Genomic DNA, 54,406 nt, shown 5'->3' on the forward strand with positions numbered 1-54,406 from the left:
GGGGAAATGGGTGGCGAAGAGCTTTTCCTGGGCGTCGCGCAATGCCGCCGGCCGGTTCACCACCAGGGCCCCCTCGCGTTCCGCCGCCTCGAGGATGTGGGTGGCGTAGGTGAACTCGTAGTCCACCGGTGGGTCCTTGCGCATCAGGATGACGTCGAGCTCGGCGAGCTCCGCCTCCCGTCCATCACCGAGGGTGAACCAGTCGTGGCGGTCGTCACGCACCCGGAGCTCGCGCATATGGGCCCGGGCGGTGCCGTCGCGCAGGGAGAGGTCGCCCAGCTCCATGTACTGGATCGGCCAGCCGCGCCGCTGCGCCTCCAAGAGCATGGCCAGGGTGGTGTCCTTGTAGGGCTTGATGTGGGCGATGGGGTCCATCACCACGCCGAGTCGAACGCTCATCTCCGCTCCCCCGCGCTGGCGGTGTGGATGCAATCACAGAATATGTCGGCAGGCTGCGGTCCGATTGTACCGTAGTGACGGAGTGATTAAACTCAGGGCGGGTGGCGCGGTGGTCACGACGGCCGCAGAAAAAGGCAAAGCGGGGGCGCGTTTCCGCGAGGGGAGCCGGTGACTGAAAAGGACGAACAAGACCTGGCCGGTCTCAAGGTAATGGTCATCGACGACAGCAAGACCATCCGGCGGACGGCGGAAACCCTCCTGCGCAAAGAAGGCTGCGAGGTGATCACCGCCACGGATGGTTTCGAGGCGCTGGCCCTGATTGCCGATCACCGGCCGGATATCATTTTCATCGACATCATGATGCCGCGGCTGGACGGCTATCAGACCTGCGCGCTGATCAAGAATAACGCCAGCTTCCGCCATACGCCCGTGATCATGCTCTCGAGCAAGGACGGCCTGTTCGATCGGGCTCGGGGGCGGATCGTGGGCTCCGAGCAGTACCTCACCAAGCCGTTTACCCGCGACGAGCTGCTCGGGGCCATCCGTCGCCATCTCGCAAGGGCGGCCTGAGGGGGCGCTGGCGGGACGGGCTCTGCATCTGGGGGACTACGAAAATGACTCGCATCCTGGTGGTGGACGATTCGCCGACGGAGACCCACGTCCTCAAGACCATGCTGGAGAAGCACGGCTATGAGGTCAGCATTGCCGAGGATGGCGACCAGGGCATGGCGCTGGCGCGCAGTGAGCGCCCGGCCGTCATCCTCATGGATATCGTCATGCCCGGAGTGAACGGATTCCAGGCCACCCGCAAGTTGTCCCGGGATCCGGAGACCTCGGATATCCCCATCGTCATCATCAGCACCAAGGATCAGGACACCGATCGGATCTGGGCCAAGCGGCAGGGTGCCCAGGAGTATATCTCCAAGCCCGTTACCGAGGACGAGCTGCTCGGCAAGATCGGCGCCGTTCTCAATGGCTGAACAGCCCGCGGCGGCCCTGGCGCCGTTCGCGGAGCTGCGGCGCCTGCAGCGCCTTGGCATCGAGCGGGGCGCGGAGCTCCCAACGGAGCAGGAGGCGCCGCAGCAGTGGGTGGGGATTGGTTTCCGGGCAGGCTCGCGTCGTTTCGTCGCCCCCCTTGATGAGGTCCATGAGGTACTGGATACGCCGCCGCTGACGCGGGTACCCCACGCCCAAGAGTGGCTGAAGGGGATCTCCAACATCCGTGGCACGCTGCTGCCCATCGTGGACCTCACCGCGTTCCTCGGTGTGGGGGCGGCCTCGGAGAGCCCGCTGGCCCGGGTGCTGGTGGTCAGCGAGGGCAACCTCCGGGCAGGGTTGCTGGTCGACGAGGTGCTCGGCATGCGCCACTTCGATACCGGCGAGCGCAAGGATGTGGGGAGCGGACAGGAAAAGGGATACGGTGGTGCATCGCCCTATGTGACCGCCGTGTTCGAGCACGGAAACCATCGTTGGCCGGTATTCAGCATGGCGGCACTGGCCGCCGATCCGGCCTTTCTCAGGGCGTCGGCCTAGGATATACGAGGATCGGCGAGTCTCGTCAGGAGGGGACAGGGCATATGGCTCAGGAGGACAAGCGGCAGCCATCCAGGGGGCTCCGGTGGATCGCGGATCTGCTGACGGTCATCTCGGTGGTGGCGATCATAGCCATGGTCGCCGCCTTCGCGATGGTGGCGCGCTACGGGAATATCGACCAGGGGTACGTGGCCCGCGCGGACAGCGTCCGGGTGCAGTCGCAGAAGATCGCCAAGAACGCCTCGGAGGCGGCCAACGGCAAGACCGACGCGTTTGCCCTGCTCACCGAGGCCCGGGACCGGCTGCAGGGCAGTCTTGATGAGCTGGTAAACGGCGATGCGGGGGCCGGCATTCCGCCCACCTCGGAGACCTCGGCGGAGGCCGCCGCGGCGCTGGAGAAGGTGGTGCGTCCCTGGGAACAGATGCGCGGCGACGTCAACGCGATCCTCGAGCGCCGGGACATGGTTATCCAGGCGAACGTGATCGCCGAGCGCTTCCGGGCGGAGGTCCCGCGGATCCAAGAGGCGGCCTCGGCCCTATCCGCGTCCTTGGCGGAGGCGGGCAGCGCCCGGCAGGCGACGCTCGCCGCTGAGCTCGCCCTGCTCGCCGAGCAAGTCAGCCGCAACATCGGCGATATGGTCCGCGGTGGTTTCGGCAACGTGCGTGCCGCTGACCGTCTGCGCGCGGCCACGGATGGCTTCGAGAGCACCCTTGCGGAGCTCCGCGGTAGCCGCCTGCCCGCCGGCGTCGCGGGCCGAGAGGTCGCCGCCCTGGGCGAGCAGTTCGGTCCGGTCCGGGAAGAGGTGGATGCACTGCTCGAGCAGTCGCCGGAGCTCTTCCGGGTCCGTGACGCCGCCGACAATATCTTCACCCTCTCCGAGCAGTTGCTGGCCACCGGCGAGCGGCTCACCGGGATCTATCGAGGACTGGCCGCGGGCCGCTGGGTGCAGCCGTGGATGCCCTACGCCCTGGGCGCACTGGCGCTTCTTGCGCTGATCGCGCGTGGCATCGTCGCTTGGCGGATCAGCCGTGCGATCGTGGCCCGAGCCGAGGCCGAGCGCCAGCGGGTGGACGAGGCCAACCGCGAGAACCAGCAGGCCATCCTCAATCTCCTCGACGAGATCGAGGACCTCAAGGAAGGCGATCTCACCGTGCAGGCGTCCGTCGGTGAGGAAATCACCGGCGCCATAGCCGACGCGTTCAACGACGCCACCGAGGAGCTGCGCCGACTGGTGACCACTATCAACCAGACCTCCGAGCAGGTGGCCTCGGCGGCGGAGCAGACCCAGACCCGTGCCATGGAGCTGGCCGAGGCCTCGGATCACCAGGCCCAGCAGATCACATCGGCATCGGCGGCGATCAACGAGATGGCCACGTCGGTGGATGAGGTCTCGCGCAACGCCCAGGAATCGGCCCGGGTGGCCCAGCAGTCCGTGGAGCTCGCCACACGTGGCGCGGAGACGGTGCAGCGGACCATCGAGCAGATGGACAGCATCCGCGAGCAGATCCAGGAGACCTCGAAGCGGATCAAGCGCCTCGGCGAATCCTCCCAGGAGATCGGCAATATCGTGGAGCTCATCAACGATATCGCCGATCAGACCAACATCCTCGCACTCAACGCCTCCATCCAGGCGGCCATGGCCGGTGAGTCCGGGCGCGGCTTCGCGGTGGTCGCCGATGAGGTGCAGCGCCTCGCGGAGCGCTCCGGTAATGCCACCAAGCAGATCGAGGCGCTGGTCCGTACGATCCAGACGGACACCAACGAGGCCGTGATCTCCATGGAGCAGAGCACCGCCGGCGTGGTGGCCGGCGCCCGTCAGGCCGAGGAGGCCGGCGAGGCGCTGCGCGAGATCGAGGGCGTCTCCGAACAGCTCGCCGGCCTGATCCAGAGCATCTCCGAGGCCTCGCGCCAGCAGGCCCACGCCGCTGCCAATGTCTCGGACACCATGAATGTCATCCAGGAGATCACGTCCCAGACCTCCACGGGCACCACCGAGACCGCGAGCTCCATCGGCAATCTCGCCGAGCTGGCCAGCGATCTCCGGGCCTCCGTTGCCGGCTTTAAGCTCCCGGAAGGCGAGCCCGAGCGGTGAGTCCCGCGGGTGACCCCGGGGCTAGCCCGGGCGGTGCAGCGACCTTGCCATGATGCGGGAGACAGGCATGGATTACAGCGTGCTCGGCTGGGTGAGCGGAGAGCTGGACGACACCCTCCGCCAGGCCGCGGAGGCGCTGGAGCGCTTTGCCGAGGAAGGTGGCGAGGGCTCGGAGGCAACGGATTGCGCGGGCTTCCTCCATCAGGCGGCAGGCACGCTGCGCATGCTGGAGCTGGAGGGCCTGGCACGGCTTGCCGGCGAGATGGAGGAACTCGCCGGGGCGCTCGCCGCGGGTGACCCCGCCGATGCCGATGCCGCCAACGAGCGGCTCATGGGCGGCATCCTGCGGCTGCGCAACCACCTGGAAGCGCTCACGGCGGGGACACCGGTGAGCCCCCTGCCGTTGGCGGCCCTGATCAACGAGCTACGCGCAGCAAGGGGGGCCGAGTCGTTACCGCAAGGCGCCTTTTTCGCCCCCGATCTCGCCGCGGTGGCGAAGCGTCCCGACGATCCCGGACGAGACGGCACCGACCGTCGCCCGGAGGTGGTGGCCCGTGCACGGCTGTTGTTCCAGCGCGGGTTGCTGGAGCTGCTCCGTGGGCAGGATGTCGGGGCCGCCCTGGCGCGGATGAGCGAGGCCGTTGAGCGCATGGATCGCGCCGCGCCCGATATATACGAGGCGGCGCCCTGGTGGGTGGGGGCGGCGCTGCTGGAGGCGGTCTCCGCGGGGCAGCTGGACCCCGGAGCGCGACGGACACGCGCGTTGCTCTCCCGGCTCGAGCGGGAGATGAAGCGGGTCGCCGATGGCATGGCCGGTGATGGACCAGACCAGCAGCTGCTTCGTGACTTCCTGCATGCCCTAGCCGGCGTCGACAGTGGCGGCGGCCCGCGGTTGACCGCCGTTCGCGAAACCTATCGGCTCGATACCCTGGCCGGCGAGTCGGCGGATTCCGGCGATGAAATACCCGGCGAGGGTGCCGACATCGGCGCCTTCCGGACCGTGGCGACGGTCCTTCGCGAGGACGTAGCGGCCATCAAGGACAGCCTCGATCTCCACGTCCGCGCTGCGGATGCCGACGAAGACCGACTCCGTGAGGCGGCGCGGAGTATGGAGCGGGTGAGCGACACCCTGGGCGTGCTCGGACTGGAGGCAGCCAGGACGACGTTGCGCGAACAGGCGGGCATCCTCTCCGGCGGAGCGGCGGATGAGGGCGCGATCATGGCCGCCGCCGAGGCGCTGCTCTACGTGGAGACCGAACTGGCACGCTTCGGCCGCGGTGGTGCCGGGAACGCCGAGGATCATGCGCGCAGCGCCTTCGAGGAGGAATATCACTCCATCCAGACCCAGGCCCTGGACGAGGCCATACGTGAGATGGAGCAGATCCAGGCCCTGGTCTCCCGAGCCTTGGAATCCCCTGAGGGGACGGACGACACGGAAATCGTGCAACGCTTCCGTGGCATCCAGGGCGTGGGCCGGGTACTGGATCTGGAGCGTTTCGCCACCCTTGCGGGCCGCGCGGGCGCAGCCGCGCGTGTGGTACTGCAGGCCGCGCGGGCGGGTAACGACGAATCCCAGGATGAGATGGCCGACGCCATCACGAGCCTCGAGTATTACCTCGAGGCCTTGCGGGACGGGCGTCGTGAGGTCGATCGTATCCTGGATGTCGCCGAGTCGGTACTGGATCGCCTGGCCCCGGAAGACAACGCTGAGGCCGCAGCGCCGCCGACACCCGCCTTGAGCGTGGTGCCGACGGACGGGGACGCCGGGGCCGGAGAGGGCTCGGTGGAAGGCGACCTCAAGGAGCCCGAGACCGATGAACCCGGGCCTCCCCCCCTCGAGCTCCTGCCTGACGACGAAGCCGTGGCCGCTGACACCCAGGTGCCGGAGGAGCGCCCGGCGAAGGAGGCACCGGCGCCGTCGGTTTCGGATACCGAAGGCGCGGAGGTGGCGACGCCCGAGTCGGCAACCCATTACGCCGCCAAGCGCGGTCCGGTGGACCTCGACGTGCCACTGCACTCCGAGGCCATGGACGAGGAAATCCTGGAGATCTTCCTCGAGGAGCTGGAGGAGGTCCTGCAGACCCTGGACGAGAGCTTCCCTCGCTGGTGTGCGGATCCGGACGACGAGGAGGCACTGGTCACCACCCGGCGCATGTTTCACACGCTCAAGGGCAGCGGGCGACTTGCCGGCCTGCTGCTCCTCGGCGAGCTGGCCTGGTCGGCGGAAAACCTCCTCAATCGCATCCTCGACGGCAGCCGCGCCGCGGACGGGGCGGTGCGCGACATGGTCGACGAAACCATTGCGGTGGTCCGTGAGCTCGGCCGCCTCGCCGGCCAGGACCCTTCCTCGGTGCCCACCGAGCTCCGCGAAAAGGCCCGAACGCTCATGGCGCGCTCCGCCGGCCTCGCCGAGGGCGTCGCCGTTGCCGAAGAGGTGCCGCCGCCGGTCGCCACCGGCGAGGAGGAAGATCGCGGGGGCCCTGCAGACCGGCCCGCAGTGGAAGACCGCAGCGAGCCGGTGGCCGGGACGCTCCCGGCGCTGGATCCCACCCTGTACGACATATTCCGCCGCGAAAGCGAGGAGCACCTGGATCAAGTGGACAGCTGCCTGCGCCAGGCGCGGGAGTCCGGCTATCCCTGCCAGGCCAGCGAGGCGCTGGTACGTTCGCTGCACACCCTGACCGGCTCCGCCCGGATGTCCGGCGTGGAGCCCGTCGCGGAGCTCGGGCGAGCGATGGAAAACCTCGTCCGGGGCCGGCGCTCGGAGAGCCAGCTCCTCGATGCGGAGGATCAGCGCCTGCTCGCATCCGGGACGCAGGGCGTGCGAGAGCTCATCGAGGCCCTCGGCGGGGAGCGCAGGATCCCTCCGGGCACCGAGGGGCTCGTCGCCGCCATCACGGGCCGTATCGAGCGGGAAGCACGCGGACCGTCGCTCGAGGAGGTCAGCGATCGGCACCGGCTACTGCCCTTCGATTATGCGGTGGCGCGGCCGGAGCCCCGGGCCACCGCGATGCCGGGGCCGGAAGATGCCCTTGCCGCGACATCCGCCGAGCCCGCCGTCGGTATGCCCTACCCCACCGCTGCCGGCGAACCCGGCGGGACAGCCATGCCCACCGGTACGGAGGGGGCTACGGAAGAGGCGGCGGAGCCGGTAACAGCGCCTGCCTCCCCATCGGCTTCGGTGGATCCGGAGCTCGTCGAGATCTTCCTCGATGAGGCCGAGGACCTGTTGCAGACCATGGAGCGGACCCTCGGTGCCTGGGAAGCGGAAGGGGGTGGCCCGGAGCAGGCAGATACCCTCCACCGGGCCTTGCACACCTTCAAGGGTAGCGCCCGGTTGGCCGGCTTTCGCGTGCTCGGCGATTTCTGCCATGCCGCCGAGGAGGTGGTGGCGGCGGCGTCGGCGGGCAGGATCGCGACGGACATGCGTCTGCACGCGCTGCTGCGCGAGACCCTTGACGAGCTCACCGCGCTGGTCGAGCAGGCGGCGGGCGGCGTGGAGGCCGACCCGGACGCAGAGCTGCTGGCCCGGCTCGCCGATCCCGAGCACGCCCTGCCGGAACCCGCAGAGGCGGAAACGACCGCCGCGGAGCCGACTCCGCTGCCCGCCGAGCGCGGGGACAGCGGTGCGGAAGAGGCCGATGCCGGAGCGGGCGCTACGGCACCGCTGCGCAGCGATGTGGTCCGGGTTCGGGCGGAGGTCCTCGACGAGCTGGTCAATCACGCCGGCGAGGTCAACATCTACCGGGCCCGCCTGGACCAGCAAACCGGAGCGGTGGGCTTTAACCTCCAGGAGCTCGATGCAACCGTGGCCCGTGTGCGCCAGCAGCTGCGCGCCCTGGAGATCGAGACGGAGAGCCATATCCGCTACGGTTTCCAGCGGGACGCGGAGAGCGAGCCGACGGATACCGAAGACGCCGAGTTCGATCCGCTGGAGCTGGATCGGTTCAGCCGCATGCAGGAGCTATCGCGGGCGCTGTCGGAGAGCGTTAACGACCTGGCCAGCATCCAGGGGACGCTGGACGGGCTCAACCGCGAGAGTGAGACGCTGCTGCTGCAGCAGTCGCGGGTCAACACCGAGCTCCAAGAGGGGCTCATGCGGTTGCGCATGGTCCCCTTTGCCAATCTCATCCCGCGACTGCGGCGCATTATCCGCCAGGCGGCGAAGGAGCTGGGGCGCGAGGTCGAACTGGAGGTGCGCGGCGGTGAGGGCGAGATGGACCGCAGCGTCCTCGAGCGCATGGTCCCGCCGTTGGAGCACATGCTGCGCAACGCCGTGGCCCATGGCATCGAGCCCCCGGGCAAACGCCGGGAGGCGGGTAAGCCGGAGGCGGGGACCATCCGTATCGAGGTCCTTCGCGAGGGCGCCGATGTGGTGCTCCGCCTGTCCGACGACGGCGCCGGCCTGAACCTTGAGGCCATCGCGGAGCGGGCCATCGAGCGCGGTCTGATGCGCGCCGATGCGGATCTGACCGAGCGCGAAATCATGCAGTTCGTGCTGGAGCCCGGCTTCAGCACCGCCTCCCGGATCACCCAGGTCGCGGGGCGCGGCGTGGGGCTGGACGTCGCCAACACCGAAATCCGCCAGCTCGGCGGCAGCCTGGAGCTGGATTCCACTGAGGGGCAAGGCACGCGCTTTACCGTGCGCCTGCCCTTCACGCTGGCGCTCAACCAGGGCTTGCTTTGTGAGGCTGGTGACGAGCTCTATGCGATCCCGCTGTCGAGCATCATCGGCGTGGTGCGTGCCGAGCGCTCGTTCCTCGAACGCGCGCTGTACAGCGATTCGCCCACCTACTACGAGTATGCGGGCAACCAGTATGAGGTGGTGAGCCTGACGGGCCTGCTCGGTGCCGGCCAGCCGGCCCTGGAGGAGGGCCGGGCCCTGGCGCCGCTGGTACTGGTCCGTGCCGGTGAGCACAGTGTCGCGCTGCACGTGGACGGGCTGCTGGGCAGCCGGGATATCGTGGTGAAGTCTCCGGGGCCGCAGATCAGCGGGATCCCGGGGCTGTTCGGCGCCACCATCCTCGCCGACGGCAGCGTGGTGCTGATCGTCGACGTCGGCGCGCTGATGCGCCACCGCGGACGCTTCCAGGAGGCGGCTGGGTCCGAAGAGCCGGCGGCGACCCAGCGCGAAGCGCCGGTGGTCATGGTGGTCGACGACTCCATCACCATGCGCAAGGTGGCCACGCGCTTGCTCGAGCGCAACGGCATGGAGGTGGTGACCGCGAAGGACGGCCTCGACGCCGTCGCCCGGATGCAGGAGCGGCTGCCGGATGTGGTGCTGCTGGATATTGAGATGCCACGCATGGACGGCTACGAGCTGGCGGCGCACATGCGCAACCAGTCCGAGACCCGGGAGACACCCATCATCATGATCACCTCGCGCAGTGGCGAGAAGCATCGCGAGCGGGCGATGGACCTGGGGGTGGACCGTTACCTCGGCAAGCCCTATCAGGAAACAGAGCTCCTGGAGGCGATTCAGGAGCTGCTCGGCGAGGAGACCGCCTGACGGCGGCTTTCATCGGGACCGGGAGGGATAGTGGCGGAAGCGGATACGATTCGTTGCCTGATGGTGCCGGTTGGCGAAGGGCGCTGGCTGGTGCCGGGCGCCCTGGTCGCGGAGGTCATCGACTACCGTGAGCCTGGCGAGGCCCCGGCGGATGCACCGCCCTGGCTAGCCGGGCTCGTCGCCTGGCGAGGCCGTCAGATCCCCACCCTCCGGCCGGAGGTGTTGGCGGGCGAGGCGCCGTCCGCCGGCGGTGAGGCTCGGTTGCTGGTGCTCAAGGCGGTGACTGGCCGTTTGGCCGAGACACACTATGCCCTCGTCGCCGCGGGTATCCCCCGCCTGGTGAACATCACCGCCGATACCCTGGCCGCCGCCGGGGACGCAGGCGAGCTGCTGGTGCCCGTGCTCGCCACCGGTGAGGCCGCTTCCCTGCCGCGGCTCGACCGCATCGAGGAGGCGCTGGCAGGGGCCTCAGCCGCCGTCTGAACCGGGCCCGTCCAGGTCACCGAAGCGCGCCTGCAGGACGCTGAGCGCCGCGATGGCGGCGGTCTCCGCACGGAGGACGCGCGGCCCGAGGGCGAGGGCCAGGAAGCCGCGGTTTCGCGCCTCGGCGAGCTCGGCATGGCTCAGCCCGCCCTCGGGGCCGACCAGCAGCGCGATGCCCGGACCGGCTGGTGGCAGGCTGGAGATCCCGTCGCCACCGTCAGGGTCCAGGACGATTCCCTGCAGCCCGTCGGCCCGATCCCACGCCTTCGTCAGCGGCATCGGGGCATCCAACACAGGGACGCGGTTACGGCCGCACTGCTCGCATGCGCTCGTGGCGACCCGCTGCCAGTGCTGCCTGCGCTTCTCCGCCCGCTCCGGGTCCAGGCGCACCACGCAGTGATCCGTGATCACCGGAACCACGCGGGTCGCCCCCAGCTCCACCGCTTTCTGTACCGCGGTGTCCATGCGTTCGCCCTTGGCGACCCCCTGCAATAGCACAACCGGGACCGGTGGTTCGGCCTCCCGCGAGCGGTGCTCGAGCAGTGTCATCGAGGCGGCACGCCGTTCGAGCCGTTCAAGCCGTGCGGCATATTCTCCGCCGCGGCCGTCGAAGACGGTGAGGGTGTCGCCGGTACGCAGCCGCCGGGCCCGCAGGTGGGCGATCACTTCGCCACCAGGGGTTACCGTGATGCCGCTCGCGAGGGGGCCGGGGAGAAAGACCCGGGTGTCCAGACCCATGGTTCACGTCGTCGCCGCCACAAGAGGGCCCGATGATAGCCGCGGCGGGGGTGGGGCACCAACGAAAAGACCCCGGCGCGGGCCGGGGTCTTTGTTCGCGCAAGTCGGGGCGGGCCCGCTTAGTAGCGGTAGTGCTCCGGCTTGAAGGGGCCCTCCTTGGACACGCCGAGGTACTCCGCCTGCTCCGCGGTGAGCTCGGTGAGCTCGACGCCGATGCGCCCCAGGTGCAGCCGGGCCACCTCCTCGTCGAGGTGTTTCGGCAGGATGTAGACGTCCTTGTCGTACTCGCCCTTGTTGTTGTGCAGCGCCATCTGCGCGAGCACCTGGTTGGTGAAGCTGTTCGACATCACGAAGCTCGGGTGCCCCGTGCCGCAGCCCAGGTTCACCAGCCGGCCCTCGGCGAGCAGGATGATTTTCTTGCCGTCGGGGAAGGTGATGTGGTCCACCTGCGGCTTGATGTTGTCCCACTCATACTGCTGCAGCGAGGCCACGTCGATCTCGTTGTCGAAGTGGCCGATGTTGCACACGATGGCCTCGTTCTTCATGGCCTTCATGTGCTCGTGGGTGATGACGTGGTAGTTGCCGGTGGCGGTGACGAAGATATCCGCCTTGTCCGCGGCGTAGTCCATGGTCACCACGCGGAAGCCCTCCATCGCCGCCTGCAGCGCGCAGATGGGGTCGATCTCGGTGACCCACACCTGGGCACCGAGGCCGCGCAGGCTCTGGGCGGAACCCTTGCCCACGTCACCATAGCCGGCCACCACGGCGGTCTTGCCGGCCACCATCACGTCGGTGGCGCGCTTGATGCCGTCCGCCAGGGACTCGCGGCAACCGTAGAGGTTGTCGAACTTGGACTTAGTCACCGAGTCGTTGACGTTGATCGCCGGGAAGGGCAGGCCCTCGTCGCGGGCGATCTGGTAGAGGCGATTCACACCGGTGGTGGTCTCCTCGCTGACCCCGCGGATCTGCGCCTTGATGCGGCCGTAGAATCCCGGGCGCTCTTCGAGCCGGCGTTTGATCGCGGGGAACAGGGCGCGCTCCTCGTCGTTACCCGGGTTGTCCAGGAACGAGGCGTCCTGCTCGGCCTTGGCGCCGATCATGACCGCGCCGGTGGCGTCGCCGCCGTCATCGAGGATCAGGTTCGGGCCGTCCTCACCGGGCCAGTCCAGGATGCGGTGGGTGAATTCCCAGTACTCCTCCATGGTCTCGCCCTTGTAGGCGAATACCGGGATGCCGCGGGCGGCGATGGCCGCGGCGGCGTGGTCCTGGGTGGAGTAGATGTTGCAAGAGGCCCAGCGGACCTCGGCACCCAGCTCGGCCAGGGTCTCGATGAGCACCGCCGTCTGGATGGTCATGTGCAGCGAGCCGGCGATCTTCGCGCCCTTGAGGGGCTTTTCCTTGCCGTACTTCTCGCGCAGGGCCATGAGACCGGGCATCTCGGTCTCGGCGATGGCGATCTCCTTGCGGCCCCACTCGGCCAGCGAGAGATCTGCGACGTGGTGGTCGGTGCCGGTGTTGTCCACGACTGCGTTCATGGTTCACTCCGTTGGTCACCGAGCGCCGTTGTTCGAATGGATTCACCCATTGCCGAGCCTGGCCTCCCCCCAACGGGGGCAGGTTGCAGCGCTCCTCGGCAACGGGCGCGCCGTAGGGCGCGTGCGTTGCTTACTTGCCGGCGGCCTGGCGCAGGGCGTCGGCCTTGTCGGTCTTCTCCCAGGGCAGATCGATGTCCTGCCGACCGAAGTGACCGTACGCCGCGGTGCCCGCGTAGATCGGCCGCTCCAGCTCCAGCATCTTGAGGATGCCGTAGGGGCGCAGGTCGAAGAGCTCACGGATCAGCTCGGTGAGCTGGACGTTGTCCACGTGCCCCGTGCCGAAGGTCTCGACCATCACCGAGGTGGGCTCGGCCACGCCGATGGCATAGGAGAGCTGGACCTCGCACTTGTCGGCCAGGCCGGCGGCGACCACGTTCTTGGCGACGTAGCGCGCGGCATACGCGGCCGAGCGGTCGACCTTGGACGGATCCTTGCCCGAGAAGGCACCGCCGCCGTGACGGGCCATGCCGCCGTAGGTGTCGACGATGATCTTCCGGCCGGTCAGGCCGCAGTCACCGAGCGGGCCGCCGGTGACGAAGCGCCCCGTGGGGTTGATGTGGATCTTGGTGTCGTTGTGCAGCCACTGCCCCGGCAGTACGGGCTTGACGATGTGCTCCATCACCGCCTCATGGACCTGCTCCTGGCTGACCTCCTCGTCGTGCTGGGTGGACAGCACCACGGCATCGCAGCCCACTACCTTGCCGTCGTCGTCGTAGGCGAAGGTGACCTGGCTCTTGGCGTCCGGGCGCAGCCACGGCAGGGTGCCGTCCTTGCGGACCTCGGACTGCCGGCGCACCAGGCGGTGGGCGAAGTCGATGGGGGCCGGCATCAGGGTGTCGGTCTCGTTGCAGGCGTAGCCGAACATCAGGCCCTGGTCGCCGGCGCCCTGCTCCTCGGGGCGGCTGCGATCGACGCCCTGGTTGATGTCCTCGGACTGCGCGCCGAGGGCATTGAGCACCGCGCAGGTGGCGTAGTCGAAGCCCTTCACGGAGCTGTCGTAGCCGATCTCCTTGACCGTGTCGCGGACGATCTGCTCGATGTCCACGTGCACGTCGGGGCGGGACTTGACCTCGCCGGCCACCAGCACCATGCCGGTCTGGGCCACGGACTCGGCGGCGACCCGTGCCTTGGGATCCTGCGCCAAGTAGGCGTCGAGGATGGCGTCCGAGATCTGGTCGCACATCTTGTCCGGATGGCCTTCAGAGACGGATTCGGAGGTAAAGAGATATTTCCTGCTCATCAATCACTCTCTGTCATTGGTGGATGGCGCATTCTAAACGCCATTCATGAATGGGGCTAACCCGGGGGCGACGCGGGGTTGTCCCACCCCGCGCGCACCCGACGGACGGATCAGCCAGTCTTGCGGAACACGAAGATGCCCCAGGTCAGGTAGCCCTTGCGGCCGCCATCGATCCAGTGCTGCAGGCCCTTCTTCATCCGCTCGATGTAGCCGCGGCTGACGCGCTGGGCCACCTCGTCCTCGCGCTCGGTGAGCAGCTGGTAGATGCGGCCGTAGTGGGCGGCGATCATGTCCGAGTGGTCCTCAAAGGCCACCTCCTCGAAATCCATGCCCTCGAGCTCACGGCGGTAGAACCCCGGCGAGCCGAGCGAATCCAGGTGGATGCGCTCGTAGATGGGCTCGAGGACGCCCTCCGGGCAGTCGTCCGACTGCATCGGGTCGGTGAACACGAAGTAGCCGCCCCGGCGCAGGACACGGTCGACCTCCTGGAGGACCCGGCGGCGGTCGCCGCTGTGCAGGATGGCGTCCTGGGACCAGACGACATCGAAGCTGTCGGCCTCGTAGGGCAGCTCCTCGAAGGAGCCGTCGACGACGTCGATCAGGTGGTCGACGCCCTGCTCGCGGTTCTTCTGCCGGCCGCGCTCGTTCTCCTTCTCCGAGAGGTTCAAGGCCGTGACATGGCAGCCGTAGGTCTTGGCGAGATAGCGCGCCGAACCGGCATAGCCGGAGCCGATGTCGAGTACGCGGCTCTTGGCGTTGAGGCCCGAAACCTTCTCGGCCATCCGCGCGACCGTGCGGCGGCTGGCGTCGTAGACCGGCTCGTCGGCGCTCTGGTAGAGGCCGACGTGGATGTCCTCGCCGCCCCAGACGATGTAGTAGAAGTTGTCCGCGTCCTCGCTGTTGTAGTACTCGCGGGCGGTCTCCACCGCCGCGGTGTAGTTGGCAGCCATCACTTGTCCTCCTCGTAGTTCTTCTCGGCGATGTGGATGAAGAAGTCCGGATCGGCCTCCTTGTAGGTCTCCTGGAAATCGCCGTAGGTCTCGATCTGCTGGAAGCCCACCTCGTGCATCAGCTGCCGGGTGTAGTCCTTGCGCAGCGGGAACATGTTGAGGTGGTAGACGGAGTTGTCCGGGAATTGGTAGCGGAAGCGCGCCAGCCCCTCGTCGACGTGCTCGGGATAGACCGAGACGTCGTCGCCGCAGTAATAGTAGGTGTGCTGGCTGGAGTAGCCGACGTCGAGCATGGCGTCGTAGTTGCGCTGGTCGAGGATCAGCACGCCGTCGTGCTTGAGGGTGGCGTAGAACTCGGCGAGCGCCTTGCGCCGGTCGTGCTCGGAGAACAGATGGGTGAACGAGTTACCGAGACAGATCACCGCGTCGTAGTGGCAGTGGATGTCGCGGTTGAGCCAGCGCCAGTCCACCTGGCAGGTACGTAGGATGTGTCCGCGCTCGCGGCCGTTCTCGAAGGCCTTGGCGAGCATCTCCGGGCTGCCGTCGCAGCTGACCACCTCGAAGCCCGCCTCGAGCAGGCGCACCGAGTGGAAGCCGGTGCCCGTGGCCACGTCCAACACGCTCTTGACGCCGCGCTCGCGCAGCACGTCGATGAAGAAGTCGCCCTCGCTCTTGGCGCGGCTCTCCCAGTCGATGAGCTCGTCCCACTTGTCGACGAAGCCCTCGATGTATTCCTCTTGGTAGTGCTCGCTCTCACGGACCTCGATGGGGTTGTCCCCGAAGTCCTGTTTCTTCTGCGTCGTGCTCATAGCAGTTTGCCCTTCCTGTGGTTGATATCCCGGTAGGCGCAAGCGCCACGCCGGGGCTCGGTCTCCATGGATCCGTCGTCGCCGCTCGGAATGCGCGCACTGTAGCGGCCCGGGCCCTGGGACCCGGGTGCCGGCGCGCCGCTCAACTTGTCATCCATCCTGCTGGCTTGTTCGCTGCCGGGTTATCTGCCCGGATGAGGCGGCGTATCGCCTAAAAAACCCTTGCCGACGTGTGAGGCCCAAAAGCGGCGTCGCAACCTGCCGCCCTGCAGCCTGAAGCAGGGGCATAGTCCGTATGAATTCACTACATGGTGGTTCAGTTCGCGATGAAATTCAAACCGGGATTTGTGACGGTCTCGTGAATCGTGGAGTCCAGCCCTAGGGGAACAGGGGTCGTGGTGGCCCGCGGACAGCCTTGCTATACCCCGTGAAGTTGGCGAGAATTTACGGCCTTACATCGAAAGCCCCACGGCGCCTTCCGCCCGGGGTGTCCATTCGTCCGCTGCTTTAAGCTGAATCCGGGAGAGCTCACCGCATGCCTTCTCGTCGCGAACTCGCGAATGCCATCCGTGCCCTGGCCATGGACGCCGTACAACGGGCCAAATCCGGCCATCCCGGCGCCCCCATGGGGATGGCGGACATCGCGGAGGTGCTCTGGAACGACTTCCTTCGTCACAACCCGGGCAATCCCCACTGGCCCAATCGGGACCGGTTCGTGCTTTCCAACGGCCATGGCTCGATGCTGCAGTATGCGCTGCTGCACCTCTCCGGCTATGAGCTGGGCCTGGAGGACCTCAAGGCATTCCGCCAGCTGCACTCCCGCACCCCTGGCCATCCGGAGGTCGGCTATACACCGGGGGTCGAGACCACTACCGGGCCGCTGGGGCAGGGGCTGGCCAACGCCGTCGGGATGGCCATTGCCGAGAAGGTGCTCGCCGCCCAGTTCAACCGGCCGGGCCATGCCATCGTCGATCATCACACCTACGTCTTCCTCGGTGACGGCTGTCTGATGGAGGGCGTGTCCCACGAGGTCTGTTCGCTCGCCGGCACCCTCGGCCTCGGCAAGCTCATCGGCGTCTATGACGACAACGGGATCTCCATCGACGGCAAGGTGGAGGGCTGGTTCACCGACGACACCCCGGCGCGCTTCGAGGCCTATGGCTGGCACGTGGTGCGGGATGTGGACGGCCACGACGCCGAGGCCGTGCGGCGGGCATTCGAGCAGGCGCGGGCGGTGACCGACCGGCCGTCGCTGATCTGCGCGAAGACGGTGATCGGCTTCGGTGCGCCCAACGTCTGCGGCACCCACGGTGTCCACGGCGCCCCCCTCGGCGACGAGGAGATCGAGGCGACCCGCGAGTTTCTTGGCTGGGAGCACGGGCCCTTCGAGATCCCCGAGGCCATCTACGCCGGCTGGGACGCCCGGGGCCGCGGTGAGCGTGCCGAGGCGGAATGGCGGGAGGCCTTCGAGGCCTATCGGGCCGCCCACCCGGAACGCGCCCGGGATTTCGAACGGCGCATGACCGGTGAGCTCCCCGAACGGCTCGCGGGCCATGCCGAGGCCTTGATCGCCCGCGCCCAGGAGCAGGGTCAGGAGGTGGCCACCCGCAAGGCCTCGCAGCTCGCCCTCAATGGTCTCGGGCCCTACCTACCGGAGCTCTTCGGCGGCTCGGCGGATCTAACCGGCTCCAACAACACGCTGTGGGATGACTGCACGCCGGTTACCGCCGCGGATGGCGATGGCAACTATATCTACTACGGCGTGCGTGAGTTCGGCATGGCCGCGATCATGAACGGCCTCGCCCTGCACGGCGGTCTCATCCCCTACGGCGGTACGTTCCTGGTGTTCTCGGACTATGCGCGCAACGCCGTGCGCATGGCCGCGCTGATGAAACAGCGCAGCATCTTGGTGTTCACCCACGACTCCATCGGCCTGGGCGAGGACGGCCCCACCCATCAGCCCGTGGAACACCTGGCGAGCCTGCGCCTGATCCCCAATCTGGCCGTGTGGCGGCCCTGCGACGTGCCGGAAACCATGGCGGCCTGGCAGGCGGCCCTGGAGCGCCGGGACGGGCCCACCGCCCTGGCATTGTCGCGGCAGAAGACCGCGCACCAGCCCCGCGACGAGGGGCAGCTGGCGGATATCCGCCGCGGCGGCTACGTGCTCCGCGACTGCGCCGGCACGCCGGAGGTCGTCCTCATCGCCACCGGCTCGGAGGTGGGGCTGGCGGTCCGCGCCGCCGAGGCCCTGGAGGCCGAGGGGCGGCGCGTCCGTGTCGTGTCCATGCCCTGCCTGGAGGTCTTCCGCGCCCAACCCGTCGAGTACCGGGATGCGGTGTTGCCGCCATCGGTCAGCGCCTGGGTGGCGGTGGAGGCGGGCCTGCCGGATCCCTGGTGGCCACTGGTGGGGCCGGCCGGCCGGGTCGTCGGCGTGGAGGGCTTCGGCGAGTCCGCGCCCGGCGATGCCGTCTACGAGCATTTCGGCGTGACCGCTGAGGCGGTCACAGAGGTGGCGCGGGCGCTCCTCTGAGGGGTGGCCCCGGCATAGGGAGGGGAGGCAATGGCGGTGAAGATCGCGATCAACGGCTATGGACGGGTCGGACGGGCGATCCTGCGGGCGGTCTACGAGATGGGGCGCGCGGACCGTTTCCGGGTGTTCGCCATCAACGACCTGGGCGATACCGGCATCCATGCCCACCTCACCCGGCATGATACCGCCCACGGGCCGTTCCCGGGCAGCGTCGAGGTAAGTGGCGACGATCTGCTCGTCAACGGTGACCCCATCCGTGTGTTCAGCGAGCGGGACCCGGCGAAGCTGCCCTGGGGGGAGCTGGGTGTCGACCTGGTGATGGAGTGCACCGGCGCCTTTCGCGGCCGGGACAAGGCATCGGCCCACTTGGATGCCGGCGCAGGGCGCGTGCTGATCTCCGCGCCTGCCGGGGACGATGTGGATGCCACGGTGGTCTACGGGGTCAATCACGAGGTCGTCGCGCCGGGGCATCGGGTCGTCTCCAACGCCTCCTGCACCACCAACTGCCTGGCGCCGCTGGTCAAACCGTTGCACGAGGCGCTCGGAGTGGAGCACGGCATCATGACCACTGTGCATGCCTACACCAACGACCAGGTGCTGAGCGACGTCTATCACAAGGACCCGCGTCGCGCCCGCGCCGCCGCGCAGAACCAGATCCCCACCACCACCGGCGCCACCCGGGCGGTGGAGAAGGTCCTCCCGGAGCTTGCGGGGCGGCTCGACGGCTATGCCCTGCGGGTGCCGACCATTAACGTCTCCCTGGTGGACTTCACCTTCACCGCCGGCCGCGATACCGACAGTGACGAGGTCAACGCGCTACTCCGCGCGGCTGCGGATGGCCCACTGGCTGGGATCCTCGGCTGCAGCGAGGAGCCGCTGGTCTCTTCGGATTTCATGCACGACCCCCGCTCCGCCGTGGTGGATCTGCCGCTGACCCGGGTAACGGGCAACCGCTTGGTCAAGGTCTGTGCCTGGTACGACAACGAGTGGGCATTCGCGGTGCGCATGCTGGATGTCGGTGAGGTGATGGTCGCGCATTGATTCGGCCTACTGGCAAGGGCCCGCTGGAGAGGCCGGGGGATCTGATACGTATCCCGGGGCGGGCGTCCCGCCGCCCGGGTCGCGCAGGTTTTCGGCGCAGGTGCATATTGACACGAAACCGGACAGGGAGTGATGACCTATGGCCGCGGTGAAGCGGATGGAGGATGTGGCGCTGGCGGGCCGCCGGGTGCTCATCCGCGAGGATCTCAACGTGCCGGTGCGCGACGGCGTGGTCACCGACGACAGCCGTATCCGCGCCGCCCTCCCCACGCTGCGCAAGGCCCTGGAGGCCGGGGGCCGGGTGCTGGTGGTCAGTCACCGCGGGCGGCCCAAGGAGGGGGAGTACAGCGAGGCGGATTCCATGGCGCCGGTGGCTGCCCGCCTCGGGGAACTGCTCGGCCAACCGGTACGCCTCGAGCAGGATTGGATAGAGGGCGTGGAGGTGGACCCCGGGGAGCTGGTGCTCTGCGAGAACGTGCGCTTCCTGGACGGCGAGAAGGCCGACGACGAACAGCTCGCCCGGCGGATGGCGGCGCTGTGTGACGTCTACGTCATGGATGCCTTCGGCACTGCCCACCGGGCCCAGGCCTCCACCCACGGGGTGGCCCGCTTCGCCCCCGAGGCCTGCGCGGGGCCGTTGCTGGCCGCGGAGCTGGACGCCCTCGGTCGTGCCCTGGAGAACCCGGCCCGGCCGCTGGTGGCCATCGTCGGCGGGGCCAAGGTCTCCACCAAGCTCACGGTACTGGAGCGGCTCATCGAGCGCGTGGATCAGCTCATCGTGGGCGGGGGGATCGCCAATACCTTCATCGCCGCCGCCGGCCATCCCGTAGGCCGGTCGCTCTACGAGGCCGACCTGGTCGAGGAGGCACGGGGATTGGCCGCTACCGCCCGGGAGCGGGGCGCCGAGATCCCCGTCCCCATGGATGTGGTCGTGGCGGAGGAGCTCTCCGCCGATGCCGAGGCCCGGGTGAAGGCCGTGGATGCCGTGGCCGAGGGCGAGATGATCCTGGATATCGGCCCCGAGACGGCGGAACGTTACGCCGGCTACCTCAAGGATGCCGGGAGTATCGTCTGGAACGGGCCGGTGGGCGTGTTCGAGTACGAGCAGTTCGGCAAGGGAACGGAGGCCCTGGCCCGTGCCATCGCCGCCAGCCCCGCATTCTCCATTGCCGGCGGCGGTGATACCCTGGCGGCCATCGCGCGCTACGGGGTGGGTGACGACCTCTCCTACATCTCCACCGGCGGCGGCGCCTTCCTGGAGCTCCTAGAGGGCCGTGAGCTGCCCGCCGTGGCGGCGCTGGAGCAGCGCGCGAGCTAGCCACGGATACACGTGAATGAACAGGATGGGTGGCCCCTGGAGTCGGCTGGCCCCGAAGGGGGTGACCTACTGACGCCCTCTGGAGCGGGCAAGGGTGTCATCGCTCACTGGCTCCCCAGCGCACAAACGAGCCCCATGCATCTGTGGGTATCGCTGTTGATCCGTGGCCTTGGTGGTCCGTGAGCCACGCCGGGGGTGGCTCAGGCGGCGCCGAGGCGGCGCTGGGCCTCGCGGTATTTCTCGGCGGTGCGGCGGAGGATCTGCGCCGGCAGCCGTGGGGCGGGCGCCGTCTTGTCCCAGTCCAGGCCTTCCAGGTAGTCGCGGACGAATTGCTTGTCGAAGCTCGGTGGTGAGCCACCGGGCTGATAGTCCTCCGCCGGCCAGAAGCGGCTGGAGTCCGGGGTGAGCGCCTCGTCGATCCAGACCAGATCCCCCGCCTCGTCGACGCCGAACTCCAGCTTGGTGTCGGCGATAATGATCCCCCGCTCGCGGGCATAGGCCGCCGCCTCGGCATAAACGCGCAGGGTGACGTCCCGGATCGCGTCGGCGCGATCACGGCCGATCCGCTCCGCCACGGCCTCGAAGGAGACGTTCTCGTCGTGGGCGCCGGCTTCCGCCTTGGTGGAAGGGGTGAATACGGGCTCCGGGAGGCGGTCCGCCTGGCGGAGCCCGGCGGGCAGGGGAATGCCGCAGATGGCGCCGCTGGCCTGGTAGTCCCGCCATCCGGAGCCGATGATGTAGCCGCGGGCGATGGCCTCCACCGGCAGCGGATCCAGGCGCCGCACCACCATCGCGCGACCGGTGACCTGGGCGCGTTCGTCGGGGTCCGTGAGCACCGCCTCCAGGGGTAGGTCCGCCAAGTGGTTGGGTACGATGTGCCGCATGCGTTCAAACCAGAAGCGCGACAGGGACGTGAGCACGGCGCCCTTCCCCGGGATGGGGTCGGGGAGGATCACGTCGAAGGCGGACAGGCGGTCGGTGGTGACGATGAGCAGGTGCTCGTCATCGACGGCGTAGAGGTCGCGCACCTTGCCGCGCCCGAGCAGGCTCAGACTCGGCAGGTCGCTCTCATAGAGGGCCTCGGGGGCATCCACGGTATCCATGGTGAAAAGTCTATCAGCTGCCGTCGTCGGGATCAGTCGCCCTTGATCCGGGCGAACGCGTCCAGCGCTGCCTGACGGCTCTCACGCAGATCCACCACCGGGGATGGGTAGTCGCGATCCAGGCGCACCCCGGCCCGGGCCAGAACGTTGGCGGCGGCCTCCCACGGGGCATGGCGCTGTCGCGGCGGCAGCGCGGCCAGCTCCGGCACCCAGCGAGCCACGTAGTCCCCGTCGGGGTCGAAGCGCTCGCCTTGCCGGATCGGGTTGAAGATCCGGAAATAGGGGGCGGCATCGGCGCCACAGCCGGCGACCCACTGCCAGCCGAGGGCGTTGCTTGCCGGGTCGGCGTCCACCAGGTTGTCCCGGAACCAGCGCTCGCCGAGCTGCCAGGGCAGGCGCAGGTTCTTCACGAGCAGCGAGCCGGCGACCATGCGCACCCGGTTGTGCATCCATCCCGTGGTACGGAGCTCGCGCATACCGGCGTCGACGATGGGGAAGCCCGTGCATCCGGAGCGCCACGCCGTGAGGAGTTCGCCGGCGGGGTCCGCGCGCCAGGGAAAGCCACGGAAACGCCGATCCAGCGGCTCGTCAGGTAGCTCCGGGTGGTGGAACAAAACATGATGGGCGAACTCCCGCCAGCCGATTTCCGTGCGAAAGGCGGCCGTGCCAGGGCCCTCCGGATCCGCCTCGGTGGTGGCCGCCCACACCTGACGAGGGCTGACCTCGCCGAAGTGCAGGTGCGGTGATAACCGCGAGGTGCCTGGGATGGCGGGGTAGTCGCGGTCGGTGTGATAGCGGGGGAGTGCGTCGGTGACGAAGCGATCCAGCCGCCGCGCCGCCTCCTCGCCCGGGGTCCACGCCTCCCGCAACCCGGTGTCCCAGGGGATGCGTGGCAGCAGGCCGAGGGCCCCCAGGGGTTCGCTCCAGGGGCGTGCCAGCGGCCCTTGCAGGTCGGGTACGGCTAGCGGGGCCTCCGGTTCCCCCAGGCGTCGCAATGCCCGCCAGAACGGCGTGAACACCCGGTAGTCGCTGCCCTGTCCGGTGCGGACGGTCCACGGCTCGTGGAGCAGATCGGCCTTATGGCTGTGCACGTCGACGCCTGCGTCACGCAACGCCTGCTTGACGTGCCGGTCACGCCGGATAAGCGGTGGGTCATACAGGCGGTTCCAGCGCACACCCTCCGCCCCGGTCTCGTGGATCACTCCACGGAGCGTCTCCAGCGCCGGGCCCCTGCGGATGATCAGCGCCAGGCCGTGACGCCCCAGGGAGGCATCCAGCGCCGCCAGGGCGTGGTGGAGCCACCACCGCCCGGCGCCGCCTTGCCGGTCTTTGGCCTCCGGATCGTGGATGTAGATGGGGCAGACCGCGCCGTCGCGGGCCGCTGCCACGAGGGCGGGGTTGTCCGCCAGGCGCAGGTCGCGCCGGAACCAGACCAGGGTCAGCATCCGGATCGCAGCAGGGTCCGAATGGCGCCGATGCCCGCGGACTCGGCCTCCGGCAGCGCGTGGGCGCCGGCACGCTCCACGGCGGGGCGCCGCTGCGCAGCGACTGCACCGGCCACCGCCACCGGGCAGGGTGCGGCAGCGACCAGCTCCTGCAGAGATTCCTCTATGTTCGCGGCGTGGCCGCCCTCATCGAACAGGAAAATGCCCCGGGCGTCGGCGCGTCGCGCCACGTGGGGGATGGGCCGCAGTGGCATGTCCCCGCCGAGCAGCACGATCCGGTAATCATAGGCGGTGGCCTCGAGGCAGAACAGCAGCAGTGCCGTCTCGGTACATTCGCCGGGCAGCCCTGCGGCGACCAGTCGTGGACCGCGGGCCCGGGCCCCCTGGTGGTGCAGGCGGGCCCCGAGCTTGTTGCGCATGAATGCGTGAAAGAAATGCGCCTCGGCGGCGGCCTCGCCTTCCGGGCTGTCCGCAGGGGCGCGGAAGTCCTCCGCCAGCGGCCGTACCAGCTCCCGGGTCACCAAGTGCACGGGGTACAGCGAGAGGGCCTCGCTGTATGCCGTCTCTAGGGCCGCCGTGTCGAAACGGGCCACCGCCTGCAGCATGCGCTCTCGGAAGCCTTGCCACGGCTCGCTCGCGGAGCGCCCCTCGGGCGTTGCGGCGGCCGTGGCGATCTCGTCATCGAGCAGCCGCCGTGTTTGGCCGATGGGGATGCCCTGGTCCAGCAGGGAGAGGACCTGGCGGATGCGCTCGATATCGGCCTCGGCGTACAGGCGGTGACCCTTAGGCGTACGTTTCGGCCGGATCAGGCCGTAGCGGCGCTCCCACGCCCTCAGGGTCACCGGGTTGACGCCGGTGAGCGAGGCGACCGTTCGGATCGGGTAGAGCCCCTCCGTGCCGGGTTCCCCCGGGGCCTCCCGTGGATCGGATTCCGGCATGCGTTTCTATGCTCCTTCGCTGGCCCCCAGGAGTGTACAATAATATTGTACAACACTGGCGGCGCTACGGGGACTGCGATGACAGCCACGATGACAGAGGGCCCGGACGGCCGTCTCGCCCTGATCACGGGGGCGAGTAGCGGTATCGGTGCCGCCCTGGCCCTCGCCCTCGTCCGGCGGGGCTGGCGGGTGATTATCGCCGCGCGCCGGCGCGAGGTGCTCGACGAGCTCGCCGCCCGGGCCCCGGATGCGCTGATCCCCCGCGTGCTGGATGTCACCGACCCTTCCGCCTTCACGGAAACGGTGGCGGCGTTGGAGGCGGAGCACGGCGAGCTCGACACCGTGGTCCTGAATGCCGGCGACTACGAGCCGGGGGGGCTGGACGCCCTGGAACCCGCGATGTTCGAGCGCATCATGCGGGTGAATTATCTGGGGGTGGTGCACGGCCTCGCCGCATGCCTGCCGCCAATGCGCCGGCGATGCCGCGGCCAGATCCTGGTCACCGCCAGCCTGTCGGCCTATCGTGGCTTGCCCGGCGCGGCCGCCTACGGCGCGAGTAAGGCGGCGGTGCTCAATCTCGCGGAATCCCTCCGCCCGGAGGCCGAGGCCGCCGGCGTCACCCTCCGGGTGATCAACCCGGGATTCGTCAAGAGCCGGCTTACCGACAAGAATGACTTTCACATGCCGCAGCTCCTCACCCCCGAGGTGGCGGCCGCCCGCATCCTCCGGGCTATCGACGGCGGTGGGTTTGAGATCGCCTTCCCGTGGAGACTGACCTGGACGCTCAAGCTCCTGCGTTTGCTTCCGTACCGGCTGTACTTCGCGCTGACCCGCCGGTTGCTCCGATGAGCCCAGCCCACCGCTACGCCGCCTTCTTCGCCACCCTGGAAGTAGCCGATCTCCGGCGCCTTGAGGACGTCCTCTCTCCGGAAGTGCGTTTCGTGGATCCGTTCAATGACGTCCGCGGCGTGGCTGCTGTGCGTGCGGTCTTCGAGCATATGTTCGCGGTCGCCGACGAGGCCCGTTTCGAGGTGCTCGAGGTGCTCGAGGGTGAGGCCGTGTCCTATCTGCGCTGGCGGCTGCACCTGCGTTTGCGCGGCGAACGTCCCGGCACCGCCCCCATCGAGGGTGTCTCCCGGGTGGTGTTCGACCCCGATGGACGGGTGCAGGAGCATGTGGATTACTGGGATGCCGCGGCGGGGCTGTATGGTCGGTTCCCCGTGATCGGCGGCCTGATGGGATGGCTGCGCCGGCGGATCGCCAAGGCGGCTCGATGCCATCGCTGAATGCCCCTCAACCGGTCCGGGGCGGGATGGGCACCACTGTCGGCATGTCGCCGGGCTCGACCGCCTCCCGAAGGCGGGCCTGAACCTCCCGATCTACCGGGAAGCGCCACACGAGCATGGTGGCGGCGATCTTGAAGGGGATGGGGAGCGCCCCGTAGAACAACGCCAGCGCGAAGGTGTCGCCCGCCTCGGGCCCCTCCGCGGAAAAGCCCAGTAGCTCCAGCAGCGGGAAGGCGATCCCCACCGCGGCCGCCAGTGCCAACTTGGTGGCCATGTTCCAGAGCCCGAAGTACAAGCCGGTGCGGCGGTCGCCGCCGCGACTGGTGTCCAGATCCACCAGGTCCGCCTGCATCGCCGCGGGCAGTGCCATATCCACGGCCACGCTCACCCCGGAGAGCGCACAGATCACGCCAAAAGCCACCACGTCCCCCGGCCCGAGGAACGGGACCCAGGCGAACACCGCGGAGGCCCAGATCATGGAGATGGCCCAGCTTCGATGCTTGCCCAGCCGCCGTGACAGCCACAGCCAGCCGGGCAGGGCGACGATGCCGCATACGAAGTAGATCACCAACAGTGCCCCCGTGGCCGCGGGGGCATCGAGGACGTGGGCGACAAAGAGCAGGAACAGCGAGGCCGGCAGGCCGTTGGCGAGGCCGTTGAGCACATAGGCGGCGAGCAGGCGGCGGAACGGTCGGTTGCCCCTTAGCAACTGCCATCCCTGCCGCCAGCCGGAAGGGTGCCGGGGCCCGGACGGCGGTTCGGGCACGGTGACCAGGGTCACCACCAGGCACAGCGGCAACAGGGCGGTCAGTACCACGGCCAGACCGGCCAGGGATGCGGCGTCGGCGCGGCCGCCGCCTACCGCGGCGGGCCAGGCGATGGCGATGAGGGTGCCCGCCAGCATGAACCCCTCGCGGCTCGCAGTGATGCCGGAGCGTTCGTCATAGTCGGTGGACAGCTCCGCCCCCCAGGCGGTGTAGGGCAGGGATACGAGAGTCCAGCCGAGATAGGCCGCCAGGGCCCAGGCGAGCAGCCAGGGCAGCGCCACCTCCGGCGGGGGGTGGAAAAGCTGCCAGGCGCTGACCAGCAGCAGCGGCGCACCGGCGACGATCAGCGGGCGGCGGCGACCCCAGGGGGTGCGCAGCCGGTCGCCGAGGACGCCGATCAGGGGGTCGGTGATCATGTCCCAAAGCCGCGCCGCCAGCAGCGCCGCCCCCACCGCGGCCAAGCCAAGGCGCTCGCCGTAGACGCCGGGCAGGAAGACATACATGGGTATGCCCAGCACCGCTAGTGGCAGTGCGGGGAGCCCGTAGAGCAGGCGCACCCGTCGAGACGCCCTCGTCATGCGGGGGGCCGTTGCAGAATCAGGCGCTGGAGATCCACCCGACCGATACGGAAGCCGGCCTCGCAGTAGGCCAGGTAGTAGCGCCACATGCGGCGGAAGCGCCGGTCGAAGCCCTGCGCCCGGACCGTGTCCTCCTGGGCCCGGAAGCGTCGGTGCCAGCGTGCCAGGGTCTCGGCGTAGTGATCGCCGAGGCCGTCGCAGGCGAGCACCCGCAGCCCGGCGGTCTCCGCCTCGGTGAGCAGCCGCTCCCGGGTCGGCAGCATGCCGCCGGGAAAGATATAGCGCTGGATGAAGTCCGGGTTGCGCCGGTACGCGGCGAAGTGATCGCCATCGATGGTGATGCTGTGCAGGCCGATCCGGCCGCCGGGGCGCACGTGGCGGGCGAGTGCAGCGAAGTAGCGCGGCCAGTAGGCCTCGCCCACCGCCTCGAGCATCTCGATGGAGACGACGTGGTCGAAGCAACCCTCCAGGTCGCGGTAGTCCTGAAGGCGTAGCGTCACCCGTTGTTCCAGCCCCGCCGCCGCCACCGCCTCCCGTGCCCAGGCGAGTTGTTCGGCGGACAGGGTGATCCCGGTGACATGAAATCCGCGCTCGGCGGCGCGCAGTGCGAAACCGCCCCAGCCGCAGCCGATCTCGAGGATGTGGGCGCCCGGGCCGGCGTCGAGGCCATCGATGAGGGCGTCGTACTTGGCCCGCTGCGCCTCTGCCAGGGGCTGCCCGGGATGAGTGAACAGCGCCGCCGAGTAGGTCATGGTCTCGTCGAGCCAGAGCCGGTAGAAGTCGTTGCCGAGGTCGTAATGCGCGGCGATGTTGCGGCGGCTGCCGCGCAGGGTATTGCGGTTGCGCCAGCGGTGCACGGTGAGCTCGGCGGCGGTCAGCAGGCGCGCCTCGCGCTGGCCGAAGGCGGCCTCATTGTCCGCCATCACCGACAGTAGCGCGGCCAGGTCCGGGCTGTCCCAGTCCCCCGCCATGTAGCCCTCGGCGAAGCCCTCCGCGCCGCGGGCGGCACAGCGCAGCAGAAGCCGCCCCGGGGCCCGGAGGTGGAGCGCTCCCTCGCCACCGGCCTCGGCCCCGACGATCCGGAACCCCCGGCCATCGGGAAGGGTCCCGCTGAGGGTGCCGCAGCGTAGGCGCTGCAGATGGCCGAGGAGTCGGGCCGCCGCAAAGGGGGTGTCGGGTGGCAGCCGACGCAGGGACTCGGTGGTTGTGCTCATCGCGTAACCTCCTCGGCCGGTGGTTCGGGACGGCGATGAAGCCGTCCGCCACGGGCCCAAATCTTCAGTGCCTGCCAATGGATGGCCGTGAGGACCTTGACGGTCATTAGCGGCATCGCCGCCACCACCCGGAGCAGTGCCGCGTCGGTGGCGGGACGGCGGTAACCGCGTTCGGTCGCTACCAGGGTGGCCGGCCCGTCCGGGTCGCGGTGGTAGGTGATGACGGTGGAGCTGCGTTCCCCCGGTGGCTCGATGCGGAAGCGGTATTGGCCCGCGACCGGCAGGAATGGGGAGACGTGGAACACCTTGGCATGGCGGTCGCGCACCGGTGTCCGCAGCGGCCGCCCCTCGTCGTGGAGCAGGTAGCAGTGGCGATCCCCGAAGGTGTTGTGGACCTCGGCGATCACCGCTACCAGCGTGCCGTCGCTGCGGTGGCAGAACCACAGCGAGAGGGGGTTGAAGACATAGCCCAGCACGCGGGGGTAGCACAGCAGCCGTATCGTGCCACCGCCCAGCCGGATCCCGCTGCCGGCCAGCACGGATTCCACCCAATCCCGCCATGAGCCTCCGTCCGCGGGCCCGTGGTCGCGGTCGTACAACGCGACCAGGTTGAACCGATTATGGGAGAACCAGCGTCGTCGGGCCGCGGCCTCGTCGAGTCGATCGATGTCGGCGAGCACCGTGAAGGTGCGATAGCGGAAGCGATAGGCGGGCGCGGCCAGTCGCCGGTGCACGAGCGCGCCGGTATACAGGGCGAGGTCGCTCATGCGCGCCCCCGCGTGGGCGCTGCTGCCGCCTCCCAGGGAGGGGCGCAACCGAGGCGGCGGGCCACGGCCACAGCGGAGGCCAGGGCGTCCTCATGGAAGCCATAACCGAAGTAACTGCCGCACCACCAGATACCTCGACGCCCCTGAATCCGCGGCAGCAGGCGCTGGGCGCGCATGGCCCCAGCGCTGAAGACGGGATGGTCGTACTGCATGCGCCGAATCACCTTGGTGGGCTCGGGTCGGCGGAGCGGATTGAGGCTGACAAAGAGCTGCTCGCTCGTGGCCGGCCGTTGCAGGCGGTTCATCCAATAGGTCACCGAAACGGGACGGGAGCCGTCCGCCGCGCGCTCGGTGAGGTGATTCCACGAGGACCACACGCTGCGCCGTCGGGGCATCAGGCCTGGATCCCGGTGCAGCCACGCCTCGTTGCGCTGATAGCGGAAGGCGGAGAGCAGGGTGCGCTCCCAGTGGGTCGGTGCCTCCAGCATGGCCAGGGCCCGGTCGGCATGGGCAGCGATCACCACGGTGTCGTACCGGCCGAGCTCGCCGTCGTCACCGAAAAGCCGCACGCCGTGGCCCGCGCTGCAGACCCTGCGCACCGGGGTGGCCGTGTGGACCCGACCCAGGCCGGCGCGCATCCGCTCGATGTACTGCCGGGAGCCCCCGGTGACGGTGCGCCACAGCGGCCGGCCGGATAGCTGGATCAGGCCATGATTTTGGAAGAAGCGCAACAGGCTTCGGGCCGGAAAGGCCAGCATCTCATCGGGGGGGCAGGACCAGATCGCCGCGCTCATGGGCAGGAGGTAATAGCGCCGGAATGCCTCGCCGAGCCCCAGGCCCTCCAGGAATTCCCCGAGGGTCACGCCAGCGGTGGGCTCGCCCGCGGCCAGGGCCTGCTCGGCGGCACGATTGAAGCGCAGGATGTCCCCCGCCATGCGCCAGAAGGTGGGGCGCACCAGATTGCGTCGCTGGGCGAACAGGGTGGCGAGCCCGTCGCCGGCATACTCCAGGTCCAGGTCCGCGGCGGAGAAGCTAAAGGACATGTCCGATGGCTGAGTGGCGACGCCGAGCTCATCGAATAGCCCGGTGAGGTGGGGGTAGTTGCGCTCGTTGTACACGATAAAGCCGGTGTCGACGGCGACACGGCCGTCGCTCACGTCGCAATCGACGGTATGGGAATGGCCACCCAGTCGCTCTTCGGCCTCGAACAGCGTGACCCGGTGTTGCCGTGCGAGCAGCCACGCCGCCCCCAGCCCCGCAATGCCACCGCCGACGACCGCAATCCGTTTCTCGCGCATTCCGCGTTACCTGTCCATTAATGGTACAGGTATTGTACAGGATAAATCGGGGTGAACGGCACAAAAAAACGGGGCGCCCGGTGAAGGGCCACCCCGCAATGCTTGAACTACCCGCAAGTCGCGAGATCCGTCGCGACGGGGAGACTCTACCCCACGGAATCACGAATCGCAACCGTTCGCATTTATATTGTATGCCTTCGGTGTCGCCTCCCTTCCCGCTATCATGGTAAGAATCACGACGGAATCCTGAGTGAGGGGAAGACATGCACAATGCGTGCTCCGAGTTTCGTGCCCTGCGCGTCGCGGTGCTGACCATCTCCGATACCCGCGGCATCGACGAGGACCGCTCCGGCGCGCTGCTCTGGGAATTGGTGGCGACCTCGGGGCACGAGCCGGCGTACCGTGAGATCGTCCCGGATGATCGCTACCGGATACGGGCGGTGCTTTCCGGCTGGATCGCCGATGCCGACGTGCAGGCGGTGCTCACTACGGGGGGGACGGGCTTTACCGAGCGGGACGGCACCCCGGAGGCAGTGCGGCCCCTGCTTGATGTGGAGGTCGAGGGATTTGGCGAGATGTTTCGCCGTCTCTCCGCCGACGAAATCGGTACCTCGACCATACAGTCCCGGACGCTGGCGGGATTCGCGAATCGCACCTTCATCGCCTGTCTGCCGGGTTCGACGGGCGCCTGCCGCACCGCTTGGGAGGGTATCCTCGCCACCCAGCTCGATGTGCGTCACCGTCCGTGCAATCTCGCCGAGCTGGTGGTCTTCGGCAGCCATGCCGGGGGCGGCGCATGAGTCGCCGACCCCGGGGTGAGACCCGGCGGGCGATCGTGGATAGCGCCCAGCGGCTGATGCAGCGACGCGGGTTTCACGGCTTCAGTTACCACCACGTGGCGGAGATCCTCGGTGTCCGTACGGCCGCGATCCATTACCACTTCCCCACCAAGGCGGATCTGGGTGTGGCGGTCATCCGCCGGTTCCGCGAGGATTTCCGCTGGTGGTGGCGTCAGCAGCTCGGCCGTGACGCGGGCGCGGCGGAGCGGTTGGAGGCCTATTTTGCGTTGGACGGGCACTATGCGCAGGATGACCGGGTGTGTCCGCTCGGCGTCGTCGGCGTGGAGCGGGCGGGGCTGCCGGTTCCCGTGTGCCGGGAGGCTGCCGCTTTGCTGGAGGAGGTCACCGGATTCCTTCAGGAGACCCTGGAGGCGGGACGGCGTGAGGGCACGATGACGATCCCGGGGGATGCCACCGCGGTGGCCCGGCAGGTGCTGGCCGCCACCCAGGGCGGGCTCCAACTCGCCCGGCTGGCGGGGGACGACGCCTACCGGTCGGTACTCGACGGGTTGCGCCAGACCCTGGGCATGGCCGACGTCGAGGCGCCCACGCGGATGGTGGGCTAGACAGCGCGCGGACCCGCCAGGGGGGCGGCAACCGGGCCGAGGGGGGGACTATGGCGGATGAGCGGCTCACCGAGCTCATCGAGGCGAGCCTGTCCGCGGATAGCGTGGAGGCGCTCCACGATCTCTGTGACCGGGCGGCGCGGCTCTACGGCTTTGATCACTTCATCTACGGGGCCCGTTTCCCCAGCTCCCTGACCCGGCCGTTCGTGATGGTGATCAGCGGCCACCCGGATGAGTGGCGGGAGCGCTATCAGCGCCACGGCTATATCGCCCTGGACCCGGCGGTGCAGCACTCGGTCAGCCATACCCGGCCGGCGCGCTGGAGCGAGTTCCTCGCGGCCCCGGACACCCCCAGCGCCTCTGCGGAGGTGCTCTTCGAGGCCGCGGAGTTCGGCCTGGCCAGCGGCCTGTGTCTGCCGGTGCGCGGTAGTCGCGGCGAGGTGGGGTTGTTGAGCTTCTCCAGTGAGCGACGGGGCTCGGTGGCCGAGCGCGATTTCATCGCCGCCCAGCCGGAGCTGTTCCTATTCTCCAGCTATATCCATGAGGCGGTCTGTCGGTTGCTCCAGCAGGGTGACCTGCCGTATCGACCGGCCCAGCTGACCCGCCGGGAGCGCGAGTGCCTGCTGTGGGCGGCGGAGGGCAAGACTGCCTGGGAGACCGCCGCAATTCTCGGCATCAGCGAGCGCACCGTGGTGTTCCATCTCAACAACGCCGCCCACAAGCTTGAGGTCAGTTCCCGCCAGCAGGCGGTGGCCCGCGCCGTGGCCCAGGGGCTGATCGCTCCAGAGCTCTCGTGAGTCCCCGTCGCCGGCGATTGCCGGGAGCAACCTGTCAGATCTGACAGTTATCCCGCCGGCCCACAGGTCGTTGAATAGTCCCGGAGCCCATAACGAAAGAGAGGCACCGGGTCATGCAGTCACAGATCCTCGTAGGCCGGCCTTCCGAGCCGGTTTTTCCGCCGCCCGCCCTGGATGGCTTGTACCGTTTCCGCCATCGTGTCTTCCACCAGCGCCTGGGCTGGGAGGTCTCGAGCGCGCGTGGCCGGGAGATGGACGAGTACGACGATCTCGATCCCGTCTACATCGCTTACCGGCGCGGCGCCGAGGAGGTCATCGGGACATTCCGGCTGTTGCCCACCACCGGTCCCTATATGCTTCGTGACGTCTTCCCGCAGCTGCTGCGCGGTGAGCCCCTCCCCTGCGCCAGCGATGTCTGGGAGCTCTCGCGCTTCGCGGTGGAGCCGGAGGACCCCTCGGCGAGGGTGCAGGCGAGCTGCTCGGCGACCACCCTTTCGCTGATGCAGGCCTGCTATCGCTATGGCGTCGACAACGGCATCCGCGAGTACGTGATGGCCACCAGCGTCGCCGTCGAGCGCATGCTCCGGGGGCTGGGGCTGAACCTGGTGCGCTTCGGCGACGGGAAGGCGGTTCGAATCGGCCGGGTGCTCTCGGTGGCCTGCCGCCTGAGCATTGACGATGCCCTCGGTCGGGCCCTCGGCGTGAGGGGGCCCGACGTCGCCGAGGGCGAGGTTCGGAAGGAGGTGGCATGAAGCTCCTGATCGTGGATCTCCGCCGCCGTCCCCAGCCGTTGACCGAGGCCCTGACCGCCTCACCGTTATGGCGGGTCGTCCAGTGTCGGGACCTGCCCGACGCGGAGGCGGCGCTGGCAGTGACGGCGTTCGACTACGTGCTCGTCGACGCGGACGACGAGGCCACCCTCGCGGCCGCCAATCACCGGCTGCGGACGCTGGCGAATGGTGGTCCGTCGCGGGTGGTCGGCATGCCCGCCGGCTCAGTGGTCGAGCTGCCGGTGGGCGATGGCGGTGCCCGCTACGGTTGCCGTAGCGGTGCTGCCCCGGAACGAACGCGAGGGGACAACCCATGGGTCTTCGAGTACCACGCGCCATGTCGCAACACCGGGTGAATCGGGCCGAGGGCGTCGCGTCCCCGCCAAGGGGAGTCCATCGGGTGTTGCTGGACGATCGGGGCCGGGTGGAGGCGCTGCTGGCCGAGCCACCCCGCGCGCTACAGGGGCTGGCGCCCGGGGAGCGGATCGATGCCTGGCTCATCGACGTGGCGCTGCCATCGCGGCCGCTCTCCGGATGCTTGCCATCCCTGCGCAGCGGCTGCTCCGCGGTCTATCTGACGCTTTGCTGTGTGGCCGATCCGAGCCACCGCTTCGCCGCGCGGGTGATCCCGCTGGCCGGCGGGGCGATGGCACTTGAGCTGGAGCCGGATCCGCAGGGCGGCGGTGCCTCATCGAAGCCCCGACTCGATCGGGCCGATTTCATCGCGGGCCTGGAGGCCGCGGCGGCTTCCGGGGACCCGGTGGCGGTCGGCTGCGTCGACATCGACCGGCTGCGGCAGATCAACCTCGGCTATGGTCACGGCTGCGGCGACATGGTCGTCGCGGAAGTCGGGCGCCGGCTCGTCGAGCTGGCCGGCGATGAAGATCTTGTGGCGAGGCTCGGTGGCGACGAATTCGGCGTCCTGCTCCGGGGGCCGGCGACGCTGGAGCGCGCCGAGGCGATGGCCGAGTCCCTGGATCAGACCATGCGACGCCCCATTATCTGTCAAGGCGAAGAACTGGTGGTCACCGTCTCCGCGGGCTTCTCCGCGCCGTGTGTACCCCGTGCCCCGGAGGCGCCCCTCGCGGCGGCGGAGGCGGCGTTGCAGCGCGCCCGCGGGCTGGGGCGTTCCTGGATACTGTTCGAGCACGATGGGGCGGATTCGCCGGATCCGCGCTCGGCGCGGGCCGTGGCGCTGGAGCTCGGCCTCCATCGGGCCCTTGCCGCCGACGAGTTCAGCCTCCTCTATCAGCCCATTATCGATCTGGACAGCGGTGCCCTGGTTGGGGTGGAGGCGCTGCTGCGCTGGAGCTGGGACCAGAACGACAACATCCCGCCGGATCAGTTCGTGCCGGTGCTCGAGGACACGGGCCTGATCCGGCCGGTGGGGGCGTGGGTGCTTCGTCGCGCCTGCCAGGAGGTGGCCGCCGCGGGCGACGCGCCAGGGAGTGCCCCGGAGCTGTCGGTGAACGTCTCGGTGGAGCAGCTCTATGATCCGGCGTTCGTCGATACCGTCGCCGCGGCACTGCAGGATGCAGGTCTGGCCCCCGAGCGGCTGACCCTGGAGCTCACCGAGCACCGGCTCATCGGCCATAGTGCCGCGGTGGGGGAGACCCTCGCCCGGCTGCGTCGACTGGGCGTGAGCCTGGCCATCGACGACTTCGGCACCGGCTATTCCTCGCTGGCCTATTTGCGCGAGCTGCCGGTGCAGGCACTGAAGGTGGATCGTAGCTTCGTCCAGGGCCTGTGGCAGGACGAGGCGGGCCCCATCATCATGCACTCCATCGTGTCCATGGCCAGGGAGTTGGGCCTGTTGGTGGTGGTGGAGGGGATCGAGTCCACTGAGGAGGCGCGCTTTCTCGAGCGCTGGCCGGGCCTGCTCGCCCAAGGGTATCTCTATGGTCGTCCGGCGCCCATGGCGGAGCTCGTCACCCGCTAGGGGCGGCGGCGCGGCTGCAAACCCCGGCCGGCTGTTGTAAAGTGCCCGACTTTACGACAGCCGGTTGGGTTTGCTGATGGCGGATTTCCGGATCGCCCCCTCCATCCTATCCGCGGACTTCGCGCGCCTCGGCGAAGAGGTGGATGCCGTGCTCGCCGCCGGCGCCGATATGGTCCATTTCGACGTGATGGACAACCATTACGTGCCGAACCTCAGCTTCGGTCCGGTGGTCTGCCAGGCGCTGCGGGACCATGGCGTTACCGCCCCCATCGACGTCCACCTAATGGTCAAGCCGGTGGACCGCCTCATCCCCGAGTTCGCCGCCGCCGGTGCGAGTTGGATCACCTTCCACCCGGAGGCGAGCGAGCACGTTGACCGCACTCTGCAGCTGATTCGCGATCAGGGCTGCCGCGCGGGGCTGGTGTTCAATCCGGCCACTCCGTTGGAGTGCCTGCCCTGGGTGATCGACAAGGTGGACATGGTCCTGATCATGTCCGTGAATCCCGGTTTCGGCGGTCAGGCGTTCATCCCCCGTGCCCTGGACAAGCTGCGTGCTGCGCGCCGGATCATCGACGACAGCGGGCGTGACGTGCGCCTGGAGATCGATGGCGGGATTAAGGCGGGCAATATCGCCGAGGCCGCACAGGCCGGGGCGGATACCTTCGTTGCCGGGTCGGCGATCTTCGGCGCGGCGGACTACCGCGCCGCGATCGACGAGATGCGCGCGCGTCTCGCCGAGGTGGCGTGATGGGGCTCGCACGTCCGTCCGCGGTCTTCTTCGACCTCGACGGGACTCTCGTAGACAGTGCCCCGGATATCGCTACCGCCGTGGACCGGCTGCTCATCGAGCTGGGGCGAGAGCCGGTGGGCGAGGATCAGGTGCGCCATTGGATCGGCAATGGTGCCCGCCGACTGGTGGCCCGGGCGCTGGCCGGCCAGCGGGAGATCACCGAGGAGCCACCGGGGACCGGCGAGGCCCTGGCACGGTTCCTGGTGCTTTACCGCGAGCACCTCGTGGAGCGTACCACCGTCTATCCGGGGGTGCGGACGATGCTGGCGGCGCTGGCGCAGGCGGGTCTGGCCATGGCCGTGATCACCAACAAGCCAGAGGGCCTGGCCCGCGCACTGCTCGAGGAGATCGGGCTGGCCCGGTACTTCGGCGTGATCCTGGGCGGTGACAGCCTGCCCGTGAAGAAGCCGGATCCGCAGCCACTGGCCCATGCCGCCGGTCTCCTGGGGGTGGCACTCACGGACTGCTTGCTGGTGGGCGACTCCGATGCCGATCTGCAGGCGGCGCGGGCCGCGCGGATCCCCATGGTGTGCGTGCCCTATGGCTACCGGGACGGTGATGATATCCTCTTCTCCGGCCCGGCGGCGGTAGTGCAGCGTCTTGATGAGCTCCCGCCGCTGATCGGGATTCGAGACACCGGGGAGACACCGCGGCCCGCTCATGGCAATGCGCAGCGATAACAGGATCGACCCTCACCGCCGGCCCGTGCCGGGCGGGGCGGTACTGCGCGTGTCGGGGATCGGGCCGACGGTGAACGCGGCAGCGGGGCAATGGCATCGATGGCGAGGGTGGCGCGTGGTCCCGTCGATACCCTCGTTCCCCGAAGTCCGCAGATCCGGTGATGATCATGGAGCCGAACCGATTCCAGCGCCTGGCCCGCTCGGGCTGTAACCGAATCCCCGTTGTCCGCGAGGTCCTCGCCGACCTCGACACGCCCCTGTCCACCTATCTCAAGCTCGCCCGTGGCCCCGGGAGCTACCTCTTCGAGTCCGTGCAGGGCGGTGAGAAGTGGGGACGCTATTCGATCATCGGGCTGCCGGCCCGGGTGCAACACCGTTTCTCCGGCACACGGCTGGAGACCCGCGTCGATGGCGAGATCACGGACACCGCGGAGGTGCGTGACCCCCTCGCTTGGGTAGAGCGCGAGCATGCCCGGGTCAGCGCGGCCCCACCGCCGGAGTTCCCGCACATGCCCCGCTTCCTCGGCGGGTTGGTGGGGTACTTCGGCTACGATACGGTCCGCCATATCGAGCCGCGGTTGGGGCCCTGCCCGAATCCCGATCCGCTGGGGGTGCCGGATATCGCCCTGCTGGTCTCCGAGGAAGTCCTGGTCTTCGACAACCTGGCCGGCCGGCTGTATCTGGTGGTCAACGTGGACCCGGACGAGCCCGCGGCCCTGGAGGGCGCTGAGGCCCGGCTCGATGAGCTCAGCGAGCGGCTGCGTGCCAGTGAGCCGGGGTATCGTACCGGCCAGCCGCCCCGGGTGCTCGTCGAGGAGGACTTCACCTCCAATTTCACGCAGGTGGAATTCGAGGCGGCGGTGGAGCGGATCCGTGAGTACATCGTCGCCGGCGATTGCATGCAGGTGGTGCCCTCGCAGCGCATGAGCGCCCCCTATCACGGTCGACCACTGGATCTCTACCGGGCACTTCGCTGCACCAACCCGTCGCCGTACATGTATTTCCTGGACCTGGGGGATTTCCAGGTGGCGGGCTCGTCGCCGGAGATCCTGGCCCGGGTGGAGGACGGCGAGGTCACGGTCCGGCCGCTGGCCGGTACCCGTCGGCGCGGCCGCACCGAGGCCGAGGATCGGGCCCTGGAGGCGGAGCTACTGGCGGATCCGAAGGAGCGTGCCGAGCACCTCATGCTCATCGACCTCGGACGCAACGACATCGGCCGCGTCTGCGAGACGGGTAGCGTGCGGGTCACCGACCAGATGGCCATCGAGCGTTATTCTCATGTCATGCACATCGTCTCCAATGTCAGCGGCCGGCTGCGCCCGGACCTAGGACCCATGGACGTGCTGCGGGCGACATTTCCGGCGGGCACCCTCTCCGGGGCGCCCAAGGTGCGGGCGATGGAGATCATCGACGAGGTCGAGACCGTTCGACGCGGGGTGTACTCCGGGGCGGTGGGTTACCTTTCCTGGTCAGGGAATATGGACACCGCCATCGCCATCCGCACGGCGGTGATCAAGGACGGCGCCGTACATGTACAGGCGGGCGCCGGTGTGGTGCATGATTCGGTGCCGCACCTGGAATGGGAGGAGACCCTGAATAAGGGGCGGGCGTTGTTTCGCGCCGTGGCCATGGCCGAGGCGGGACTGGACGGGTAGAGCCATGCTGCTGATGATCGACAACTACGACTCGTTTACCTGGAACCTGGTGCAGTACCTCGGGGAGCTGGGGGCGGACGTAGCGGTGCATCGCAATGACGCCGTTACGGTGGAAGACATCGAGGCCATGGCCCCGGAGCGCATCATCATCTCCCCCGGGCCGTGCACCCCCGACCAGGCGGGTATCTCGTTGGCGGTGGTGCGCCGCTTCGCCGGGCGTATCCCCCTGCTGGGGGTCTGCCTCGGGCATCAGGCCATCGGCCAGGCCTTCGGTGCCCGGGTGGTGCGCGCGAGCCGGGTGATGCACGGCAAGACCTCGATGATCCACCATCGCGGCCGCGGGGTCTTTGCCGGGTTGCCGCAGCCCATGGAGGCCACCCGCTATCACTCCCTGGTGCTGGAGCGCTCGAGCCTGCCGCCGTGCTTCGAGATCACGGCCTGGTCGGAGCACGAGGACGGCAGCATGGAGGAGATCATGGGCGTCCGGCACGTCAGCCTGGATGTCGAGGGGGTGCAGTTCCACCCGGAGTCCATACTCACTACGGCGGGGCACGACCTGCTCCGGAACTTCCTAGAGCGTCCCGCCCGGGCCGCATGAGCAAGGAGACAGGCATGGAGATCCAGCAGGCGATCCGGGCGGTCATGGACCGCCAAGACCTCTCCCACGACGAGATGACCACGGTCATGCGCCAGATCATGACCGGCGAGGCCACCAACGCCCAGATCGGCGGATTCCTCGTGGCGCTGCAGATGAAGGGCGAGGGCGTCACCGAGATCGCCGCCGCCGCCGGCGTCATGCGCGAGCTCGCCACCGGGGTTCCGGTGGAGGGCGGGGCCCTTGTGGACATCTGCGGCACCGGCGGTGACGCCGCCAATCTATTCAACGTCTCCACCGGCGCCATGTTCGTGCTGGCGGCTGCCGGGGGGCGGGTGGCTAAGCACGGCAACCGCTCGGTGTCCTCCTCCTCCGGCAGCGCTGACCTCCTCGAGGCCGCCGGTGCCAACCTCGACCTGAACCCCGAGCAGGTGGGTGAGTGCGTCGATCGCGTCGGCGTGGGTTTCATGTTCGCGCCACGCCACCACAGCGCCATGCGCCATGCGGTGGCCCCCCGCCGGGAGATGGCGGTGCGTACTATCTTCAACCTGCTCGGGCCCCTGACCAATCCGGCCGGCGCTCGGCGCCAGCTCCTCGGCGTGTTCGCCGACCACTGGGTCCGGCCCCTGGCCGAGGTGCTGCGGCGACTCGGAAGTGACCGGGTTATGGTGGTGCATTCCGAGGATGGCCTCGACGAGATCAGCATCGCGGCACCGACCCATGTCGCCGAGCTCGATGGCGACGAGATTCGCGAGTACACGCTGCGGCCGGAGGATTTCGGGTTTAACAGCGCGTCGCTGGATGCGGTGAAGGTCCATACCGCCGTGGAGAGCCTGGAGCTGATTCGCCGCGCCTACGCCGGTGAGGCCGGGCCGGCGGCGGACATGCTGGCCCTCAATGCCGGTGCAGCGATCTATTGTGCCGGCCTGGCGGGGGACGTGGTGGCCGGCGTCGAGCGGGCGCGGGAGGTCCTCGCCGAGGGTGCCGCCGCTCGCCGGCTCGACGAGTTCGTCCACTACACCAATCGGTTCTAGGGGGAGGCATGAGCGGGAACCAGCAGGAGGTGCCGGACATCCTCAAGCGCATCCTCGAGCGCAAGGCAGAGGTGGTGGCGCAGCGCAGTGAGCAGGTGGGTATGCACGCCTTCCGCAGTCGCCTCGAGCATGCGCCGCCGCCCCGGGGCTTCCGGGCGGCGCTGGCCCGCGCCGTCGAGGCCGGTGGTTGTGGCGTGATCGCCGAGATCAAGCGGGCCTCGCCGAGCAGGGGGGTGATCCGGGACCCCTTCGATCCCGTGGCCATCGCGCAAAGCTACGAGCGGGGCGGGGCGACGTGCCTGTCCGTACTCACCGACGAGGATTTCTTCCAGGGTGCTGATCGCTACCTTGAACAGGCGCGGCAGGCCACTGCGCTGCCGGTGCTGCGCAAGGACTTCATCATCGACCCCTATCAGGTCTACGAGGCGCGGGCGCTCGGCGCCGACTGCGTGCTGCTGATCGCCGCGGCCTTGGGTGACAGTCGCCTGGCCGAGCTCCATGCCCTGGCCGGGGAGTTGGGTATGGACGCGCTGGTGGAGGTCCATACCGCGGCGGAGATGGAGCGGGCGCTGCGCCTCGGGCCGTCCCTGGTGGGGGTCAACAACCGTGACCTCCACAGCTTCGAGACGGATATCGCGACCACCATCGAGCTGTGCGGGCAGGTGCCGGCGGGGGTGACCCTGGTCACGGAGAGCGGCATCCACACCCGCGAAGAGGTCGCCTACATGCGCGAGCACGGGGTCCATGCCTTCCTGGTGGGAGAGGCGTTCATGCGGGTCGCCGAGCCCGGCGACAAGCTCGCCGAGCTCTTCGGCGGCGGCTGAGGCGTCAGCGCGTGTTGTGGATCACCATGGTCTTACCGCTGACTGCGATCAGGCCACGCTCCTCCAGGTCCTTGAGCACGCGGCCCACCATTTCCCGGGAGCAGCCCACGATTCGGCCGAGCTCCTGACGGGTGATGCGGATCTGCATACCGTCGGGGTGGGTGAGGGCGTCTGGTTCATGGGCGAGGTCCAGCAGCGTGCGGGCGATCCGGCCGGTGACGTCCAGGAACGCGAGGTCGTGCACCTTGGTGCTCGTGCGACGGAGGCGATCCGCCATCTGTCCGGCGAGCAGCACCAGCAGCTGCGGGTCCTCCTCCGCGGCCTGGCGGAAGCGGGCATAGCTGATCTCGGCGAGCTCGCAGTGGGTGCGGGTGCGTACCCATGCGCTGCGGGTCGTGGATTCCCCGAACAACCCCATCTCGCCGAAGAAGTCTCCGGCATTGAGGTAGGCGAGGACGAGCTCGTGGCCGCTGTCGTCGTCCATCAGGACGCTGACCGAGCCCTCGATGATGAAATACAGTGCGTCCGCCTGGTCGCCCGCGTAGATGACCACGGTCTTCGGCGGATAGCGCCTTCGATGGCAGTGCGCGAGCAGATTCTGCACGGGGACCTGGGTATCCTTGATGGCCTTTACCATGCCGCTGCGACCCGGTTGTTGTGATAGTGCGAAAGCACCATAAGCGATGTGTAGATCATTGTGAATAAGTTCGCAAGTGTGATGGAAATATTTGCACCGGTTCCTATCTTAACGCGTTTGGAAAGGTTATACTAAAAGATTACCCGAAAAGGTTGTCGATTCGGTGACGCAGCGGTGCCGGGCGAGAGGGGTATAGGCATGGGCATGCAGGCGCGGGTGAGCTGGCTCGGCGGGATGGGCTTTCGCGGTGAGACTGGGAGCGGTCACGAGGTGATCATCGACGGTCCCCCCGATCTCGGCGGCGCCGATCGTGGCCCCCGGCCGATGGAGCTGATGCTGCTGAGCCTCGCCAGCTGCTCTGCGGTGGACGTGGTCCACATCCTCCAGCGCGGCCGCCATGAGGTCACCGATTGCCAGGTGGAGGTGCGTGGCGAGCGCGCCGACGACCCCCCCAAGGTGTTTACGCGTATCCATCTGCATTACCGCGTCGTCGGCCAGGGGCTGCGCGAGCCCGTCGTTGCCCGGGCGGTATCGCTGTCGGCGGAGAAATACTGTTCGGCATCATTGATGCTCGGCAAGGCAGCGGAGCTGAGCCATGGCTTCGAGGTCGTGGAGGGCTGATCCGTTGCGCCGCTGGGGGTTGAACCGGTCGTTCCATGGGGCCATGTGACTTGGTGGAAATATCGCAGGAGGGCGCGAATTTGGCGGAGGTAAAGCAGCGGGTGAAGCTCTACGGCTTCAACAACCTGACGAAGTCGCTGAGCTTCAACATCTATGATGTCTGCTATACCGATTCCCCGGAGCAGCGCCGGGAGTACATTGAGTACATCGATGAGGTGTATAACGCCGAGCGCCTCACGCAGATTCTCACCGGCGTTGCGGAGATCATCGGTGCCAACGTCCTCAACATCGCGCGGGAGGACTACGAGCCCCAGGGTGCCAGCGTCACCCTGCTGATCTCGGAGGAGGACGCCGACAGCGGGGACGGCACCTACGTGACCGCGCCGGCGGCCCCCGGGCCCCTGCCCGAGACTGTGCTTGGCCACCTCGACAAGAGCCACATCACCGTGCACACCTATCCCGAGAGCCATCCGCATCGGGGGGTGAGCACCTTTCGTGCGGACATTGACGTGGCCACCTGCGGGCTCATCTCACCGCTGAAGGCGCTCAATTACCTCATCCACTCCTTCGACTCGGACATCGTCACCATGGACTACCGGGTGCGGGGGTTTACCCGCGACGTGGAAGGGCGCAAGCACTTCATCGACCACGAGATCAACTCGATCCAGAATTACCTCGCCGAGGACACCCTGCGGCGCTATCACACCATCGATGTGAATGTCTTCCAGGAGAACATCTTCCACACCAAGATGCTGCTCAAGGACTGGAACATCGACGACTACCTGTTCGGTCAGAACTCCGCGAGCCTCAGCCCGGAGCGCCGCGAGGAGATCCGGCTGCAGCTGCGCCGGGAGATGAGCGAGATCTTCTCCGGGCGCAACCTCTCGCCAGACCAGGAGGTGTGAGCGCTCAGATCCGGTAGGTGCTCGCGGTCATGACCCGGGAGGTCAGCCGCATCAGCGCCTTCACGGGGCGGGGCAGCTCGTGGGCCCCTGCCTCGAGCGCCATCCCCGCGTGCTCCGCTTCATCGGCGCGCATCTGGGCCACGATGGCCCGGCTGCGCGCGTCCGCCTCCGGCAGCCGGCCGAGGTGGCCATCCAGGTGACGGACTACCTGTCGCTCGGTCTCCGCAAGAAAGCCGAGGCTCCAGCGGTCGCCGGCCATTCCCGCCGCCACGCCCAGTGCCAGGGAGCCCAGGTAGAAGGCGGGGTCGAGGAGGCTGGTGCGGCTGTCGAGTTCCCGCAGCCGGGTGCGGCACCAGACGAGGTGGTCATTCTCCTCGTCGGCGGCGCGACGCATGGCAGTGGCGATCTCCGGCCGGCGGGCCGTCAGTGACTGCCCCTGATAGAGGGCTTGGGCGCAGACCTCGCCACAGTGATTGACCCGCATCAGGCCGGCCGCGTGGTGGCGTTCAGCCTCCTCGAGGCCCGTATCGGCCACGCCGTCCGCGGGGTACGGGCGGCCGGTGGTGGGCGGGTTGCCGAGGACGGTACGCAGGGCCTGATCGAGGTGGCCGATGATCCGGTCGGCAGGGGTGTAATGACGTGCCTGCATGGGGTGCGCTCACATCGGTTGTCGCATTTCGATACCCCAGTGTACGGGGGGCCATCGCCGCCGTGGAGGGGTAGTTGACAGCCGGCGGCGTTATGTCGAGAATTCCGCGCCATTAGCACGGCCCTTGGGGCGTGCCATTGCGTATTCCGCGTGTTCGTATCAATGGCGGTTGCCGTACCGGTCGGCGTTGTGTACCATCGTCGGCCTTTCACGGGAAGCGACTGCTTCGGAGATCAGCCTCGATGAAGACCTTCAGCGCCAAACCGGCTGACGTCAAGCGCGACTGGTATGTGGTCGACGCCACCGACAAGACCCTGGGGCGGCTCGCCTCCGAGATCGCCTATCGGTTGCGCGGCAAGCACAAGCCCGAGTTCACGCCCCATGTGGACACCGGGGACTACATCGTGGTGGTCAATGCCGACAAGGTCGCGGTGACCGGTCGCAAGCGCCGTGATAAGAGCTATTTCCGCTTCACCGGCTATGTGGGTAACGGCAAGACCTTTACCTTCGAGGAGTTGCAGCAGCGCTCACCCGAGCGGGTGATCCAGCTAGCGGTCAAGGGCATGATGCCGAAGGGACCGCTTGGCCGGCAGATGCTGAAGAAACTCAAGATCTATGCCGGCTCGGAGCACAATCACCACGCGCAGCAGCCCCAGGCGCTGGAAGTGTGACCCTGCAGCGACGCTGAACAACGGAACGAATCGCGATGACAGCACAGCAGTACTACGGCACCGGACGACGCAAGACCTCTGCTGCACGGGTGTTCCTTCGCCCCGGCAACGGCAACATCACGGTCAACGGTCGCAGCCTGGATGAGTATTTCGGTCGCGAGACCGCCCGCATGATCGTGCGTCAGCCCCTGGAGCTGACCGAGACTTCCGATCAGTTCGACATCTATGTTACGGTCAGCGGCGGCGGTTCGACGGGGCAGGCCGGCGCGATTCGCCACGGGATTACCCGCGCGCTGACCCGCTACGACGAAGAACTCAAGCCAGGCCTTCGCCGTGCCGGATACGTTACGCGGGACGACCGTATGGTCGAGCGCAAGAAGATCGGCCTGCACAAGGCACGTCGGGCCACGCAGTTCTCCAAGCGCTAAGCGCGGCGGAAAACCGTTTATTGGGGGATCGTCTAGTGGTAGGACAGCGGACTCTGACTCCGTCAACCTAGGTTCGAATCCTAGTCCCCCAGCCAACGCAAACAAGGGGTTACGGCATTGCCGTAGCCCCTTGTTTTTTTGAATCCCCGTAATTGCTGGCCGGAGGCGCAACGGGTGTTAAGCTATCCGGGAGGAGAGCGTTTTGCCATCGCTCGGAGAGGCGAGGCCGAGATGTCAGAGCTGATTACCCCGGAGGAGTTCCCTCCCGCCGCAGGGCCGCTGGTGGACCGTTTCGCGCGCAGCAAGCATAAACTGCGTCTGTCGCTGACGGACCGCTGCAACTTCCGCTGTCACTACTGCATGCCCGAGGAGCCGGAGTGGCTGCCCAAGTCGGAGCTCCTGACCTTCGAGGAGCTGGAGCGTGTGGCGCGGCTGTTCATCCACCGCCTGGGGATAGACAGCATCCGCCTCACCGGCGGTGAACCCTTGGTGCGCCGTGGCGTCCCCGATTTCGTTGCGCGTCTCGATGCGCTGCGGGGGCTGGGGCTGCGTCGGATCTCGATGACCAGCAACGGCGTGCCGCTGCGGCGTCACGCGGCGGCCCTGGCCGCGGCCGGGCTGGATGACATCAATATCAGTATCGATTCACTCGATCCGGAGCGCTTCCGGCGGATGACCGGCGGCGGCGACCTGGCGGCGGTGCTCGAGGGCATCCGCGCGGCCCGGGATGCGGGGCTGGGGTTGAAGCTCAATGCCGTCGTCATCCGCGGGGATAACGAGGACGACGTCGTGCCACTCACCGAATGGGCCATGGGCGAGGGGATCTCCCTGCGCTTCATCGAGTTCATGCCGCTCGATGCCCGTGGCGGTTGGCAGCCCCAACGGGTGGTACCGGAGCGCGAGATCATCGAGCGCCTGGAGCAGCGCCACGCGGTGGAGCCCGTTCCCCGGACGCGGGAACCCGCCACCTATTACCGTGTGGATGATGCCTATCACCTCGGCGTGATCTCCACGGTTTCCAATCCCTTCTGCTCGACCTGCGACCGGGTACGGGTGACGGCCACCGGGGAGATCTACCCTTGCCTGTTCTCACCGGTAAATACCGATCTAAAGACCCCGCTGCGCGACGGCGCCGATGACGACGAGCTCGAACACGTGGCTAGGGGCGCGGTCTGGCGAAAGGGGCGCGGCTTCGTCGAGAGCGCGGGCTATGTCCAGCGCGCCATCACCATGCACGGACTGGGAGGCTGATGCCCATGGAGGTGGAGCTGCACGGAGTGCTCCGGGAAACGGTGGGTCGGGAGCGCCTCGCCATCGATATGCCGCCGGGCAGTCGTGTGACCGAGGTGCTGGATCGGCTGGAGGCGGAGGTACCCTCCCTCGGCCCGCACCTGCCGCGGGTGGCCTGTGCTGTGGAGGATGCGCTGGTGCCCCGCGCCACGGTTCTGCAGGGCGGGGAGACCCTGGTGCTCCTGCCACCGGTAAGCGGAGGCTGAGGGCGGCGCCATGACCTATCTCACCGATGCGCCTCTCGACCTGGCTTCGCTGCTCGGGGAGACCGACGACCCCCGTTGTGGGGCCCTGGTGGTGTTCGAGGGGGTCGTCCGCGATCACCACGACGGTCGTGGCGTGGCGGGCATGGAATACACCGCGTACGAGCCGCTCGCCCGGCGCGAGCTAGAGGCGCTGGAGCAGGAGGCCCGCGAGCGTTTCGGGGTACCGGTATGCCGCATCGTGCATCGCCTGGGGCGGCTCGGTATCGGAGAGGCGAGCGTCCTCGTAGTGGTGCGTGCGCCGCACCGGCGCGATGCCTTCGATGCGGCGCGCTATGCCATCGACACCCTCAAGCAGCGCGTCCCGATCTGGAAGCGGGACTTCTTCGCGGATGGCGATGAGGGCTGGCAGGATGGCACAAGCCTCGCGGATCGCGCCGAGCACGGCGAGTAGCATGCCGGGGTCGTCGACCCTTATTTGCGGAACAACCAGAGGATGAGGGTGATGGCCACGCTGATCAAAATAGAGGTGGTCAGGGGGAAGTAGAAGGTGAACCCGTCCCGGCGGATGAGGATGTCCCCGGGGAGACGGCCCAGGCCGAGACGGCTGATCCAGGGCCACGCGAGGCCCACCAGCAGAATCACGACACCGAGGATGACGAGCAGTCGCTGCATCGCGGGTTAGGCGGTGATTTGCTCGACACCGTTGGCGCCCGCCAGTAACAACAGGTCCGCCCGACGCTGGGCGAACAGGCCGACGGTGACCACTCCCGGGATATTGTTGATGGTGCGCTCCATCTCGATGGGCTTCATGATCTTGAGGTTGCGTACGTCGAGGATGACGTTGCCGTTGTCCGTGGTGAACCCCCGGCGCAGCTCCGGCTGGCCACCGAGGGCGGCAAGCTCGCGGGCCACATAGCTCCGCGCCATCGGGATCACCTCCACCGGCAGGGGGAAGGCGCCGAGCATGTCCACGCGCTTGGAGGCGTCGGCGATGCAGACGAACCGCCGTGCTACCGCGGCCACGATCTTCTCCCGGGTCAGCGCCCCGCCACCCCCCTTGATCATCTGTAGGTGACGATTGATCTCGTCGGCGCCGTCGATGTAGACGGGTAGCTGGTCGACGTCGTTGAGCTCGAGGACATCGATGCCATGACCGCGCAACCGCTCGCTGGTGGCCTCCGAGCTGGACACTGCACCGCCCAGGCGGATGCCCCGCTCGGCCAGGGCGTCGATGAAATGGTTTACCGTGGAGCCGGTGCCGACACCGATGACCTGCCCCTCGCGGACCTCATCCACCGCCGCACGGCCCGCCGCCGCCTTTTGCGCTTCGCTGTCCATTGACCAACTCCCTGCTGTGCGCCCGGTTCCATGATAGACCCGGCCGGCGGGGCGGCAAAGCCCGTCCTGGCCTGCACTGCCGCCGCACAGGTAAACTGAAGCGTTTTGGGAACGACAGCCACCGCTACGGGCCGGGCATGAAGCGATACCTGCAGCAGATCCTCACCGCGAGCGTCTATGACGTTGCACGGCAGACCCCCCTCGAGGAGGCCGGCAATCTCTCCAAGCGGCTCGACAACCGGGTCTATCTCAAGCGCGAGGACCTCCAGCCGGTGTTCTCGTTCAAGATCCGGGGCGCCTACAACAAGATCTCGCAGCTCTCCGCGGAGGAACTCGAGCGGGGGGTGATCTGCGCCTCGGCGGGGAACCACGCCCAGGGCGTGGCCCTGTCGGCGCGTCGGCTCGGGATCAAGGCCATGATCGTGATGCCTCGGACCACGCCGGGCATCAAGGTGGAGGCGGTGCGCAATCTCGGTGGCCGGGTGGTGCTGCACGGCGACAGCTTCGACGAGGCCAAGGCCCATGCGGACAAGCTCGTCGACGAGCGGGGCATGACCTACATCCCCCCCTTCGACGATCCCCAGGTGATCGCCGGCCAGGGCACCTGCGGCATGGAGATCCTCTCCCAGCATCCCCGGCCGCTGCACGCCATTTTCGTGCCCGTGGGCGGTGGCGGCTTGATCGCGGGGATCGCCGCCTACGTCAAACAGCTCCGTCCGGATGTGCGCGTCATCGCCGTGGAGCCCGAGGACGCGCCGACCCTGCACCACGCCATGCGCGCGGGCGAGCGGGTCACCCTCGACGAGGTGGGCATCTTCGTTGACGGCGTGGCGGTGCGCCAGATCGGTGCCTACCCCTTCGAGGTGGCGCAGTCCTTGGTGGACGACTGCGTGCTGGTCTCCACCGACGAGGTCTGTGCGGCGATCAAGGACATCTTCGACGATACCCGCTCGGTCATGGAACCGGCCGGGGCGCTGGCCGTCGCCGGGCTGAAGAAGTACGTGGAGGACCACGGCATCACCGGGCAGACCCTCGTGGCGGTGAACTCCGGGGCGAATATGAACTTCAGCCGGCTCTCCCACGTCGCGGAGCGTGCCGAGGTGGGCGAACACCGGGAGGCGGTGTTTGCGGTGACCATCCCCGAACGGCCGGGCAGCTTCCGCGAATTCTGCGAGACCATCGGCAACCGCTCGGTCACCGAGTTCAGCTACCGTTACGCCGATGCCGACGCCGCGCACGTGTTCGCCGGCATTGGCCTCAACGACGGCCAGGCCGAGCGCGAGGCAGTGCTCCAGGACCTCCGCGGACAGGGTTATGACGTCCTCGACCTCACAGACGACGAGATGGCCAAGGTGCACCTGCGCCACATGGTGGGCGGCCGCGGCCAGAACGTCACCGACGAGATTGTCTATCACTTCGAGTTCCCCGAGCGTCCCGGGGCACTGCTGAAGTTCCTGCGCCGGCTCGGTAAGCGCTGGAACATCTCCATGTTCCATTACCGCAACCACGGCGCCGACTACGGGCGGGTACTCGTGGGCATACAGGTCCCTGAGGCCCAGCGGGAACGCTTCCGCGAGAGCCTGGACAAGCTGGGCTATCCGTACCGGGACGAGACGCAGAACCCGGGCTACGGGCTGTTCCTGAGCTGAGTGACTTGCTTGCCGCGAGTCACGCGCGGCCGGCGTCGAAATCCGTAGGGGCGTGGAAGTACTCGCTGCTGCGGGCGAGCTCGTCGACGAGCTCCTGCAGGGCTTGCAGCCGCAGCTCCGCGGTGCAGATGCTGCCGCATTCCTGGCATTGGGGGTCGCCGCAGGGCTGATGGCTGTATAGCCAGTACTGGATCGCCCCCGCCATGAGACCATTCGCGAGGTCGCGGGGGTCGGCCTCCTGGTCCTCGTCGGCGAGCTGGTTGCCGAGCTCCACTGCCTGGCTCGCCGCCTTGTCGTAGGCCGTATCGGGGCTGCTCATGGGGTCTCCGACATCCGCTCTTGCCGTCGTGTTGAGGCAGGCAGTCTAACAGCACAGTGGCGGAACTGGGGGGCGGGATGGTCAGCGAGGCGCCGCCGCGGTCGCGGCGGCGCGTGTAGGCATCACTCGGGCATGAGTACCGAGTCGATCACGTGAATGACCCCGTTGTCGGCCATAACGTCTGCCTGGATCACCGTGGCGTCGTTGATCATGACCTTACCGTCCATGGTGCTGATCCGCAGGGTGCCACCATGCACCGTCTCGGCAGAGTCGGTCTCCATGGCCTGAGCAGCGGTGACCTTAGCCGGGACCACGTGGTAGGTGAGGATACCGGTGAGCTGATCGCGATTGCCCTGCTCGAGCAGGGACTCCACGGTGCCCTCGGGGAGCGCCGCGAAGGCATCATCGGTGGGCGCAAAGACCGTGAAAGGTCCCTCACCGCGCAGGGTATCGGAGAGCCCCGCGGCCTCCAGCGCGGCCAGCAGGGTTTCGAACTGACCCGCACCGGTGGCCACATCCACGATGTCACCGGCTGCCTTTTCCTTTTCCTCGTCCTCATGGTTGCCCGCGTATAGCGTTCCTGCCAGACCGAAGGTCAGGGCGGTGGCCAGCAGCAGGCGAAGGGGGGTGGTCCTCATGGTTCTGTACTCTCGTGTTGTGGGTGTATAGCTCTTGTAACGTATTTGTAGATGGGGCGCAACAAATGCCGACCAACGGTGCACTGTCGGTGCTCTGTGGATTGGCGATATCATGGGCCGCGGTGAACAGGCCCGGAGAGCGAATTGGAATCCATTTTTTCCCACATCGAGGCCCCGCCGGGGACGCGGTTGTCCGACGTTATCGCCGAGCAGATCGAGCGGCGCATCGTCGAGGGCGAGCTCCGCCCCGGCGACGCCCTGCCCGCCGAGCGGGAGCTGGCGCGCCAGCTTAGTGTCTCCCGGCCCTCACTACGCGAGGCGCTGCTCAAGCTCGAGGCCCGGGATCTGCTGGAGCTCCGCCGCAATTCGGGCTACACGGTGGCCGAGGTCACGGCGCCCAGCCTCACCGATCCCCTCCTTCACCTCATGGAGGGGCACGCGAAGGCACTCGGGGATGTGCTCGAGCTCCGCCAGGGGCTGGAGACGATGGCGGCCGGGCTGGCGGCGATGCGCGCCGAGCCTGCGGATATCGAGCGCATGCGGGAGGCGGCGGAGGCAACGGAGCGTGCCCACGAGGCCGGCGATGCGATTACCGCCGCCAACTGGGACGCGCGTTTCCACCTTGCGGTTGCCGAGGCCACCCACAACGTGGCGCTGGCCCACGTGATGCGGGGTATGTTCTCTGTTATGCGCGAGAACGTGCGCCGGGCCCGGGAGGCGCTGTTCACCCGGGAGGACGCGGAGCACACCCTGCGCGAGCAACACCGGGCCCTCGCCGACGCCATCGCCGCCCATGACCCCGAGGCCGCGGTACGTGCGGCCGAGGCGCACCTGGGGTTCATCCGGGAGGGCATCGAGTGGCTGCAACGCTAAGACGTCACCAACGTAGCCGGAGGATCCATGCTGCATGCGTTTGAGCTCAGGAAGGGGATCCTGAGCGCCGTTCCGGAGGACGAGGAGGGGACGGTGGACCTGGCGCGGGCGATGTGGATCGACCTGGTGGATCCCGACGATGGCGAGCGTGCACAGGTAGAGCGGTTGTATCGCCAGGAGCTCCCGGATGTGGAGGATGTCGAGGAGATCGAGGCGAGTGCTCGCTACTACGAGGACCAGGACGGCTTGCACGTCCATTCCCTGTTTCTCCAGGACATCGACGGCAGGCCGTTGAGCACCACGGTGGCCTTCATCCTCACCAGGGAGCGGCTATTCACCCTCCATGAGCACAGCCTTTCGGTGTTCCGCCTCCTCCGTCTCCGAGCCCGGCGTGAGCCGGACCTGGCCGAGGATCCCGCTTCACTGCTGCTCGGGCTGTTCGAGACCAAGGTGGAGAACCTGGCGGACCGCCTCGAGCAGGTGCATACCGAGCTGGAGCGGGTCAGCGCGCAAGTGCTCGCCGACGAGGACGACGTGGATCTGGAGGGGGCCATCGATGAGCTCACCCGGCAGGAGGACGTCAATGGCAAGATTCGGCTGTGCCTAATGGATACCCAGCGGGCGCTGACCTTTCTGCTGCGTCGCGGTCGGCTGAGCTCGGAGAACCGGGAGTGGATGCGCGAGCTGCTCCGGGACGTGGACTCGTTGCTGCCGCATAACCAGTTCCTGTTCGAGAAGGTAAACTTCCTGATGGACGCGGCCATCAGCTTCATCAACATCGAGCAGAACCAGATCATCAAGATCTTTTCCATCGCGGCGGTGGTGTTTTTGCCGCCCACGCTGGTTGCGAGTATCTACGGGATGAACTTCCGGGTGATGCCGGAGCTGGACTGGACCTTCGGCTATCCCCTCGCCCTCGGGCTGATGCTGCTCGCCGGCCTTGCGCCGTATCTGTACTTTAAGCGCAAGGGCTGGCTGTAACGGCGTGGGCGGTGGGTGCCGTGATGGCTACTCAGCCGAGTTCGAAACCGCCCAGCGCTGGGGCGTTGCCGGTATGCCGGGCGAGTAGCCGCCGCAGCCAGCGCTCCGCGGGATGGGCGCCCCCAGCCAAGGTCGCGGCGTCCGCGGGGAACAGCCAGCGCGCTTGGTCATGTTCACCGCTGAGTCGCAACGCAGCGGGGTTCGCGCTGCTGCAAAGGTAGGCCACGCCCACCAGCTCATTTGCCGGCACCGGCGCTCCATAGTGGAAGTGGGTGGTGCCGAGGATGGCCGTCGGTTGCACGAGCAGGCGCGTCTCCTCCTGGACCTCACGGTGCAGGGCGTCCTCGAAGCCTTCGCCCTGTTGCAGCCGGCCGGTGACGCATTCCCATACCCCCGGTGCGAACGCCTTGGAGCGGGCCCGTCGCAGCAGCAACACACGCCCGCCCTCGTCCTCGATAAGGGCGGCGACGCCGGCGAGGAAACGGCCGAGGCGGCTCACCGTTGCCGCTTGCCCCCGAGCCGGGGTTGGACCGGCGGGCCTTCCGGGGCCGGGGGTTCGGGGGGTGGGTCGCCGCCGTCGCGGCCCGTTACGGTACGGAACACCCGGCGTAGGCCTCGCCAGATACGGGGCAGCAGCCAGACGGCCAGGGCGATAAAGGCGACCAGGGCGAGCAGAAAGGCCAGCGGATACTGCAGCGCAAGCCATAGCCCACCGAAGACCATGGCGTCCTCGCCGATCGACGCGCCCCAGTTGGTGACCGGCTCTGGGGAGGTATTGATCAGTGCGCGGCCACCGGCCTTGACTGCGTGACTACCCGCCGCGAGCCCGCCTCCCACCAGGCCGGCGGCGATCTCTGCCGCCAGGGAGACCTCCCCGACCGCCGCCATTGCCAGCACCGCGCCGGCGGGCAGCCGGATGAAGGTGTGCAGCGCATCCCAGCCGGTATCCACGCCGGGCGTCTTGTCGGCGAAGAACTCCACCGCGTACATGAACCCGGCTGCGGCGAGGACGAGGGGCTCGCCGACGATCTCCAGCGACGGAGGTAGGGTCACATGGCCGAGGTTGTGCATCAGCCCCAGCCCCAGGATGGCCGCGTAGAGATTGATGCCGCTCGCCCAACCGACCCCGAGGGTCAGGGCGATGGTGGCGGTGAGCTGCTCGAGACCCGTCATGGCCGACAGTATAGGGGCTCAGTCACCGATGCACACGGATGCACCCGGATAGGTGGAAGAGACCACCAACCGCGGCTCGAATGCGACAGCCATGCGGAGTGGCCCGCCAGCCTATGTCTCCAGCCGGCGACGGGCCAACGCGCAGGCCAGCCAGATCCCGGCGCCGGCGTAGGCAGCCACCACCGCCAGGTGGGGGAGGACCCATTGTGGCCAGCTGCCCGTCATCAACGGTCGCACCAGGGCCACTACGTGGGCCAGGGGCAGGGCCATGGCCCCGCGGGCCACGGCCTCGGGCAGCTCGGCGAGGGGGAAGAACACACCGGAGACCAGCATCATCGGGGTGATCACCAGGGTGAAGTAATAGAGGAAGAAGTCGTAGCTGCGGGAGATGGTGGTAACGATCATCGCCAACGCGGCGAAGCAGGTGCCGGCCAGGGCCACCACCGGCAGCACCAGCAGCGCGCGGGGGCCCTCGGCGAGTCCCAGCGCCAGGGTCACCACCAGGATGGCGGCGGCGTTGATCAGGGCCTTGGTGGCCGCCCAGGCGATCTCGCCGATGACCACGTCGTCCACCGCCAGGGGCGCGTTGAGCATGGCCGCCCAGGTCTGCTGCATGGTCAGCCGCGTGTAGGCGGAATACAGGGCCTCGAAGGTCGCCCCCATCATGGCGCTGGAGCATACGATCCCGGAGGCGAGGAAGGCCATGTAGCCGAGGCCCTCCACCTCGCCCACCAACCGCCCCAGCCCGTAACCGAGTACCAGCAGGTAGAGCAGCGGGTCGGCGAAGTTACCGAGCAGTGAGGGCACCAGGAGCTTGCGCCAGACCAGGAAATTGCGCCGCCATACCGGCACCGCTCGAAGGCTCGGTCGTGGCGGTGTGGAGAGCCCGGTCATGGTCAGTCCCGCACCTGTCGGCCCGTGAGCCGGAGGAAGACGTCCTCCAGGTTGGCGGGGCGGTAGATGTAGTCGTCGCCGCAGTGCTGGCGCACGGAAGCGAGCAGCGGCTCGCGCTCATTGGTGTAGAGCAGCACCGTGCCCCCCACCCGCTCGGTGACCACGCCGGGCAGGCCGGGGGCCGGCCAGCCGGCGGCGGCGTCACCGCGTAGCTCCACTACATGGGCCTCGATATGACGGGCGATGAGCGCGCGGGGCGCGTCACAGGCGATGATGCGCCCGGCGTCGATGACCGCCGCGCGGTCGGCCAGCCGTTCCGCCTCCTCCATGTAATGGGTGGTCAGCAGCAGGGTGCGGCCCTCGGCCTTGAGGTGCTGGAGGCGCTCCCAGATGTGCTGGCGGGCCTGGGGGTCGAGCCCGGTGGTGGGCTCGTCGAGGACCAGCAGCGCGGGATCGTTCACGAGCGCCCGGGCCAGGGTGAGCCTTCGTTTCATACCCCCGGAGAGGGCGTTGATGGCCGCCCCGGCGCGCTCGGTAAGCTCGGCGAAGGCCAGCAGGTAATCGATGCGCGCCTCCACCGTCCGCCGGCCCAGGCCGAAATAGCTGCCGTAGGTGAGCAGGTTCTCACGTACGGTGAAATCCGGGTCGAGGCTGTCGAACTGCGGCACGATGCCGGTGTACGCCCGCATCGCCCGCGCCTCGCGCGGGACGCGGTGGCCGAGCACCTCGATGGTCCCGCCGCTAGGGGGCGTCAGCCCGAGGAGCATGCGCAGCGTCGTGGTCTTGCCGGCGCCATTGGGCCCGAGCAGCGCCAGGCACTCCCCGCGATGGATGTCCAGGTCCACCCCGTCGACCACGGTGGCGTCGCCGTAGCGCTTGAGCAGCCCGCGGGCCCGGGCGACCACGGCGGATCCCTCGCTGCTGGCCGGGCGCACGGCTTAGTGCTTGAGTACCCGGGAGAGGAACGCCTGGGTGCGCTCGTTCTTCGGGTTGTCGAACACCGCCTCGGGC

Annotated in this window: 57 protein-coding genes, 1 tRNA gene and 1 riboswitch (2 of these 59 cut by a window edge); of the genes, 34 read left to right on the forward strand and 24 right to left on the reverse strand. The window is 68.2% G+C overall.

All coding sequences use genetic code 11. The annotated features are described in order from the left end of the window. Positions 1-399 carry the 5' end (the start) of a glutathione synthase gene (gene gshB / locus ACQ754_RS07880; protein WP_440996460.1) on the reverse strand. Its footprint begins 558 nt before the window's first position, so 399 of the gene's 957 nt are visible here — the first part of the coding sequence; the start codon lies at positions 397-399; its stop codon lies off the left edge, out of view. Positions 400-609: 210 nt separating this feature from the next. Here gshB and ACQ754_RS07885 point away from each other — a divergent pair, with 210 nt between their 5' ends. The 6 genes from ACQ754_RS07885 to ACQ754_RS07910 all read left to right on the forward strand — a co-directional run bounded on the left by ACQ754_RS07885 (position 610) and on the right by ACQ754_RS07910 (position 10,017). Continuing rightward, positions 610-969, forward strand: coding sequence for a response regulator (locus ACQ754_RS07885; protein WP_440996580.1), 360 nt, complete (start codon positions 610-612; stop codon positions 967-969). 44 nt (positions 970-1,013) lie between these two features. Further along, positions 1,014-1,379, forward strand: coding sequence for a response regulator (locus ACQ754_RS07890; RefSeq protein WP_440996461.1), 366 nt, complete (start codon positions 1,014-1,016; stop codon positions 1,377-1,379). Next, positions 1,372-1,932, forward strand: coding sequence for a chemotaxis protein CheW (locus tag ACQ754_RS07895; protein WP_440996462.1), 561 nt, complete (start codon positions 1,372-1,374; stop codon positions 1,930-1,932). The genes ACQ754_RS07890 and ACQ754_RS07895 overlap by 8 nt, the downstream gene beginning before the upstream one ends. Positions 1,933-1,976: 44 nt before the next feature. Continuing rightward, positions 1,977-4,025 (forward strand): methyl-accepting chemotaxis protein, encoded by a 2,049-nt coding sequence (locus ACQ754_RS07900; RefSeq protein ID WP_440996463.1) that lies wholly within the window; start codon positions 1,977-1,979, stop codon positions 4,023-4,025. 67 nt (positions 4,026-4,092) lie between these two features. Next, on the forward strand, positions 4,093-9,534 hold the full coding sequence (locus ACQ754_RS07905; protein ID WP_440996464.1) for an Hpt domain-containing protein: 5,442 nt from the start codon (positions 4,093-4,095) through the stop codon (positions 9,532-9,534). Between the two features lie 30 nt (positions 9,535-9,564). After that, positions 9,565-10,017, forward strand: a complete 453-nt coding sequence (locus ACQ754_RS07910) for a chemotaxis protein CheW (protein ID WP_440996465.1) — start codon at positions 9,565-9,567, stop codon at positions 10,015-10,017. On the opposite strand, the gene ACQ754_RS07915 is transcribed toward ACQ754_RS07910, so the two are convergent. From ACQ754_RS07915 to ACQ754_RS07935, 5 genes are all read right to left on the reverse strand, one after another. Continuing rightward, positions 10,003-10,755: a 16S rRNA (uracil(1498)-N(3))-methyltransferase gene (locus tag ACQ754_RS07915; RefSeq protein ID WP_440996466.1), complete on the reverse strand. Its 753-nt coding sequence runs from the start codon at positions 10,753-10,755 to the stop codon at positions 10,003-10,005. The genes ACQ754_RS07910 and ACQ754_RS07915 overlap by 15 nt on opposite strands. 119 nt (positions 10,756-10,874) lie before the next feature. Continuing rightward, the gene (ahcY, locus tag ACQ754_RS07920) at positions 10,875-12,290 is read right to left on the reverse strand and encodes an adenosylhomocysteinase (RefSeq protein WP_440996467.1); all 1,416 of its coding nucleotides are present in this window, start codon (positions 12,288-12,290) and stop codon (positions 10,875-10,877) included. A gap of 13 nt (positions 12,291-12,303) precedes the next feature. Beyond that, positions 12,304-12,393, reverse strand: a riboswitch (S-adenosyl-L-homocysteine riboswitch). Positions 12,394-12,420: 27 nt separating this feature from the next. Then, the gene (metK, locus tag ACQ754_RS07925) at positions 12,421-13,590 is read right to left on the reverse strand and encodes a methionine adenosyltransferase (RefSeq protein WP_440996468.1); all 1,170 of its coding nucleotides are present in this window, start codon (positions 13,588-13,590) and stop codon (positions 12,421-12,423) included. Positions 13,591-13,700: 110 nt separating this feature from the next. Next, positions 13,701-14,540: a methyltransferase domain-containing protein gene (locus ACQ754_RS07930; RefSeq protein ID WP_440996469.1), complete on the reverse strand. Its 840-nt coding sequence runs from the start codon at positions 14,538-14,540 to the stop codon at positions 13,701-13,703. Next, a complete protein-coding gene (locus ACQ754_RS07935; RefSeq protein WP_440996470.1) occupies positions 14,540-15,349 on the reverse strand; it encodes a glycine/sarcosine N-methyltransferase in 810 nt (269 codons plus the stop codon). Before ACQ754_RS07935 ends, ACQ754_RS07930 begins: the two co-directional genes overlap by 1 nt. A 535-nt stretch (positions 15,350-15,884) precedes the next feature. On the opposite strand from ACQ754_RS07935, the gene tkt reads away from it, so the two are divergent. The 3 genes from tkt (at position 15,885) to ACQ754_RS07950 (ending at position 20,238) form a co-directional block, all read left to right on the forward strand. Continuing rightward, positions 15,885-17,879, forward strand: coding sequence for a transketolase (gene tkt, locus ACQ754_RS07940; RefSeq protein WP_440996471.1), 1,995 nt, complete (start codon positions 15,885-15,887; stop codon positions 17,877-17,879). Positions 17,880-17,909: 30 nt separating this feature from the next. Further along, positions 17,910-18,920, forward strand: coding sequence for a type I glyceraldehyde-3-phosphate dehydrogenase (gene gap, locus ACQ754_RS07945; protein ID WP_440996472.1), 1,011 nt, complete (start codon positions 17,910-17,912; stop codon positions 18,918-18,920). Positions 18,921-19,059: 139 nt separating this feature from the next. Further along, the gene (locus tag ACQ754_RS07950) at positions 19,060-20,238 is read left to right on the forward strand and encodes a phosphoglycerate kinase (protein ID WP_440996473.1); all 1,179 of its coding nucleotides are present in this window, start codon (positions 19,060-19,062) and stop codon (positions 20,236-20,238) included. Positions 20,239-20,438: 200 nt separating this feature from the next. Here the strand turns inward: ACQ754_RS07950 and ACQ754_RS07955 are convergent, their stop codons facing one another. The 3 genes from ACQ754_RS07955 to ACQ754_RS07965 are packed head-to-tail and all read right to left on the reverse strand — an operon-like array spanning position 20,439 to position 23,724. Next, positions 20,439-21,341, reverse strand: coding sequence for a phosphoribosylaminoimidazolesuccinocarboxamide synthase (locus ACQ754_RS07955; RefSeq protein ID WP_440996474.1), 903 nt, complete (start codon positions 21,339-21,341; stop codon positions 20,439-20,441). 32 nt (positions 21,342-21,373) lie between these two features. Next, on the reverse strand, positions 21,374-22,786 hold the full coding sequence (locus ACQ754_RS07960) for a cryptochrome/photolyase family protein (protein WP_440996475.1): 1,413 nt from the start codon (positions 22,784-22,786) through the stop codon (positions 21,374-21,376). Next, entirely contained in the window at positions 22,780-23,724 is a 945-nt protein-coding gene (locus ACQ754_RS07965; RefSeq protein WP_440996476.1) for a MerR family transcriptional regulator, read from the reverse strand. Before ACQ754_RS07965 ends, ACQ754_RS07960 begins: the two co-directional genes overlap by 7 nt. A gap of 78 nt (positions 23,725-23,802) precedes the next feature. On the opposite strand from ACQ754_RS07965, the gene ACQ754_RS07970 reads away from it, so the two are divergent. Together ACQ754_RS07970 and ACQ754_RS07975 are read left to right on the forward strand one after the other, a co-directional pair. Beyond that, positions 23,803-24,573, forward strand: a complete 771-nt coding sequence (locus ACQ754_RS07970) for an SDR family NAD(P)-dependent oxidoreductase (protein WP_440996477.1) — start codon at positions 23,803-23,805, stop codon at positions 24,571-24,573. Then, entirely contained in the window at positions 24,570-25,010 is a 441-nt protein-coding gene (locus ACQ754_RS07975; protein ID WP_440996478.1) for a nuclear transport factor 2 family protein, read from the forward strand. The genes ACQ754_RS07970 and ACQ754_RS07975 overlap by 4 nt, the downstream gene beginning before the upstream one ends. Positions 25,011-25,017: 7 nt before the next feature. Here the strand turns inward: ACQ754_RS07975 and ACQ754_RS07980 are convergent, their stop codons facing one another. The 4 genes from ACQ754_RS07980 to ACQ754_RS07995 are packed head-to-tail and all read right to left on the reverse strand — an operon-like array spanning position 25,018 to position 29,634. After that, positions 25,018-26,355 carry an MFS transporter gene (locus tag ACQ754_RS07980; protein ID WP_440996479.1) on the reverse strand — a complete coding sequence of 446 codons (1,338 nt, stop codon included), beginning with the start codon at positions 26,353-26,355 and terminating at the stop codon, positions 25,018-25,020. Beyond that, positions 26,352-27,569, reverse strand: a complete 1,218-nt coding sequence (locus tag ACQ754_RS07985; RefSeq protein ID WP_440996480.1) for a class I SAM-dependent methyltransferase — start codon at positions 27,567-27,569, stop codon at positions 26,352-26,354. The genes ACQ754_RS07980 and ACQ754_RS07985 overlap by 4 nt, the downstream gene beginning before the upstream one ends. After that, positions 27,566-28,336, reverse strand: coding sequence for a DUF1365 domain-containing protein (locus ACQ754_RS07990; protein WP_440996481.1), 771 nt, complete (start codon positions 28,334-28,336; stop codon positions 27,566-27,568). The genes ACQ754_RS07985 and ACQ754_RS07990 overlap by 4 nt, the downstream gene beginning before the upstream one ends. Then, the gene (locus ACQ754_RS07995) at positions 28,333-29,634 is read right to left on the reverse strand and encodes an NAD(P)/FAD-dependent oxidoreductase (protein ID WP_440996482.1); all 1,302 of its coding nucleotides are present in this window, start codon (positions 29,632-29,634) and stop codon (positions 28,333-28,335) included. Before ACQ754_RS07995 ends, ACQ754_RS07990 begins: the two co-directional genes overlap by 4 nt. Before the next feature lie 263 nt (positions 29,635-29,897). On the opposite strand from ACQ754_RS07995, the gene moaB reads away from it, so the two are divergent. The 12 genes from moaB to trpC all read left to right on the forward strand — a co-directional run bounded on the left by moaB (position 29,898) and on the right by trpC (position 40,123). Then, the gene (gene moaB, locus ACQ754_RS08000) at positions 29,898-30,434 is read left to right on the forward strand and encodes a molybdenum cofactor biosynthesis protein B (RefSeq protein ID WP_440996483.1); all 537 of its coding nucleotides are present in this window, start codon (positions 29,898-29,900) and stop codon (positions 30,432-30,434) included. Beyond that, complete coding sequence (locus tag ACQ754_RS08005) at positions 30,431-31,039, forward strand: TetR/AcrR family transcriptional regulator (protein WP_440996484.1); 609 nt, start codon at positions 30,431-30,433, stop codon at positions 31,037-31,039. Before moaB ends, ACQ754_RS08005 begins: the two co-directional genes overlap by 4 nt. Before the next feature lie 50 nt (positions 31,040-31,089). Beyond that, entirely contained in the window at positions 31,090-31,836 is a 747-nt protein-coding gene (locus tag ACQ754_RS08010) for a LuxR family transcriptional regulator (protein WP_440996485.1), read from the forward strand. Positions 31,837-31,949: 113 nt separating this feature from the next. Continuing rightward, positions 31,950-32,588, forward strand: coding sequence for an acyl-homoserine-lactone synthase (locus ACQ754_RS08015; RefSeq protein WP_440996486.1), 639 nt, complete (start codon positions 31,950-31,952; stop codon positions 32,586-32,588). After that, positions 32,585-32,962, forward strand: a complete 378-nt coding sequence (locus ACQ754_RS08020) for a hypothetical protein (protein WP_440996487.1) — start codon at positions 32,585-32,587, stop codon at positions 32,960-32,962. The genes ACQ754_RS08015 and ACQ754_RS08020 overlap by 4 nt, the downstream gene beginning before the upstream one ends. A gap of 44 nt (positions 32,963-33,006) precedes the next feature. Then, positions 33,007-34,545 (forward strand): putative bifunctional diguanylate cyclase/phosphodiesterase, encoded by a 1,539-nt coding sequence (locus ACQ754_RS08025; protein ID WP_440996488.1) that lies wholly within the window; start codon positions 33,007-33,009, stop codon positions 34,543-34,545. A 76-nt stretch (positions 34,546-34,621) separates the two neighbouring features. Beyond that, positions 34,622-35,293: a ribulose-phosphate 3-epimerase gene (rpe, locus tag ACQ754_RS08030; protein WP_440996489.1), complete on the forward strand. Its 672-nt coding sequence runs from the start codon at positions 34,622-34,624 to the stop codon at positions 35,291-35,293. Beyond that, positions 35,293-36,015, forward strand: a complete 723-nt coding sequence (locus tag ACQ754_RS08035) for a phosphoglycolate phosphatase (protein ID WP_440996490.1) — start codon at positions 35,293-35,295, stop codon at positions 36,013-36,015. Before rpe ends, ACQ754_RS08035 begins: the two co-directional genes overlap by 1 nt. 167 nt (positions 36,016-36,182) lie before the next feature. After that, positions 36,183-37,670, forward strand: a complete 1,488-nt coding sequence (trpE, locus tag ACQ754_RS08040) for an anthranilate synthase component I (RefSeq protein ID WP_440996491.1) — start codon at positions 36,183-36,185, stop codon at positions 37,668-37,670. A gap of 4 nt (positions 37,671-37,674) precedes the next feature. Then, positions 37,675-38,268, forward strand: a complete 594-nt coding sequence (locus ACQ754_RS08045; protein ID WP_440996492.1) for an anthranilate synthase component II — start codon at positions 37,675-37,677, stop codon at positions 38,266-38,268. A gap of 14 nt (positions 38,269-38,282) precedes the next feature. After that, the gene (trpD, locus tag ACQ754_RS08050) at positions 38,283-39,299 is read left to right on the forward strand and encodes an anthranilate phosphoribosyltransferase (protein WP_440996493.1); all 1,017 of its coding nucleotides are present in this window, start codon (positions 38,283-38,285) and stop codon (positions 39,297-39,299) included. Positions 39,300-39,307: 8 nt separating this feature from the next. Next, on the forward strand, positions 39,308-40,123 hold the full coding sequence (trpC, locus tag ACQ754_RS08055; RefSeq protein WP_440996494.1) for an indole-3-glycerol phosphate synthase TrpC: 816 nt from the start codon (positions 39,308-39,310) through the stop codon (positions 40,121-40,123). Between the two features lie 4 nt (positions 40,124-40,127). On the opposite strand, the gene crp is transcribed toward trpC, so the two are convergent. Next, entirely contained in the window at positions 40,128-40,760 is a 633-nt protein-coding gene (gene crp / locus ACQ754_RS08060) for a cAMP-activated global transcriptional regulator CRP (protein WP_440996495.1), read from the reverse strand. Positions 40,761-40,964: 204 nt separating this feature from the next. On the opposite strand from crp, the gene ACQ754_RS08065 reads away from it, so the two are divergent. Further along, a complete protein-coding gene (locus tag ACQ754_RS08065) occupies positions 40,965-41,381 on the forward strand; it encodes an OsmC family protein (protein WP_440996581.1) in 417 nt (138 codons plus the stop codon). An 80-nt stretch (positions 41,382-41,461) separates the two neighbouring features. Continuing rightward, positions 41,462-42,286, forward strand: coding sequence for an adenosylmethionine decarboxylase (gene speD, locus ACQ754_RS08070; protein WP_440996496.1), 825 nt, complete (start codon positions 41,462-41,464; stop codon positions 42,284-42,286). Positions 42,287-42,290: 4 nt separating this feature from the next. On the opposite strand, the gene coq7 is transcribed toward speD, so the two are convergent. Beyond that, a complete protein-coding gene (gene coq7 / locus ACQ754_RS08075; protein ID WP_440996497.1) occupies positions 42,291-42,935 on the reverse strand; it encodes a 2-polyprenyl-3-methyl-6-methoxy-1,4-benzoquinone monooxygenase in 645 nt (214 codons plus the stop codon). Positions 42,936-43,177: 242 nt separating this feature from the next. Here coq7 and rplM point away from each other — a divergent pair, with 242 nt between their 5' ends. The 6 genes from rplM to ACQ754_RS08105 all read left to right on the forward strand — a co-directional run bounded on the left by rplM (position 43,178) and on the right by ACQ754_RS08105 (position 45,981). Continuing rightward, positions 43,178-43,606: a 50S ribosomal protein L13 gene (gene rplM / locus ACQ754_RS08080; RefSeq protein ID WP_440996498.1), complete on the forward strand. Its 429-nt coding sequence runs from the start codon at positions 43,178-43,180 to the stop codon at positions 43,604-43,606. Between the two features lie 35 nt (positions 43,607-43,641). Further along, positions 43,642-44,034 carry a 30S ribosomal protein S9 gene (rpsI, locus tag ACQ754_RS08085; protein ID WP_440996499.1) on the forward strand — a complete coding sequence of 131 codons (393 nt, stop codon included), beginning with the start codon at positions 43,642-43,644 and terminating at the stop codon, positions 44,032-44,034. Positions 44,035-44,055: 21 nt separating this feature from the next. After that, a tRNA-Gln gene (locus ACQ754_RS08090) sits at positions 44,056-44,129 on the forward strand. Positions 44,130-44,265: 136 nt separating this feature from the next. After that, positions 44,266-45,285 (forward strand): GTP 3',8-cyclase MoaA, encoded by a 1,020-nt coding sequence (gene moaA, locus ACQ754_RS08095; protein WP_440996500.1) that lies wholly within the window; start codon positions 44,266-44,268, stop codon positions 45,283-45,285. A 5-nt stretch (positions 45,286-45,290) separates the two neighbouring features. Beyond that, complete coding sequence (locus tag ACQ754_RS08100; RefSeq protein ID WP_440996501.1) at positions 45,291-45,530, forward strand: MoaD/ThiS family protein; 240 nt, start codon at positions 45,291-45,293, stop codon at positions 45,528-45,530. A gap of 10 nt (positions 45,531-45,540) precedes the next feature. Continuing rightward, complete coding sequence (locus ACQ754_RS08105; RefSeq protein ID WP_440996502.1) at positions 45,541-45,981, forward strand: molybdenum cofactor biosynthesis protein MoaE; 441 nt, start codon at positions 45,541-45,543, stop codon at positions 45,979-45,981. Between the two features lie 20 nt (positions 45,982-46,001). On the opposite strand, the gene ACQ754_RS08110 is transcribed toward ACQ754_RS08105, so the two are convergent. Together ACQ754_RS08110 and rpiA are read right to left on the reverse strand one after the other, a co-directional pair. After that, on the reverse strand, positions 46,002-46,202 hold the full coding sequence (locus ACQ754_RS08110) for a DUF2905 domain-containing protein (RefSeq protein ID WP_440996503.1): 201 nt from the start codon (positions 46,200-46,202) through the stop codon (positions 46,002-46,004). A 6-nt stretch (positions 46,203-46,208) separates the two neighbouring features. Beyond that, positions 46,209-46,868, reverse strand: coding sequence for a ribose-5-phosphate isomerase RpiA (rpiA, locus tag ACQ754_RS08115; RefSeq protein WP_440996504.1), 660 nt, complete (start codon positions 46,866-46,868; stop codon positions 46,209-46,211). A gap of 137 nt (positions 46,869-47,005) precedes the next feature. Between rpiA and ilvA the strand changes: the two genes are divergently transcribed. Then, positions 47,006-48,517, forward strand: a complete 1,512-nt coding sequence (gene ilvA / locus ACQ754_RS08120) for a threonine ammonia-lyase, biosynthetic (protein ID WP_440996505.1) — start codon at positions 47,006-47,008, stop codon at positions 48,515-48,517. Positions 48,518-48,536: 19 nt separating this feature from the next. Here the strand turns inward: ilvA and ACQ754_RS08125 are convergent, their stop codons facing one another. Then, complete coding sequence (locus ACQ754_RS08125; RefSeq protein ID WP_440996506.1) at positions 48,537-48,836, reverse strand: hypothetical protein; 300 nt, start codon at positions 48,834-48,836, stop codon at positions 48,537-48,539. A gap of 122 nt (positions 48,837-48,958) precedes the next feature. Next, on the reverse strand, positions 48,959-49,474 hold the full coding sequence (locus tag ACQ754_RS08130; RefSeq protein WP_440996507.1) for a fasciclin domain-containing protein: 516 nt from the start codon (positions 49,472-49,474) through the stop codon (positions 48,959-48,961). A 144-nt stretch (positions 49,475-49,618) separates the two neighbouring features. Here ACQ754_RS08130 and ACQ754_RS08135 point away from each other — a divergent pair, with 144 nt between their 5' ends. After that, entirely contained in the window at positions 49,619-50,347 is a 729-nt protein-coding gene (locus tag ACQ754_RS08135; RefSeq protein WP_440996508.1) for an FCD domain-containing protein, read from the forward strand. A gap of 27 nt (positions 50,348-50,374) precedes the next feature. Further along, positions 50,375-51,328 carry a magnesium/cobalt transporter CorA gene (gene corA / locus ACQ754_RS08140; RefSeq protein WP_440996509.1) on the forward strand — a complete coding sequence of 318 codons (954 nt, stop codon included), beginning with the start codon at positions 50,375-50,377 and terminating at the stop codon, positions 51,326-51,328. 31 nt (positions 51,329-51,359) lie between these two features. On the opposite strand, the gene ACQ754_RS08145 is transcribed toward corA, so the two are convergent. The 5 genes from ACQ754_RS08145 to ACQ754_RS08165 all read right to left on the reverse strand — a co-directional run. Continuing rightward, positions 51,360-51,827 (reverse strand): NUDIX domain-containing protein, encoded by a 468-nt coding sequence (locus tag ACQ754_RS08145; protein WP_440996510.1) that lies wholly within the window; start codon positions 51,825-51,827, stop codon positions 51,360-51,362. Further along, the gene (locus tag ACQ754_RS08150; protein ID WP_440996511.1) at positions 51,824-52,501 is read right to left on the reverse strand and encodes a DUF4126 domain-containing protein; all 678 of its coding nucleotides are present in this window, start codon (positions 52,499-52,501) and stop codon (positions 51,824-51,826) included. The genes ACQ754_RS08145 and ACQ754_RS08150 overlap by 4 nt, the downstream gene beginning before the upstream one ends. A 111-nt stretch (positions 52,502-52,612) precedes the next feature. Next, complete coding sequence (locus ACQ754_RS08155) at positions 52,613-53,395, reverse strand: ABC transporter permease (RefSeq protein WP_440996512.1); 783 nt, start codon at positions 53,393-53,395, stop codon at positions 52,613-52,615. Between the two features lie 2 nt (positions 53,396-53,397). Continuing rightward, positions 53,398-54,300, reverse strand: coding sequence for an ATP-binding cassette domain-containing protein (locus ACQ754_RS08160; RefSeq protein ID WP_440996513.1), 903 nt, complete (start codon positions 54,298-54,300; stop codon positions 53,398-53,400). A 33-nt stretch (positions 54,301-54,333) separates the two neighbouring features. Beyond that, positions 54,334-54,406, reverse strand: the final stretch of a protein-coding gene (locus ACQ754_RS08165) for an amino acid ABC transporter ATP-binding protein (protein ID WP_440996514.1). 689 nt of this gene lie beyond the right edge of the window; 73 of the gene's 762 nt are visible here — the last part of the coding sequence; its start codon lies beyond the right edge, outside the window; it ends in the stop codon at positions 54,334-54,336.

Source organism: Arhodomonas sp. SL1 (assembly GCF_052060015.1).
Classification (GTDB): Bacteria; Pseudomonadota; Gammaproteobacteria; order Nitrococcales; family Nitrococcaceae; genus Arhodomonas.

Excerpts from the sequence above, each read along its gene's own strand:
- ACQ754_RS08110 (WP_440996503.1), bottom strand. The coding sequence starts at position 46,202 with ATGCAGCGACTGCTCGTCATCCTCGGTGTCGTGATTCTGCTGGTGGGC.
- coq7 (WP_440996497.1), bottom strand. The coding sequence starts at position 42,935 with ATGCAGGCACGTCATTACACCCCTGCCGACCGGATCATCGGCCACCTC.
- ACQ754_RS07990 (WP_440996481.1), bottom strand. The coding sequence starts at position 28,336 with ATGAGCGACCTCGCCCTGTATACCGGCGCGCTCGTGCACCGGCGACTG.
- ACQ754_RS08035 (WP_440996490.1), top strand. The coding sequence starts at position 35,293 with ATGGGGCTCGCACGTCCGTCCGCGGTCTTCTTCGACCTCGACGGGACT.
- ACQ754_RS07885 (WP_440996580.1), top strand. The coding sequence starts at position 610 with ATGGTCATCGACGACAGCAAGACCATCCGGCGGACGGCGGAAACCCTC.
- ACQ754_RS08045 (WP_440996492.1), top strand. The coding sequence starts at position 37,675 with ATGCTGCTGATGATCGACAACTACGACTCGTTTACCTGGAACCTGGTG.
- ACQ754_RS07970 (WP_440996477.1), top strand. The coding sequence starts at position 23,803 with ATGACAGCCACGATGACAGAGGGCCCGGACGGCCGTCTCGCCCTGATC.
- ACQ754_RS07915 (WP_440996466.1), bottom strand. The coding sequence starts at position 10,755 with ATGGGTCTGGACACCCGGGTCTTTCTCCCCGGCCCCCTCGCGAGCGGC.
- ACQ754_RS07995 (WP_440996482.1), bottom strand. The coding sequence starts at position 29,634 with ATGCGCGAGAAACGGATTGCGGTCGTCGGCGGTGGCATTGCGGGGCTG.
- ACQ754_RS08015 (WP_440996486.1), top strand. The coding sequence starts at position 31,950 with ATGCAGTCACAGATCCTCGTAGGCCGGCCTTCCGAGCCGGTTTTTCCG.
- ACQ754_RS08130 (WP_440996507.1), bottom strand. The coding sequence starts at position 49,474 with ATGAGGACCACCCCCCTTCGCCTGCTGCTGGCCACCGCCCTGACCTTC.
- ACQ754_RS08125 (WP_440996506.1), bottom strand. The coding sequence starts at position 48,836 with ATGAGCAGCCCCGATACGGCCTACGACAAGGCGGCGAGCCAGGCAGTG.
- ACQ754_RS08065 (WP_440996581.1), top strand. The coding sequence starts at position 40,965 with ATGCAGGCGCGGGTGAGCTGGCTCGGCGGGATGGGCTTTCGCGGTGAG.
- ACQ754_RS07930 (WP_440996469.1), bottom strand. The coding sequence starts at position 14,540 with ATGGCTGCCAACTACACCGCGGCGGTGGAGACCGCCCGCGAGTACTAC.
- rpiA (WP_440996504.1), bottom strand. The coding sequence starts at position 46,868 with ATGGACAGCGAAGCGCAAAAGGCGGCGGCGGGCCGTGCGGCGGTGGAT.
- crp (WP_440996495.1), bottom strand. The coding sequence starts at position 40,760 with ATGGTAAAGGCCATCAAGGATACCCAGGTCCCCGTGCAGAATCTGCTC.
- ACQ754_RS07980 (WP_440996479.1), bottom strand. The coding sequence starts at position 26,355 with ATGACGAGGGCGTCTCGACGGGTGCGCCTGCTCTACGGGCTCCCCGCA.
- ACQ754_RS07960 (WP_440996475.1), bottom strand. The coding sequence starts at position 22,786 with ATGCTGACCCTGGTCTGGTTCCGGCGCGACCTGCGCCTGGCGGACAAC.
- ACQ754_RS07985 (WP_440996480.1), bottom strand. The coding sequence starts at position 27,569 with ATGAGCACAACCACCGAGTCCCTGCGTCGGCTGCCACCCGACACCCCC.
- ACQ754_RS07975 (WP_440996478.1), top strand. The coding sequence starts at position 24,570 with ATGAGCCCAGCCCACCGCTACGCCGCCTTCTTCGCCACCCTGGAAGTA.
- rpsI (WP_440996499.1), top strand. The coding sequence starts at position 43,642 with ATGACAGCACAGCAGTACTACGGCACCGGACGACGCAAGACCTCTGCT.
- ahcY (WP_440996467.1), bottom strand. The coding sequence starts at position 12,290 with ATGAACGCAGTCGTGGACAACACCGGCACCGACCACCACGTCGCAGAT.
- ACQ754_RS07900 (WP_440996463.1), top strand. The coding sequence starts at position 1,977 with ATGGCTCAGGAGGACAAGCGGCAGCCATCCAGGGGGCTCCGGTGGATC.
- moaB (WP_440996483.1), top strand. The coding sequence starts at position 29,898 with ATGCACAATGCGTGCTCCGAGTTTCGTGCCCTGCGCGTCGCGGTGCTG.
- metK (WP_440996468.1), bottom strand. The coding sequence starts at position 13,590 with ATGAGCAGGAAATATCTCTTTACCTCCGAATCCGTCTCTGAAGGCCAT.
- rpe (WP_440996489.1), top strand. The coding sequence starts at position 34,622 with ATGGCGGATTTCCGGATCGCCCCCTCCATCCTATCCGCGGACTTCGCG.
- ACQ754_RS07950 (WP_440996473.1), top strand. The coding sequence starts at position 19,060 with ATGGCCGCGGTGAAGCGGATGGAGGATGTGGCGCTGGCGGGCCGCCGG.
- corA (WP_440996509.1), top strand. The coding sequence starts at position 50,375 with ATGCTGCATGCGTTTGAGCTCAGGAAGGGGATCCTGAGCGCCGTTCCG.
- ACQ754_RS08105 (WP_440996502.1), top strand. The coding sequence starts at position 45,541 with ATGACCTATCTCACCGATGCGCCTCTCGACCTGGCTTCGCTGCTCGGG.
- trpD (WP_440996493.1), top strand. The coding sequence starts at position 38,283 with ATGGAGATCCAGCAGGCGATCCGGGCGGTCATGGACCGCCAAGACCTC.
- ACQ754_RS07965 (WP_440996476.1), bottom strand. The coding sequence starts at position 23,724 with ATGCCGGAATCCGATCCACGGGAGGCCCCGGGGGAACCCGGCACGGAG.
- rplM (WP_440996498.1), top strand. The coding sequence starts at position 43,178 with ATGAAGACCTTCAGCGCCAAACCGGCTGACGTCAAGCGCGACTGGTAT.
- moaA (WP_440996500.1), top strand. The coding sequence starts at position 44,266 with ATGTCAGAGCTGATTACCCCGGAGGAGTTCCCTCCCGCCGCAGGGCCG.
- tkt (WP_440996471.1), top strand. The coding sequence starts at position 15,885 with ATGCCTTCTCGTCGCGAACTCGCGAATGCCATCCGTGCCCTGGCCATG.
- ACQ754_RS08155 (WP_440996512.1), bottom strand. The coding sequence starts at position 53,395 with ATGACCGGGCTCTCCACACCGCCACGACCGAGCCTTCGAGCGGTGCCG.
- ilvA (WP_440996505.1), top strand. The coding sequence starts at position 47,006 with ATGAAGCGATACCTGCAGCAGATCCTCACCGCGAGCGTCTATGACGTT.
- ACQ754_RS07905 (WP_440996464.1), top strand. The coding sequence starts at position 4,093 with ATGGATTACAGCGTGCTCGGCTGGGTGAGCGGAGAGCTGGACGACACC.
- trpC (WP_440996494.1), top strand. The coding sequence starts at position 39,308 with ATGAGCGGGAACCAGCAGGAGGTGCCGGACATCCTCAAGCGCATCCTC.
- gap (WP_440996472.1), top strand. The coding sequence starts at position 17,910 with ATGGCGGTGAAGATCGCGATCAACGGCTATGGACGGGTCGGACGGGCG.
- ACQ754_RS07935 (WP_440996470.1), bottom strand. The coding sequence starts at position 15,349 with ATGAGCACGACGCAGAAGAAACAGGACTTCGGGGACAACCCCATCGAG.
- ACQ754_RS08100 (WP_440996501.1), top strand. The coding sequence starts at position 45,291 with ATGGAGGTGGAGCTGCACGGAGTGCTCCGGGAAACGGTGGGTCGGGAG.
- trpE (WP_440996491.1), top strand. The coding sequence starts at position 36,183 with ATGGAGCCGAACCGATTCCAGCGCCTGGCCCGCTCGGGCTGTAACCGA.
- ACQ754_RS07895 (WP_440996462.1), top strand. The coding sequence starts at position 1,372 with ATGGCTGAACAGCCCGCGGCGGCCCTGGCGCCGTTCGCGGAGCTGCGG.
- ACQ754_RS08150 (WP_440996511.1), bottom strand. The coding sequence starts at position 52,501 with ATGACGGGTCTCGAGCAGCTCACCGCCACCATCGCCCTGACCCTCGGG.
- ACQ754_RS08005 (WP_440996484.1), top strand. The coding sequence starts at position 30,431 with ATGAGTCGCCGACCCCGGGGTGAGACCCGGCGGGCGATCGTGGATAGC.
- ACQ754_RS08020 (WP_440996487.1), top strand. The coding sequence starts at position 32,585 with ATGAAGCTCCTGATCGTGGATCTCCGCCGCCGTCCCCAGCCGTTGACC.
- ACQ754_RS07890 (WP_440996461.1), top strand. The coding sequence starts at position 1,014 with ATGACTCGCATCCTGGTGGTGGACGATTCGCCGACGGAGACCCACGTC.
- ACQ754_RS08010 (WP_440996485.1), top strand. The coding sequence starts at position 31,090 with ATGGCGGATGAGCGGCTCACCGAGCTCATCGAGGCGAGCCTGTCCGCG.
- ACQ754_RS07955 (WP_440996474.1), bottom strand. The coding sequence starts at position 21,341 with ATGGATACCGTGGATGCCCCCGAGGCCCTCTATGAGAGCGACCTGCCG.